General features: G+C 26.7%; 62 protein-coding genes (1 of these 62 only partly in view). 2 read left to right on the top strand and 60 right to left on the bottom strand.

Annotated elements, in window-relative coordinates; genetic code table 11:
* The 27 genes from HMPREF0078_RS04095 to nth all read right to left on the bottom strand — a co-directional run.
* Nucleotides 1-1,121: MurT ligase domain-containing protein (locus HMPREF0078_RS04095; RefSeq protein ID WP_004838863.1), on the bottom strand; the 1,121-nt coding region annotated here is incomplete at its 3' end.
* Between the two features lie 128 nt (nucleotides 1,122-1,249).
* Complete coding sequence (locus HMPREF0078_RS04100; RefSeq protein WP_004838866.1) at nucleotides 1,250-1,951, bottom strand: glucosaminidase domain-containing protein; 702 nt, start codon at nucleotides 1,949-1,951, stop codon at nucleotides 1,250-1,252.
* Nucleotides 1,952-2,033: 82 nt separating this feature from the next.
* On the bottom strand, nucleotides 2,034-2,603 hold the full coding sequence (gene pyrE / locus HMPREF0078_RS04105) for an orotate phosphoribosyltransferase (protein ID WP_004838867.1): 570 nt from the start codon (nucleotides 2,601-2,603) through the stop codon (nucleotides 2,034-2,036).
* A gap of 8 nt (nucleotides 2,604-2,611) precedes the next feature.
* Nucleotides 2,612-3,511 carry a dihydroorotate dehydrogenase gene (locus HMPREF0078_RS04110; protein ID WP_004838868.1) on the bottom strand — a complete coding sequence of 300 codons (900 nt, stop codon included), beginning with the start codon at nucleotides 3,509-3,511 and terminating at the stop codon, nucleotides 2,612-2,614.
* Nucleotides 3,511-4,227 carry a dihydroorotate dehydrogenase electron transfer subunit gene (locus HMPREF0078_RS04115; protein WP_004838869.1) on the bottom strand — a complete coding sequence of 239 codons (717 nt, stop codon included), beginning with the start codon at nucleotides 4,225-4,227 and terminating at the stop codon, nucleotides 3,511-3,513. Before HMPREF0078_RS04115 ends, HMPREF0078_RS04110 begins: the two co-directional genes overlap by 1 nt.
* On the bottom strand, nucleotides 4,214-5,080 hold the full coding sequence (gene pyrF, locus HMPREF0078_RS04120) for an orotidine-5'-phosphate decarboxylase (protein ID WP_039920509.1): 867 nt from the start codon (nucleotides 5,078-5,080) through the stop codon (nucleotides 4,214-4,216). The genes HMPREF0078_RS04115 and pyrF overlap by 14 nt, the downstream gene beginning before the upstream one ends.
* Nucleotides 5,055-6,251 (bottom strand): dihydroorotase, encoded by a 1,197-nt coding sequence (locus tag HMPREF0078_RS04125; RefSeq protein WP_004838871.1) that lies wholly within the window; start codon nucleotides 6,249-6,251, stop codon nucleotides 5,055-5,057. The genes pyrF and HMPREF0078_RS04125 overlap by 26 nt, the downstream gene beginning before the upstream one ends.
* Nucleotides 6,251-6,679, bottom strand: a complete 429-nt coding sequence (locus tag HMPREF0078_RS04130; RefSeq protein ID WP_004838872.1) for an aspartate carbamoyltransferase regulatory subunit — start codon at nucleotides 6,677-6,679, stop codon at nucleotides 6,251-6,253. Before HMPREF0078_RS04130 ends, HMPREF0078_RS04125 begins: the two co-directional genes overlap by 1 nt.
* Nucleotides 6,672-7,601: an aspartate carbamoyltransferase gene (gene pyrB, locus HMPREF0078_RS04135; protein ID WP_004838873.1), complete on the bottom strand. Its 930-nt coding sequence runs from the start codon at nucleotides 7,599-7,601 to the stop codon at nucleotides 6,672-6,674. The genes HMPREF0078_RS04130 and pyrB overlap by 8 nt, the downstream gene beginning before the upstream one ends.
* 58 nt (nucleotides 7,602-7,659) lie before the next feature.
* Nucleotides 7,660-8,193, bottom strand: a complete 534-nt coding sequence (locus HMPREF0078_RS04140; protein WP_004838874.1) for a class IV adenylate cyclase — start codon at nucleotides 8,191-8,193, stop codon at nucleotides 7,660-7,662.
* Nucleotides 8,193-8,873, bottom strand: coding sequence for a metallophosphoesterase (locus HMPREF0078_RS04145; RefSeq protein ID WP_004838875.1), 681 nt, complete (start codon nucleotides 8,871-8,873; stop codon nucleotides 8,193-8,195). Before HMPREF0078_RS04145 ends, HMPREF0078_RS04140 begins: the two co-directional genes overlap by 1 nt.
* Nucleotides 8,870-10,780 (bottom strand): ATP-binding protein, encoded by a 1,911-nt coding sequence (locus HMPREF0078_RS04150; protein ID WP_004838876.1) that lies wholly within the window; start codon nucleotides 10,778-10,780, stop codon nucleotides 8,870-8,872. Before HMPREF0078_RS04150 ends, HMPREF0078_RS04145 begins: the two co-directional genes overlap by 4 nt.
* Nucleotides 10,773-11,804 carry a metallophosphoesterase family protein gene (locus HMPREF0078_RS04155; protein ID WP_004838877.1) on the bottom strand — a complete coding sequence of 344 codons (1,032 nt, stop codon included), beginning with the start codon at nucleotides 11,802-11,804 and terminating at the stop codon, nucleotides 10,773-10,775. Before HMPREF0078_RS04155 ends, HMPREF0078_RS04150 begins: the two co-directional genes overlap by 8 nt.
* On the bottom strand, nucleotides 11,801-12,370 hold the full coding sequence (locus HMPREF0078_RS04160) for a histidine phosphatase family protein (protein WP_004838878.1): 570 nt from the start codon (nucleotides 12,368-12,370) through the stop codon (nucleotides 11,801-11,803). The genes HMPREF0078_RS04155 and HMPREF0078_RS04160 overlap by 4 nt, the downstream gene beginning before the upstream one ends.
* 51 nt (nucleotides 12,371-12,421) lie before the next feature.
* Nucleotides 12,422-15,922 carry an FtsX-like permease family protein gene (locus tag HMPREF0078_RS04165; protein WP_004838879.1) on the bottom strand — a complete coding sequence of 1,167 codons (3,501 nt, stop codon included), beginning with the start codon at nucleotides 15,920-15,922 and terminating at the stop codon, nucleotides 12,422-12,424.
* A 1-nt stretch (nucleotide 15,923) separates the two neighbouring features.
* On the bottom strand, nucleotides 15,924-16,625 hold the full coding sequence (locus HMPREF0078_RS04170) for an ABC transporter ATP-binding protein (protein ID WP_004838880.1): 702 nt from the start codon (nucleotides 16,623-16,625) through the stop codon (nucleotides 15,924-15,926).
* 4 nt (nucleotides 16,626-16,629) lie between these two features.
* A complete protein-coding gene (gene smpB, locus HMPREF0078_RS04175) occupies nucleotides 16,630-17,073 on the bottom strand; it encodes an SsrA-binding protein SmpB (protein ID WP_004838881.1) in 444 nt (147 codons plus the stop codon).
* Nucleotides 17,057-19,177, bottom strand: coding sequence for a ribonuclease R (rnr, locus tag HMPREF0078_RS04180; RefSeq protein WP_004838882.1), 2,121 nt, complete (start codon nucleotides 19,175-19,177; stop codon nucleotides 17,057-17,059). Before rnr ends, smpB begins: the two co-directional genes overlap by 17 nt.
* A 77-nt stretch (nucleotides 19,178-19,254) precedes the next feature.
* A complete protein-coding gene (gene secG / locus HMPREF0078_RS04185) occupies nucleotides 19,255-19,482 on the bottom strand; it encodes a preprotein translocase subunit SecG (RefSeq protein ID WP_004838883.1) in 228 nt (75 codons plus the stop codon).
* Nucleotides 19,483-19,590: 108 nt separating this feature from the next.
* A complete protein-coding gene (gene eno, locus HMPREF0078_RS09110; protein ID WP_004838884.1) occupies nucleotides 19,591-20,886 on the bottom strand; it encodes a phosphopyruvate hydratase in 1,296 nt (431 codons plus the stop codon).
* A gap of 18 nt (nucleotides 20,887-20,904) precedes the next feature.
* Nucleotides 20,905-21,657 carry a triose-phosphate isomerase gene (gene tpiA, locus HMPREF0078_RS09115; RefSeq protein ID WP_004838885.1) on the bottom strand — a complete coding sequence of 251 codons (753 nt, stop codon included), beginning with the start codon at nucleotides 21,655-21,657 and terminating at the stop codon, nucleotides 20,905-20,907.
* A gap of 9 nt (nucleotides 21,658-21,666) precedes the next feature.
* Entirely contained in the window at nucleotides 21,667-22,863 is a 1,197-nt protein-coding gene (locus HMPREF0078_RS04200; protein ID WP_004838886.1) for a phosphoglycerate kinase, read from the bottom strand.
* Nucleotides 22,864-22,911: 48 nt separating this feature from the next.
* Nucleotides 22,912-23,919 carry a type I glyceraldehyde-3-phosphate dehydrogenase gene (gene gap, locus HMPREF0078_RS04205; RefSeq protein WP_004838887.1) on the bottom strand — a complete coding sequence of 336 codons (1,008 nt, stop codon included), beginning with the start codon at nucleotides 23,917-23,919 and terminating at the stop codon, nucleotides 22,912-22,914.
* Between the two features lie 77 nt (nucleotides 23,920-23,996).
* The gene (gene trxB / locus HMPREF0078_RS04210; RefSeq protein WP_004838888.1) at nucleotides 23,997-24,923 is read right to left on the bottom strand and encodes a thioredoxin-disulfide reductase; all 927 of its coding nucleotides are present in this window, start codon (nucleotides 24,921-24,923) and stop codon (nucleotides 23,997-23,999) included.
* The gene (locus HMPREF0078_RS04215; RefSeq protein WP_004838889.1) at nucleotides 24,924-25,394 is read right to left on the bottom strand and encodes a tRNA (cytidine(34)-2'-O)-methyltransferase; all 471 of its coding nucleotides are present in this window, start codon (nucleotides 25,392-25,394) and stop codon (nucleotides 24,924-24,926) included. It lies immediately after the preceding gene.
* Entirely contained in the window at nucleotides 25,387-26,220 is an 834-nt protein-coding gene (locus tag HMPREF0078_RS04220) for a Cof-type HAD-IIB family hydrolase (RefSeq protein WP_004838890.1), read from the bottom strand. The genes HMPREF0078_RS04215 and HMPREF0078_RS04220 overlap by 8 nt, the downstream gene beginning before the upstream one ends.
* Nucleotides 26,217-26,864, bottom strand: coding sequence for an endonuclease III (gene nth / locus HMPREF0078_RS04225; protein WP_004838891.1), 648 nt, complete (start codon nucleotides 26,862-26,864; stop codon nucleotides 26,217-26,219). The genes HMPREF0078_RS04220 and nth overlap by 4 nt, the downstream gene beginning before the upstream one ends.
* Nucleotides 26,865-26,961: 97 nt before the next feature.
* Here nth and rodA point away from each other — a divergent pair, with 97 nt between their 5' ends.
* Nucleotides 26,962-28,137, top strand: coding sequence for a rod shape-determining protein RodA (gene rodA, locus HMPREF0078_RS04230; RefSeq protein WP_004838892.1), 1,176 nt, complete (start codon nucleotides 26,962-26,964; stop codon nucleotides 28,135-28,137).
* A gap of 46 nt (nucleotides 28,138-28,183) precedes the next feature.
* Here rodA and HMPREF0078_RS04235 read toward each other — a convergent pair whose 3' ends face one another.
* The 27 genes from HMPREF0078_RS04235 to efp all read right to left on the bottom strand — a co-directional run bounded on the left by HMPREF0078_RS04235 (nucleotide 28,184) and on the right by efp (nucleotide 51,138).
* Nucleotides 28,184-28,720: a TIGR01440 family protein gene (locus HMPREF0078_RS04235; protein ID WP_004838893.1), complete on the bottom strand. Its 537-nt coding sequence runs from the start codon at nucleotides 28,718-28,720 to the stop codon at nucleotides 28,184-28,186.
* 69 nt (nucleotides 28,721-28,789) lie between these two features.
* Entirely contained in the window at nucleotides 28,790-29,413 is a 624-nt protein-coding gene (locus tag HMPREF0078_RS04240; protein WP_004838894.1) for a V-type ATP synthase subunit D, read from the bottom strand.
* The gene (locus HMPREF0078_RS04245; RefSeq protein WP_004838895.1) at nucleotides 29,406-30,779 is read right to left on the bottom strand and encodes a V-type ATP synthase subunit B; all 1,374 of its coding nucleotides are present in this window, start codon (nucleotides 30,777-30,779) and stop codon (nucleotides 29,406-29,408) included. The genes HMPREF0078_RS04240 and HMPREF0078_RS04245 overlap by 8 nt, the downstream gene beginning before the upstream one ends.
* Complete coding sequence (locus HMPREF0078_RS04250; protein WP_039920510.1) at nucleotides 30,776-32,521, bottom strand: V-type ATP synthase subunit A; 1,746 nt, start codon at nucleotides 32,519-32,521, stop codon at nucleotides 30,776-30,778. Before HMPREF0078_RS04250 ends, HMPREF0078_RS04245 begins: the two co-directional genes overlap by 4 nt.
* Nucleotides 32,505-33,125: a hypothetical protein gene (locus HMPREF0078_RS04255; protein ID WP_004838897.1), complete on the bottom strand. Its 621-nt coding sequence runs from the start codon at nucleotides 33,123-33,125 to the stop codon at nucleotides 32,505-32,507. The genes HMPREF0078_RS04250 and HMPREF0078_RS04255 overlap by 17 nt, the downstream gene beginning before the upstream one ends.
* A 14-nt stretch (nucleotides 33,126-33,139) precedes the next feature.
* Entirely contained in the window at nucleotides 33,140-33,376 is a 237-nt protein-coding gene (locus HMPREF0078_RS04260) for a V-type ATP synthase subunit F (protein ID WP_004838898.1), read from the bottom strand.
* 1 nt (nucleotide 33,377) lies between these two features.
* Nucleotides 33,378-33,803, bottom strand: coding sequence for an ATP synthase subunit C (locus HMPREF0078_RS04265; protein WP_004838899.1), 426 nt, complete (start codon nucleotides 33,801-33,803; stop codon nucleotides 33,378-33,380).
* Nucleotides 33,804-33,813: 10 nt separating this feature from the next.
* Complete coding sequence (locus HMPREF0078_RS04270; RefSeq protein ID WP_004838900.1) at nucleotides 33,814-35,229, bottom strand: V-type ATP synthase subunit I; 1,416 nt, start codon at nucleotides 35,227-35,229, stop codon at nucleotides 33,814-33,816.
* 12 nt (nucleotides 35,230-35,241) lie between these two features.
* Nucleotides 35,242-36,114 carry a V-type ATP synthase subunit I domain-containing protein gene (locus tag HMPREF0078_RS04275; RefSeq protein WP_004838901.1) on the bottom strand — a complete coding sequence of 291 codons (873 nt, stop codon included), beginning with the start codon at nucleotides 36,112-36,114 and terminating at the stop codon, nucleotides 35,242-35,244.
* A gap of 4 nt (nucleotides 36,115-36,118) precedes the next feature.
* The gene (locus tag HMPREF0078_RS04280; protein ID WP_004838902.1) at nucleotides 36,119-37,096 is read right to left on the bottom strand and encodes a V0D/AC39 family V-type ATPase subunit; all 978 of its coding nucleotides are present in this window, start codon (nucleotides 37,094-37,096) and stop codon (nucleotides 36,119-36,121) included.
* 20 nt (nucleotides 37,097-37,116) lie between these two features.
* A complete protein-coding gene (gene miaB / locus HMPREF0078_RS04285; RefSeq protein ID WP_004838903.1) occupies nucleotides 37,117-38,475 on the bottom strand; it encodes a tRNA (N6-isopentenyl adenosine(37)-C2)-methylthiotransferase MiaB in 1,359 nt (452 codons plus the stop codon).
* A 71-nt stretch (nucleotides 38,476-38,546) separates the two neighbouring features.
* On the bottom strand, nucleotides 38,547-40,622 hold the full coding sequence (locus tag HMPREF0078_RS04290) for a bifunctional 4-hydroxy-3-methylbut-2-enyl diphosphate reductase/30S ribosomal protein S1 (RefSeq protein WP_004838904.1): 2,076 nt from the start codon (nucleotides 40,620-40,622) through the stop codon (nucleotides 38,547-38,549).
* A 1-nt stretch (nucleotide 40,623) separates the two neighbouring features.
* Entirely contained in the window at nucleotides 40,624-41,214 is a 591-nt protein-coding gene (locus HMPREF0078_RS04295) for a lysophospholipid acyltransferase family protein (RefSeq protein ID WP_004838905.1), read from the bottom strand.
* Nucleotides 41,204-41,854, bottom strand: a complete 651-nt coding sequence (gene cmk, locus HMPREF0078_RS04300) for a (d)CMP kinase (protein ID WP_004838906.1) — start codon at nucleotides 41,852-41,854, stop codon at nucleotides 41,204-41,206. The genes HMPREF0078_RS04295 and cmk overlap by 11 nt, the downstream gene beginning before the upstream one ends.
* On the bottom strand, nucleotides 41,847-43,073 hold the full coding sequence (locus HMPREF0078_RS04305; RefSeq protein WP_004838907.1) for a BaiN/RdsA family NAD(P)/FAD-dependent oxidoreductase: 1,227 nt from the start codon (nucleotides 43,071-43,073) through the stop codon (nucleotides 41,847-41,849). The genes cmk and HMPREF0078_RS04305 overlap by 8 nt, the downstream gene beginning before the upstream one ends.
* A gap of 2 nt (nucleotides 43,074-43,075) precedes the next feature.
* Nucleotides 43,076-43,771 carry a pseudouridine synthase gene (locus HMPREF0078_RS04310; RefSeq protein WP_004838908.1) on the bottom strand — a complete coding sequence of 232 codons (696 nt, stop codon included), beginning with the start codon at nucleotides 43,769-43,771 and terminating at the stop codon, nucleotides 43,076-43,078.
* Nucleotides 43,761-44,297: an SMC-Scp complex subunit ScpB gene (gene scpB / locus HMPREF0078_RS04315; protein ID WP_004838909.1), complete on the bottom strand. Its 537-nt coding sequence runs from the start codon at nucleotides 44,295-44,297 to the stop codon at nucleotides 43,761-43,763. Before scpB ends, HMPREF0078_RS04310 begins: the two co-directional genes overlap by 11 nt.
* A complete protein-coding gene (locus HMPREF0078_RS04320) occupies nucleotides 44,290-45,003 on the bottom strand; it encodes a segregation and condensation protein A (protein ID WP_004838910.1) in 714 nt (237 codons plus the stop codon). Before HMPREF0078_RS04320 ends, scpB begins: the two co-directional genes overlap by 8 nt.
* Nucleotides 44,993-45,532 carry an NUDIX hydrolase gene (locus tag HMPREF0078_RS04325; protein WP_004838911.1) on the bottom strand — a complete coding sequence of 180 codons (540 nt, stop codon included), beginning with the start codon at nucleotides 45,530-45,532 and terminating at the stop codon, nucleotides 44,993-44,995. The genes HMPREF0078_RS04320 and HMPREF0078_RS04325 overlap by 11 nt, the downstream gene beginning before the upstream one ends.
* 1 nt (nucleotide 45,533) lies before the next feature.
* Nucleotides 45,534-47,225, bottom strand: a complete 1,692-nt coding sequence (recN, locus tag HMPREF0078_RS04330) for a DNA repair protein RecN (RefSeq protein ID WP_004838912.1) — start codon at nucleotides 47,223-47,225, stop codon at nucleotides 45,534-45,536.
* Complete coding sequence (locus HMPREF0078_RS04335; RefSeq protein WP_004838913.1) at nucleotides 47,226-47,678, bottom strand: arginine repressor; 453 nt, start codon at nucleotides 47,676-47,678, stop codon at nucleotides 47,226-47,228.
* Entirely contained in the window at nucleotides 47,675-48,508 is an 834-nt protein-coding gene (locus HMPREF0078_RS04340; RefSeq protein ID WP_004838914.1) for a polyprenyl synthetase family protein, read from the bottom strand. The genes HMPREF0078_RS04335 and HMPREF0078_RS04340 overlap by 4 nt, the downstream gene beginning before the upstream one ends.
* Entirely contained in the window at nucleotides 48,501-48,695 is a 195-nt protein-coding gene (xseB, locus tag HMPREF0078_RS04345) for an exodeoxyribonuclease VII small subunit (RefSeq protein WP_039920514.1), read from the bottom strand. The genes HMPREF0078_RS04340 and xseB overlap by 8 nt, the downstream gene beginning before the upstream one ends.
* Nucleotides 48,685-49,866 (bottom strand): exodeoxyribonuclease VII large subunit, encoded by a 1,182-nt coding sequence (gene xseA, locus HMPREF0078_RS04350; protein ID WP_004838916.1) that lies wholly within the window; start codon nucleotides 49,864-49,866, stop codon nucleotides 48,685-48,687. The genes xseB and xseA overlap by 11 nt, the downstream gene beginning before the upstream one ends.
* Entirely contained in the window at nucleotides 49,867-50,256 is a 390-nt protein-coding gene (gene nusB / locus HMPREF0078_RS04355) for a transcription antitermination factor NusB (protein ID WP_019117594.1), read from the bottom strand.
* On the bottom strand, nucleotides 50,256-50,570 hold the full coding sequence (locus tag HMPREF0078_RS04360; protein ID WP_004838918.1) for an Asp23/Gls24 family envelope stress response protein: 315 nt from the start codon (nucleotides 50,568-50,570) through the stop codon (nucleotides 50,256-50,258). Before HMPREF0078_RS04360 ends, nusB begins: the two co-directional genes overlap by 1 nt.
* A 10-nt stretch (nucleotides 50,571-50,580) precedes the next feature.
* A complete protein-coding gene (efp, locus tag HMPREF0078_RS04365) occupies nucleotides 50,581-51,138 on the bottom strand; it encodes an elongation factor P (RefSeq protein ID WP_004838919.1) in 558 nt (185 codons plus the stop codon).
* A gap of 140 nt (nucleotides 51,139-51,278) precedes the next feature.
* Here efp and HMPREF0078_RS04370 point away from each other — a divergent pair, with 140 nt between their 5' ends.
* Nucleotides 51,279-52,454 (top strand): nucleotidyltransferase family protein, encoded by a 1,176-nt coding sequence (locus HMPREF0078_RS04370; protein ID WP_004838920.1) that lies wholly within the window; start codon nucleotides 51,279-51,281, stop codon nucleotides 52,452-52,454.
* Between the two features lie 21 nt (nucleotides 52,455-52,475).
* Here HMPREF0078_RS04370 and HMPREF0078_RS04375 read toward each other — a convergent pair whose 3' ends face one another.
* The 6 genes in view from HMPREF0078_RS04375 to HMPREF0078_RS04400 are tightly spaced (at most 7 nt apart) and all read right to left on the bottom strand, a layout consistent with a single transcriptional unit that may run on beyond the window.
* Nucleotides 52,476-52,958: a hypothetical protein gene (locus HMPREF0078_RS04375; protein WP_004838921.1), complete on the bottom strand. Its 483-nt coding sequence runs from the start codon at nucleotides 52,956-52,958 to the stop codon at nucleotides 52,476-52,478.
* Entirely contained in the window at nucleotides 52,958-53,452 is a 495-nt protein-coding gene (gene coaD, locus HMPREF0078_RS04380) for a pantetheine-phosphate adenylyltransferase (protein ID WP_004838922.1), read from the bottom strand. The genes HMPREF0078_RS04375 and coaD overlap by 1 nt, the downstream gene beginning before the upstream one ends.
* Complete coding sequence (rsmD, locus tag HMPREF0078_RS04385) at nucleotides 53,430-53,990, bottom strand: 16S rRNA (guanine(966)-N(2))-methyltransferase RsmD (protein ID WP_004838923.1); 561 nt, start codon at nucleotides 53,988-53,990, stop codon at nucleotides 53,430-53,432. Before rsmD ends, coaD begins: the two co-directional genes overlap by 23 nt.
* Nucleotides 53,990-55,969, bottom strand: coding sequence for an ATP-dependent DNA helicase RecG (locus HMPREF0078_RS04390; protein WP_004838924.1), 1,980 nt, complete (start codon nucleotides 55,967-55,969; stop codon nucleotides 53,990-53,992). The genes rsmD and HMPREF0078_RS04390 overlap by 1 nt, the downstream gene beginning before the upstream one ends.
* Before the next feature lie 5 nt (nucleotides 55,970-55,974).
* Entirely contained in the window at nucleotides 55,975-57,546 is a 1,572-nt protein-coding gene (locus tag HMPREF0078_RS04395) for a DAK2 domain-containing protein (RefSeq protein ID WP_004838925.1), read from the bottom strand.
* 7 nt (nucleotides 57,547-57,553) lie between these two features.
* A protein-coding gene (locus HMPREF0078_RS04400; protein WP_019117587.1) for an Asp23/Gls24 family envelope stress response protein crosses the window boundary here: on the bottom strand, nucleotides 57,554-57,671 show its final stretch. Its footprint extends 236 nt past the window's final position; only the last 118 of its 354 coding nucleotides appear in the window; its start codon lies beyond the right edge, outside the window; the stop codon is at nucleotides 57,554-57,556.

Raw genomic sequence — 57,671 nt, forward strand, 5'->3', positions numbered from 1 at the left:
AATTTTTTAAGTTTTTCATAATAAGAATCATATATCCAAGAAACATCAGTCCCATCAGCGTAGTTATCATTTAACAAACAATATAAGCTAATTGGCTCTTTTTCTAATAACATTAAATTAATAATTTGATTTAAGCCTGTAGGATTTTTGACAAGATTTATTATCACTTCTTTATTTTCAATTTTAATTATTTCTTGTCTACCAAATACATGTTTTTGAAATTTTAAGCCTTCATAGATTTTTTCATAAGGGATTTCCAATTCTTTAGCAAGAGCTATTGCGCTTAAAGCATTATAAATATTATAAAATCCTCCAATTTGAGTTTCATAAATTTCTCCATTTACTTTAAATTTTGAAAAATTTGCATCCATAGAAATAATCTCTCCAATATTATAAGATAATTTAGGAGAATGAAAATCACATTCTGGGCAAGAAAAATCTCCCAAAGAAGAATAATTAACTAATTTATATTTTAAAATTGAATTACATTTTGGACATAAAATTCCATCACTATTAAATTCTGCCTCAAGATTATAAGAATTAAATTCTTTATCATCTTCTCTTATTCCATAATAAATAGGATTATATTTTTTTAGCTCATCGTATGAAAAAATAGGCAAATCTCCATTGGCAATTATTTTTACATCACTACATTCGCTAAGTCCATCCATAATTTTTTTATAAACATTATAAATTTCTCCAAATCTATCCATTTGGTCTCTAAAAATATTGGTTAAAATAACATAATCTGGTTTTAAAAATTTACTTATCCTAACAAGATTAGCTTCATCTACCTCCAAGATCGCAAGTGCATTTTCATTTTTAGGAATATCCAACAAAACTGTTATTATACCTTGAATCATATTTGAACCAGAATCATTTGTAAAAACATTTTTATAGTGCTTTCTCAAAATATTTGTAACAAAATGAGTTGTCATAGTCTTCCCATTAGTACCAGTTACAAAAATAAATTTTGTATTTTCGCTTAAAGCATCCAAAATATCATTATCTAAATTATAAGCGATTTTCCCTGGCAAACTTGTTGCTTTATGATTTGTAAGTTTTAGTAAAAATTTACTAAATTTTGCAATTTTAATAATTAATTTATCTTTTATATTCATAAAATAAATTATATCAGATTAAAGGCTAATAAGTCTATAAAATTTTTATTCAAATTATTTTAAATAATAAAAGAGTTAAATTTATTTTAAAATTAAACAAAAAAATAGACTAAAACTTTTAGTTTAGTCTATTTTTCCTGAAGAATATTTCTACAAACTTCTCTCATCATATAATCTACCTTATTTGACCATTCTGGATCGCTAGCATATAACTTTCCTATAGATTTTGTAGAAATTCCATTATAATATTTTCCATCTTCACTTAAATAATTTTCTTTTAGAAATTTAGCAACGTGATCTATTGATTCGCCCTTATCTTTAAAAGTATTTGCACTGTTAATAGGATCTTGGTCGATAGCATTAAAGCCAAATAAATTATTTTTTGTTTTAGCAAGGTATGAATGACCATTTCCAGTTTCGTGTTTTGCCATTCCCATCAATAAAATCGCATTTACCTCATACTTTTCTTCTGCTTTTTTGAAATCTTTTCCAAGACCTTGTAAATTTGTATTTTTAAGACCATATTCAAGTTCCTCAGCAGTTAAATTAGTTTTGTTTGTTAAATACAAAATTGATGTTTTGCTTAATTCATCAGATCCTTTATCGTTCAATTCTTTATAATCTTTTTCTAATTTTTCAAATCTTTCAATTCTAGATTGTCTTAAAGTTAAGGTTTCATTGCTAATTTCATTTACTCCATTAATCAAGCTATCTCTTTTACCTTTGTTTTTTGCAGCTAGAGATGATTTTTCCAATCCTGTAGAAATAACTAGCACAAGAACAATAGCTAAAAAAGATAAAAATGAAATTTTAAATCTCTTTTTATTCATCCTTTATCTTCCTTCTTTCATAAATAAATAGTAACAAAACAATTACAACTACTATATCATTTCTTATGCTAGATTGCAAATTTTATTTTCTAGAACCTGGTTTTACAGCTGGTGTATCTTTTAAATCTTCTGGTAAATTATCAGGATCATAAGTTTCAAAATTAAGCTCAGTTGCAGATAATAATTTTAAACCATTAATTTCTTTTTTTCCAGATCTATTTACAATTGATGTTAAAGCATTTACTTTTGCTCCATAGCTTTCAATTACATCAACAGTTTCAAAAGAAGATTTGCCTGTTGTAACTACATCTTCAACTATAATTACATTCATACCTTCTTTTATTTCAAATCCCCTTCTTAAAGTCATAATATTATCTACTCTTTCTGTAAAAATTGCATTAACTCCCAAAGCTCTTGCAACTTCATAAGCTATAATTATTCCGCCCATTGCAGGGCCAACACACAAATCTACTTTTATGCCTGATTCTTTTATTTTTTCAGCAATTATTTTTGAAACTTCTTCGCAATAAACAGGATTTTCTATTAATTTTGCACATTGAATATATTTTTTTGAATGTTTTCCACTTGATAATAAAAAATGTCCTTCTAGTAGTGCATCAGATTTTTTTAATAATTCAATTGTTCTATCCATAATCTCTCCTATATAATTTTTCTTATTTCTTCTAGCGAATTTAAATTTTCTTTTTGCATATATTTTTCTAAATCATCAACTATATTTATCATTGTGTTAAAATCTACAAAATTGCTTGTTCCAACTTGCACTGCACTTGCTCCTGCCATAATAAATTCCAAACAGTCCCTGTAATTTGAAATTCCACCCATACCAATTATTGGTAAATTTGTAGCATTACTTGCTTCATACACCATTCTTAAAGCAATTGGTTTTATACAAGGTCCAGAAAGACCTGCAGTTTTATTTTCAAAAACTGCTTTTTTATTATCAACATCAATTGCAAGGGCATTAAAAGTATTTACTAGAGAAATACAATCAGCTCCTGAATTTTCTGCAATTTTTACAAATTCTTTTATATCTCCAACATTTGGAGAAAGTTTTACCATCAAAACTTTTTTTGTAGCTTTTCTTACTTTTTCTATAACTTCGCAAGCTTTTTTAGGATTTGTTCCAAAAGCCATTCCACCTTCTTTTACATTTGGGCAAGAAATATTTAATTCAATTATTGGGACACTTGTTTTATCAAGCATTTGGGCTCCCTTAACATAATCTTCGACACTATGACCGCCTAGATTTGCAATGGTTACAGCATCTTTTGTTTCTAAAAACGGTAATTCTTCTTTTATGAAATATTCTATTCCAGGATTTTGAAGTCCAATTGAATTCATAATTCCAGCAGCAGTTTCATAAATTCTTATTCCCTTGTTTCCCAAATTTTTATGTAGGGTTAGTCCTTTTGAAGAAATTCCTCCAAGTTTATTTATATCAATATATTCTGCAAATTCTTTACCAAAACCAAAAGTTCCACTTGCAGCTATGACTGGATTATTAAATTCAATTCCACAAATATTAACTTTTAAACTCATTAGAAAATCTCCTTTGAATCAAAAACTGGACCATCTTTGCAAACTCTTATAAAATCGCCTTTTACATTTTCTACTGTGCAACCAAGACATGCACCAATTCCACAAGCCATGTGGGCTTCCATTGAAATTTGAATTTCAGCATTTTTATTTTTATTTGCCAAAGTTTTTAGCATTTGATTTGGGCCGCAAGCATAAATTACATCATATTTTTCTGTATCTATTTTTTCAGTTATAAAAATTTTATCTTTTTTATCAATAGTTACAGTTGTAGAATTTACAAAATTTTTAAAATAATCTGTAAAGTATTCTTCATCACTAAATCCCGCGTAAAAATCTGCTTTTAAATCTAATGATTTTGCCAAATATAAAAGTGGAGCTATTCCAATTCCACCAGCAACTATTGCAGCTTTCTTGCCTTTTTTTATTTCAAATCCATTTCCCAAAGGTCCTAATATTTTTACTTTTGAACCCTCTTTTAAATCACTTAAAATTTTTGTTCCAACACCTTTAACTTGGTATAAAAAAGACATAGACTCATCATCTTGGTCACATACTCCAAATGGTCTTGAAAGAAGTGGCGAATTTCTAAAACTATCACATCTTAACATGAAAAATTGACCAGGTCTTGCATTTAATTTGGTTTTTATTTTACAAAAATAAATATCATCCTTTATTTTTTTATTAAAAATTACAGAAGCTTCTCTATAAGATTCCATTAGATTGGATTTCCTTTCTAGTTTCTATACATTTTTCTCTTGCATAATCTCCTATTTTATCTTCCCCATCATCATAGTTTAAATAATTTTTAAGTATTGCTCTTGAAGAATTTACAACTCCTCCATTTAATGAATTTAACAATTTATAAACATTTAATGAATCGGCTTTTTGTGCTCCAAAACCTGGAATCAAGAAAAACATATTCTTATATCTTTGTCTGATTTTTTCAACTTCTTCTTTGTGAGTTGCACCAACTACAAGTCCAATAGGTCCGTATCCTGAATTATCAATCAATTTATCATTTAATTCTTTTAATTTATCTCCAATTGTATAAAATAATTCGCTGTCATCTTTTAATCTTAGGCATTCAAAATCATTTGCTCCTGGATTTGAAGTCCTTAAAAGAACAAACACTCCTTTATCTTTGTTTTTTATAAATTCAAGATATGGAGAAATTGAATCCATTCCCATATAAGGATTTAAAGTCATAAAATCAGCCTCAAAATCACCAGAAAAATGTGCTTTTGCGTATTGACTTGCACTTTGAGCAATATCTGATCTTTTTACATCAGCAATTGATAACAAATCATTATCTCTTAAATATTTTAAAGTGTTTTTGTAAGCAAGCATTCCTTCAATACCATAAGATTCGTAGTAGGCAATTTGAACTTTATAAATAGCACAAACATCTTTTGTATTGTCAATAATTTCTTTATTGAAATCAAATAATTGTTCGCTTACACTTTTATTTTTCTTCATTTTTTCTGGAATATAATCTAGTGATGTATCAAGACCAACGCAAACAAATCCATTTTCTTCGATTTTTTTATAAAGTCTTTCCATTAAGGTCATATTTCAAAATTCCTTTCTTGTAAACTCTTACTATTTGTCCTTGGAGTTTTTGATTTATAAATAATGAATTTTTTGATTTTGATAAAATATCTTCTTCTTTATATTCATATACTTTATCAAAATCTATAAGAGTAAAATCAGCCATGTATCCTTCTTTGATTTTTCCTTTTTTTATTTCAAGAAGTTTTGAAGGATTTGTTGACATTAACCTGATCAAATCATTTAATGAAATGATTCCAGCTTTTACTAAAGTCATATAAGAAGTTGAAAAAGCTGTTTCAAGTCCAATAAAGCCTGGCTTACCGTTTTCTTTTTCCTCCTTGGAATGAGGAGCATGATCTGTAGCTATACAATCAACATATCCTTTTTTTATCATATCTAATAAGGCCAATCTATCTTTTTCTTTTCTAATTGGTGGATTTACTTTTAACTCTTTTCTATCAGAAAAATATATGTGATGAGGTGTTACTTCGCATGTAATTTTCGCTCCCAAATCTTTAAAATATCTTATTGCCTCAATTGCTCCTTTTGTAGAAACGTGAGAAAAATGAATTGGCATATCCATCTTATAAGATAAATAACAATCTCTCAAAGTCATCACATCTTCTGCTATTTCATAGTCATATTTTGAAATTTCTTTACATTCTTCATGCAAGGTAAATTTTAAATTATTTTTCTTTGCGATTTTTATAGCTTGATACATAGAAAAATCATCATCAACGCCCTTACCATCATTTGACAAGAACAATAATCCTTCTGGTAAATCTTTTAAATGAGATAGGTCATCACTTTTGAAATCTTTTGTTATTGAATAAACTTGTTTAATATCTATTAAATCTAAATCTTTTGCTCTTTTAACAATATCCTCATATATTTTTTTGCTTGATACAATTGGATTTGTATTTGGCATTAAATTTACAGTTGTATATCCACCTTTTAGAGCTGACATTGATCCTGTTTTTAAATCTTCTTTGTAGGTAAATCCAGGATCTCTAAAATGAGTATGCATGTCCACAAAAGAAGGAACCAAGACAAGACCATTACAGTCTATAATCTTAGTTTCCTCATCAGATTTAAATTCAGTTGTTATAAATCCATCTTCTACAAAGATGTCCCTTTTTGATATATTTATATCATCAATGGCAACAAGATTTGTAAAAATTTGTTTCATTATTCCTCCACATCATATATGTGATCGCAATAAGCACATTTGTACATTTTTTCTTTTTTATCTATCAATATAAATTTGCTTTCAATATTTCTTTCTGTGGTTGATACGCAAGTTGGATTTTGACATTTTAAAATTCCCTTGCTAACTTCTGGTAATTCTAATTGTTTCTTTTCTACAACTTTTTCTTCTTCAATGAAGTTTACTGTTGCACTTGGGTCTATTATTGATACAGCATCTAAATTAATATCTAAGTTATTTGCAATTTTTACTATATCTTTTTTTCCTTGAGAGGAAGAGTTTGCGTTTAATATTAGGGCAACTTCATCATCAAGTTGGTCTAGATTTAAAAGATTAAAAATTTTTATTCCTAATCCTGGTTTAATATGGTCTATTACAATTCCATTTTTTAATGAAGTAATCTCAATCATTATTAGCCTCCAATAATTTTATAATTAGTGCCATTCTAGCATACATTCCGCATTTAACTTGTTGGAAATATAAAGCTCTGGGATCATCATCCACATCTTTGTCAATTTCATTTACTCTTGGAAGTGGATGTAGGATTGCAAGATCTTTTTTTGCATTAGCTAACTTTTCTCTATTCAATACGTATGAATCTTTTAATCTTGTATATTGGTTGTCAGAGAAAAATCTTTCTTTTTGAATTCTTGTCATATATAAAATATCTAGATCATCTATAGAATTATCCAAAGATCTTTTTTCAACATATTCTATATTATTTTTTTCAAAAACACTTTTTTTAATGTAGTTAGGAAGTTTTAATTCTTCTGGAGAAATTAGTACATATTCATTATTATCAAATAAGGTCATAACTTTAAGTAAAGAGTGAACAGTTCTTCCATATTTTAAATCTCCACAAATTCCTATCTTTAATCCTTCAAGTCTTTTTTTATAAGTTGAAATTGTCAAAATATCCGTTAGAGTTTGAGTTGGATGTTGATGTCCACCATCTCCTGCATTTATTATTGGACAATCTGATGTTTCTGATGATAATTTTGCAGCTCCTTCTTGTGGATGGCGCATAGCAATTACATCAACGTATTGGCTTACAGTTCTAATTGTATCTTGTAAGCTTTCTCCCTTAGCTTGGCTTGATGCTTTTGGATTTGAAAATCCTTCAACGCTTCCTCCAAGTCTTAACATTGCTGATTCAAAAGAAAGTCTTGTTCTAGTAGAAGGCTCAAAAAAAAGAGTCCCTAATAACTTTCCATTACAATAATTGGAAAATTTTTCAGGACTCTTCATTATGTCTTCTGCTAAATCAATTATTTCAAGTAAATCATCTTTAAACAAATCTTCTGCACTTAACAAATTTTTAATCTTTAGCATTTGACACTCCTTTTTTTGTTTTTACTATTATACCAAAAGCATATAGACTCGTCAATAATTATTTACGTTTTTCGATTAACTCGTTAATTGATTCATTTGTCACATTTTTTCTATCAATTTCAAATTCATCTAGAATTTCTTCCATTAAATTTACATTTGTAAATTCAATTTCCATATAAGGATCAGGATAAACATCTTTGGACCAAATATCTATATCAAATCTTTGTCCCCTATAATTATAAGAAATTCTTTTTTTATCGCCAACATATCTTTCAACTAAGCCAATTTCTTCTAAAATTTTTATCATATTTGAAGTTGAATTTATTGTAGTAGTGTATTCATTATTTACTCTTATATTATCTTTGTTATCAACAACTTCTTTGAAAGTTAGCTCTGTTGCTTCTCTTTTATCATCTACAGTTTTTTCTCTAATTCTCAAATAACCATTAGAAAATTCTTTTGCGTTTTTTGGAGCAAAGGTATGATTTTTTTGAATTTCTACTCCCAAAAATTCTGCACCTTTCGCTTTTAATTTTTCTTCAATTTCTTCGATATTAATATTTAATACCTTGATTTCTAATTCTCTATCCATTAACTTATCCTTTCTGGCAAAAAATTTATATAATCTCCTGCCACACATTTTATTTCTATACCATCTACTATACCTTCAAAAATTTGTTTATGCCCTGGTCCATGTAGATGTCCATACAATACACATTCTACTTGATACTCTTTACAAATTCCAAAAAATTCATTCAAAGATTTATCGCTATTAAGAGGTGGATAATGTAATATTACAATTTTTTTATTATTTGTCTTACTAGAGTCCAATGAATTTTTAAGTCTTTGTAGCTCTCTTTTAAAAATTTTCTCATCGTGTTCTGTAAATTCACTATTATCTCTGCTAATCCATCCTCTTGTTCCACAAATTTCATAGCCTTGTTCAAAAAAAGAATTATTTTGCAAAAATTTAATAGATTTTAAATCTAATTCATTGAGTTTTTTTAAGGATGACCACCAATAATCATGATTGCCTTTTAGCATTATTTTATTTCCGTTAAGATCATCGATTTTTTTAAGATCAATGTAGGCATCTTCTATATTCATAGCCCAAGAAATATCGCCTACAATCAATACTGTATCATCGGAATTTACAATTTTATTCCAATTATTAAATATTTTTTCTTGATAATTAAGCCATGATTTGCCAAATACTTCCATGGATTTTTCTTCTGTATAATCAAGATGTAAATCTCCTATTGCATATATCATACTTGCTCCATATTTTTTATATCTATATTAATAGCCTCTGCATCAAAAATATCTTTTTCTCTTTTATGACATGTAAAATAAATAATTTGAAATTTTTTTGATAAATCCAACAAATTTAACAAAGCCATCCTCAATCTATCATTGTCATAATTTATAAAAGCATCATCAAAAATCAAAAATAAATTATCTAATAATTTTTCGCAAAGAGCAAATCTTAGTGAAAAATTAACTTGGTCAAAAAATCCTATTGAAACTTTATCAATATCAATTATTTCATTATCAGAACTTATTATGATAGGCTCTAGGTTTTTATTAAAATCAATTTTTTTATATTTCCCCTTTGAAATTTCTCTAATTATTTGACTAATAGTTTGAGATAGAATTTTTTTATTATAAATAAATTTATCCTTGTTTGAACTTATAATATCTATAGCTTTATTGCACGCAGAAATTTCTATTTCTAAATAATTTAATTTTTCCTTTAATTGATTAATTTCATCAATCAAATCAACTTCTTTTGATATTTTTTCCTCAACACTTACAAGCTTTTTTTCAAGTTTTAAATTATCGTCTAAAAGTTTATGATATGAATTTTCGTAAAATTTAATTTTATTTTCTAATTTCAAAATATCAATTTCATCACAAGAAAAATCAATAGGCACATCATATTTTTCCTGTTTTTGAAGAATTTTTAAAATTTCTAAAGTCTTATCTCTTTCTATAATTAATTTTTCATAGTTTTTGTATTTGTTTTTTGCATTTTTATAAGAAGATTTAGAATTTACAGAAATTTTGGAAAATTCATTTTTTATTTTTATATTTAAATTGCTAATCTCTTCTCTGCTATTTATATTTAAAATTTTACCTTTAAAAAAATAAAATAAAAAAAGTGGAAGTAAGAGTAATAAGATAAAATATTTTTTTGTGAAAATTGATACAAATAAAATCATAAATCCTATTAAAAAATAAAATAAATTTATCTTATTATCTTTTTTATTTTTATAAAAATCATCCTGCTTTTCCAAAAGCCTATCAAGATTATCAAAAAATACTTTGTCAATTCCTGAAAATTCCTTATAATCTTCTAATTTTTTATCAATTATTTTAAGCTGGTCTTGCCTAGATTTTTCTTCAATATAATTAGAATTTGCTTTAAATTTTCTGTAATTATCCCTATCAATTTTTAATTTTTTGAGTTTTTCTTCTAAGAGTTTTATTTCTTCTCTTTGTCTTTTCAAATTTAATATGTCATTATTATAGGATTTTCTAAGATTTCTAATATTATCCAATTTTTCATTTTTATTTTCCAATTCTTTTAAAGTTTTTGCGTAAGGCTTTGTATACGCCCTTGAACTTCCAATTTTATTTAGCCAATCTTTTATATTATCAACAGCGTTTAATTGAGAAAAAATCATATCATTTGATGGATTTTTTAAAAAATCTATTACAACTTTTTTAGAATCCTTATCAAAACTTTGAAGTTGGTAATTGTTTGCTATACTCTTATACAAAGAATAATTTAATTTTAAAAAATATTCTCCAGGGAAATTCAAATTTGATTTTTTGCCCAAAATTTCTTTTTTCAAAGACAAGTTATATATTTTATATGAACCATCATCAAAATTTCTTTCTATCCTAAAATCCTCATTATTAGATGATAAGATCAAATTTCCAAAATATTTATAAGAGCCTAAAGGTTTGTATTTTTCTTTTTTATAGGAGAAATGCCTTTTATTATTTCCATCATCAAAGCCATAAAATACACCTTCAATAAAATCAGAAATTGTAGATTTACCACTTTCATTATCCCCATAAATCAAATTAAAATTTGGATTTAATTTTATAGATTTATTTTGAAATTTACCAAAAGAAATTAAATTCAACTCTTTAATAAAAACCTTACTCATCCTTGCTCCTCAATATGGCATCAAAGCCAATTTCCAAACATCTTTTATTAATGGGATTTTTCATATCCAAATCTTTAACATTTTTATAAAAATCTCCAAGCAAAGAAGATTCGTAAATTTTTCCTAAATTTTCATAATAATCTATGCTTTTTTCCCTATTAATTTTAAGATAAGTAATATCTAGATTATCCTTTAAACTTTTCTCATCAAAAGCAAACTTATCATAATTTGATAAATTTATAGTTAAAAAATTATATTTTTTATCCAAAAGATTTGCCAAATATTTTTCTAATCCATAAATATTTTCAAAATTGTTTAAGTCAATTTTTAAACTTTTAAAACTCATTTGGGAAGAATCTATAAAATTTATGCCATAATCATCTACTAAATTATAGCCGAAATTTCCCTTATCTTTAAAACTAAAAGGCTCAATACTTCCTACATAAAAAATATTTTTAAAAAACTCTTCTCTTTTGTGAATATGACCTAAACCAACATAATCAAATTTAAGATTTTTTATTTTTTCCAAATCTAAATTCATATAAGTTGAATTATTTTGATTAAATTCCCCATGGCATAAAAAGATATTATAAAAATTGTAATCAAGCCTTATATTATAGTTAAAATTTTTATCAAATATCCTATCATTATAAGAAATTCCATAAATTCTCACATTTTCATACTCAAAAAAATCAAATTTTTCACTAGAAAATATGTGAAGATTTTTAGGTTTATCTGAGAAAAATATTTCATTTTTTGAATCTATATAATCGTGGTTTCCGCAAAGATAATATATATTTTTGGAAAATTCTTCAAATATTTGAAATAATTTTTGATAATCTTTTAGACTAAAATAATCTCTTTCAAAAAGGTCTCCCGAAATCAATAAGAAATCTACATCTTTATTTTCTTTCAAAATTTTTTCAAAACTATCCCATTTTATTTTTCTTATTAGCTTGCTATATGAACTATCAAAATCCAATTTATCAGCCAAATGTATATCAGAAATATGGATAAATTTCATATCAAATTCACACACTCAATCATTGTTTTATTTTCATTTATGTCAAAAACTGTAATAGAACCATTATCAATCCAAAAATTTTTGAAATTATTTAAATCTTTTAAGACCGTAAACAAACTTGCTCTAATTGCAATTCCATGACTTACACACAAAATATTTCCATCATAAGTAGATTTTTCTTTTATAAAATCATTAACTCTTTTTATTAAATCTTCAACGCTTTCTCCATTAGGATATTTAGTTGAGTAAGGATTATTTTTTAAATTTTCATAGAAATCTTTGTATTTTTCTTTTGTTTCTAAAACTTTTTGCCCCTTAAAATCCCCAAAATCTAATTCATTTAATCTTTCGTCTTCAATAAATTCATCAAAGCCCAAATATTTTGCTGTTTCTTGACTTCTTATTAACTTTGATGTGAAGACCTTATCTATTTTGTAATTTTTTAAATTTTTTTTGCTTTTATCCAAATCAATATAAGCTTTTTTTGAAAGTTTTGTTTTAGGAGTTGAAAATTTTAATTCTTTATTTGATTCTGTTAATCCATGTCTTAAAAATATTATTTTCATATTATCACCTTTATTATTATAACATATAAAAAAAGCAGGCTCGAATGCTTTTTATTCGCCTGCTTTCATTGCTTCTGCCATATTTATTTTTTTTAATTTAAAATGAACAATCAACATTATCAAAAATGATGTAAATAATGTTATAAAGGCAGAAAATATATATGATGATAAATGAGTTTTGTAAGAAATAAAAATTCCATCTGGTGCTGCTACAATTAAAACATATCTTAGCATAATATATCCCAAAATATATCCAAGAATAATGCCAAAAAATGTCAAAATATATGTTTCTCTATAAATATAGGAAGTTGTTTCTCTAGGATAAAATCCCAAAACTTTTGTAGTAGCAAGTTCTTTTTTTCTCTCGCTCACATTAATATTAGTCAAATTATACAAAACTACAACGGCAAGTAGCATAGAAACCACAGTAATAATTCCAATTACTAGATTTAAATTTGCCATTAAAGTGTCCATCGTTTCGTAAAATTTACTTGGCTCTATAATAGTTTGACTTATTTTATTTTCCAATATTTTATTTTTGATTTGACCGCCTGCTTTAATAAGATCAGCATTTGCAATAAAATCTTTGCCAAATTTATTTTTATATGCATCTTTTGTCATATAAATATAATCATCAATATAATTTTCGGCAATATCTTTAATGTCCATTTCTACTATTTTATCATCTAATTCAAATTTTAATTTTTTGTTTGATTTTAAATTATTTGATAAATTTTTACTAATTACAACTTTATTATTATCAAGTGAAATTTTTTTCTTATTTTTATCCCTAATTTTTATAAAATCATCTATTTTTTCTTTATCATCAAAAACGATTAAATTAACTTTTTTATTTTTATCTTTCAAACTTACATCTACATTCTCATAGAGAATTTTCATAGATTCTGTATTTTTTAAAATACTTTCGTAAGATTTTTTATCTTCTTCTTTGGAATTTTTATCAAAAATTGAAATAAAATCATATTTTGTAATTTCTTGTTTTTGCAATTTAGATGTATCTTTAACAGAATCAATCATAGCAAAACCAAAAAATAAAAGTGCAGTACAACCACCCACTCCAAAAATTGTCATAAACATTCTAGATTTATACCTAAATAAATTCCTAAATGTAATTTTTGTCATAAAAGATAGGCTATTCCAAATAAATTTAATTTTTTCAAGAAATATCCTAGATCCATTTTTTGGTGCTTTAGCTCTTAATAAATCTGCTGTTTGCTCTTTTACTTCACTTATGCTTGTAAAATAAACAGTTAGTGAAATTAAAAAAGTAGATAAAAATATAGTAAATAAAATTATCCAAAACGAATTTATAAATTCCAAATCTAAAACTCTAAATCCAGTTGAATATGCCTTAAAAATAACTTTACAAACTATATATTTTCCAATTAATGAACCGATTAAAGAACCAAAAATCGTAGGAATTAATCCGTAAATAAAAAATTTTCGACCAATATCAAAATTAGAATAACCCAAAGCTTTCAAAGTTCCATTTTGTATTCTTTGCTCTTCAATATATCTTTTTATTGTTGTAAGAGAAACAAGTAGGGCAATGAAATAAAAAAATGTTGGAAAAACTTTTGATAATTCGTCCATATTTAAACTATTTTTGTAATAGCTATCAATAGATTTATTTAAAAATATGCTTTCAAATTCATAAGTAGGATCAATTAAATTTACCAAATTTTCTCGAGCCTCATCAATTTTTTCATATCCCTTTTTGATTTTATTTTTAGCCTTTTTTTCTTCATCATCAAATTTTTTATTTGCCTTATCAAGCTCACTTTCTTTTTCTAAAAGTTCATTAAAAGCAAACTTTAACTTTTCTTCTCCATTTTTTTTCTCATCATCTAATTTTCTTTTTCCATTCTTATAAGAAATCAAAGCAGACTTTAATTTTTTTTCATTATTATCAAGTTCTATCTTGCCTTGTTTTAATTTATTTGATGCATTGATTTTTTCATTTTCAAATTTCTCTTTTGACAGCTTATATAAATAGTTTTTTTCATCCAAATCCCTTTTTGCTTTATCTAATTTTTTCAAATTTTCATTTATTGGATCCATAGCCTTTTGGTAAGCTTCATCAAATTTATTTTTATTTGATAAATATTCTTTATTTAACTTATCTAATATAATTTCACTTTGAGAAATTTTAATAATTAAATCTTCTTTTTTTCCATTTAAAGAAAGCAATTCTTTTTTTATATTTTCAATTTCTTTTTTATTTTCTTCATTATCACTCAAGTTTGATAATACTTCTAATTTTTTCTTTAAATTTTCTATTTTTGAATTTATTTCATTTAATTCAGATTTATATTTTGTTAGATTTGTATTTTCCTCATTTTTTTTATCTTCCAAATTTTTAAGCATAGCCCTTTTTTCTAAAAAAGAATTTTCGATTAAAGACTTACTTGAATTTATCTTTTTATAATTTTTATCAATTTCTTCATAAGCCTTATCTATTTTCTCTTTTGAATCGTTTAATTTTTCTTCATTTTTTTTCATTTGTTCATTAAAAGAAAGAAAATTTTTATTGTAGCTTTTTTTACCACTATTTAATTTAGAAAATCCTTGGTCAATTTGTTTTTTTGATGCACCTAACTTTTCATAGGCATAGTTAATTTTAAGCTTAAATTCATCTTCTGCCTTGTTATATGAATTTATACCATCTAACAACTTTTCGTTTGCATCTATAAGTTTATCTTTTTGTTCTTGTAATTTTTTCTCACTAGAAGATAGCTCATTTTCTTTTTCATTAAGTTTTTTATTAGCATAAGCTTTTACTCTTTTTAAAACTTGACTAGGTCTGTTTTTAAAATCCTTTTTTAGACTTTCTCTTTTTTCTTTTACGAAAGATTTATATTCATCAGAAAATCTATCCATATTTTTTGTTTTTTTATAGCTAATATCAACTTCACTAATCTCATCTGTTTTAAAATTATCTTTGTTTATATAGGAAAAAGCAAAAACCATTTCTTTTCCCTTATAAGAAACATCCCTTACTTCATCCATCAAATATTCAGAAGAATTTGCAAAACCTACAACCTTATACTTTTTATATTTTAGTAAATCATCTAATTTTTCATCATCTATTGACTTAAAATATATGTAATCGCCTAGTTTATAATTTTTTTTCAATAATTCATCTAAAATTATTTCTTCATCATTTTTGATTTTTCTTCCCTTTATTATATTTAATTTTTCAATATCTTTATCATAAGATTTTACAGAAATAAGCTTATCTTTAGCATATAAATCCAAATTTTTTTTATAAGCAAGCTTATCAATATCCTCATCCTTTTCGATAATTAACTTATCTTCGTTTTTAATTCCATAAGTTGCTTTAATAATTATATCTGGATGTTTATTTTTATTTAAAGTCTTATTTAGAGTTTTTCGCATTGAAGGTCCTGTCATAAAAAGGGCAACAACAACCATAGAAGCAAGCATTATCATAACAAAAATCGAAAAAATCTTGCCTTTGGTTTGTTTTATATCCCTAAAAATTGACCTATAATAATTATTTTTTTTCATTTTACCACTCTATATTTTCAACATTTTCTGGATTTTCATTGACATAAGAATTTACAATTGTACCATCTTTTAGCTCAAAAACCTTATCTGCTATATCTTTTATTGCACCATTGTGAGTAATAATAATTACAGTAGTATTTAAATTTTTTGCAGTATCTTGCAATAATTTCAAAATAGATTTTCCAGTTTTATAATCCAAAGCTCCTGTTGGCTCATCGCACAATAAAAGTTTTGGGTTTTTGGCAATTGCTCTTGCAATTGCAACTCTTTGTTGTTCTCCACCTGAAAGTTGTGATGGAAAAGAATTCTTTCTGTGAGAAAGTCCTACCTCATCTAAGGCTTTTTCAGCATCCATATTATCTTTTGCAATTTCACTAGCAAGCTCAACATTTTCAATACTTGTAAGATTTGGTATTAAATTATAAAATTGAAAAACAAAACCTACGTCATCTCTCCTATATTTAGTTAGTTCTTTTTCATCCATTTGTGATAAATTTTTATTATCAACAATTATTTCTCCATCACTTAAAGTATCCATTCCACCAATTAAATTTAAAAGTGTAGTCTTTCCTGCTCCACTTGCTCCAACAATAATTACAAGCTCGCCTTCATCTATACTTAAATTAATATTGTCATTTGCAACAATCTTATTTCTGCCGACTTCAAAATATTTATATACATTTTTTAATTCTATATATGCCATATCATTAATAATTTTTGAGTGCTCTTTCTATTTTTCTTTTAGCATCATTTTTCTTTATAGTTTCTCTTTTATCATAGATTTTTTTACCCTTTGCAAGAGCAATTTCCGCTTTTATTAATCCCTCTTTTAGGTAAATTTTATTTACAATCATAGTATAACCTGCTTGAGAAACTTTTCCAATTAATTTATCAATTTCTTTTTTATGAAGCAAAAGCTTTCTAGTCCTAATTGGGTCAATATTTTTTTCGTAGGATTGTTCATAAGGAGTAACATTCATATTATAAATAAATAATTCCCCCTTATAATCCCCAACGTGAGATTCCTTTATCGAAACTTTTCCTTCTCTTATACTTTTTACTTCATTTCCCTTTAATTCAATTCCAGCCTCATATTTTTCTTCCAAAAAATAATCATGTTTTGCTTTTTTATTATTAGCTAAAATTTTCAAATTCTTCCTCCAACAAATCGAAATCTATATTTCTTTTTTCAAGATCTACATTTTTAACTTCAATCAAAACTTTTTGTCCAATTTTATATCTTTTATTATTATCTCTATTTACACAAGATAGCTTTTGTTCAATATATTCAAAATGATCGTCAGAAAATTTATACATAAAACATCCTTCAACCGTATTTTCAAGTTCAATAAAAATCCCAAAATCTGTAATTGTTGAAATAATTCCTTGAAATTTCTCTCCAATATATTTTTTCATATATTTACACTTATATAAATCTTCTACATCTCTTTCACATTCTTCACTATTTCTTTCTGTAATTGATAAGTGTTCTGAATTTTTTGCTAATTGTTTTTCTAATGATGATTGGCTTATATTTTCAAATTTATTATCAACAAAATCTTTTACAAGCCTATGAACTATTAAATCAGGATACCTTCTTATAGGAGCTGTAAAATGTGTATAATATTTTGTTGCTAAACCAAAATGAATATCCCTATAATTTGCATATTTTGCTTTTCTCATTGTCCTAAGCATTAACATATTTACAAGACTTTCATCATCTTTTCCTGAAACTTCTTTTAAAATTTCTTGGAAATCTTTTGGATGAAGTTCTTTTCCCTTAATATTATAGCCTAGGGTGTTTAAAATATTTTTGAAAGATTCTACCTTTTCATCTTTTGGCTTTTCATGAATTCTATATAATGATGGAAAATCCATGTAAGCAAATAAACTAGCTATAGTTTCATTTGAAACTAACATAAATTCCTCTATCATTTTATTTGCAGAACCTCTTTCAAAAATAGAAATATTTAAAACATCTCCTTTTTCATTTACATCAATTTGGCTTTCCGTAAAATTAAAATCTATAGCTCCTCTTTTTTCTCTTTTATTTTTTAAAATTTTGTATAAGTTGTCAAATAATTCTAATTTTTCTATCAAAATTTCATCATCATAAACTTTTTCTTTATTATCCAAATAATCATTTACATCATCGTAGACTAACCTATAGTTAGATTTGATTATAGACTTATATATTTTATAATCAACAACTTTACCTAATTTATTAATTCTCATTTTTAAACTTAAAGCAAGTCTATTTTCATTTGGATTTAAAGAACATATTCCATTAGATAATTCCTCTGGTAGCATAGGCAAAACTATATTGTATAAATAAGTTGAATTTCCTCTTTGATAAGCTTCTTTATCAATTTCACTATTTTCTTTTACATAATGGCTTACATCTGCAATATGAACATATAAAATAAAATCTTCTTCATCTTTTTCTATAGATATTGCATCATCAAAATCTTTAGAATCCCTACCATCAATTGTAACTGTAAATAAATCTCTCAAATCTTTTCTATCATTTTGTTTTGAAATATCTACTTCTTTTTCAATAAAAATAGCTTCTTTTTTTGTTTTTTTAGAAAAATTATCTTTTAGTCCATAGGATCTTATTATTGATAAAACATCAACATTAAAATCATTTTTATTGCCTAAAACTTCTACAATTCTTCCTTCTGGAGAGCCATTTTTTGGATATTTTATAATTTCACAGACAACTTTATCGTTATTTTTTGCTTTTTTTGAAAATTTTTCATCAATATAAATATCAGAAGATAGGTTATCCTTATCGCTTATTACGAATCCAAAGCCCTTATTTTTTTTATAAAGTCCAACAATTTGACTTGTATTTCTTTGAAGGATTTCTACTACTTTTCCTTCAGCATTTTTCCCATATTCTTTTTCTTTTATAATTTCAATTTTAACCCTATCTTTGTCATTTGCTGAATTTAAATTATTTTGAGAAATAAAAACATCCATATATTCATTATTATCAGAAATAAAAAATCCATATCCACCTTGAGCTAGTGAAATTTCTCCCATAAGTGATTTATCATCATTACTTAATGGATGAATTTTATTTTTTGAGCTTATTTTGATTTCATTTTCTTTAGCAAGTTTTTTAATAATTTTTTTTACATCTTTTTTTATATACTTATCACAATCCAAATATCTTAACATCTCATCAATAGTCATTGGCTTGTAATTTTTATCGTTTACTATATTTATAATTAAATCTTTAAAATTCATATTTTCTCCTATTAAAAAAGAGGCTAGTGAAAGCCTTCTTAACTTGCCTTACAAATTAAAAATCTTTACTAAACCCCTTAGTTTATTGCAAGAAGTATTGTACTTAATAAAAATAAGACAACACCTGCAAAAATTACAACCTTATCTAACATTTCGTTTTTTGATTTATGAGCGCTTCTACCAAATACGTTTGTTTCTTGACCAGCTAAGGTTCCAAGCCCATCAGTTTTTGGTTCTTGTAAGGTTACTGCTATAACCAAAATTACAGAAGCTATCATCAATAATACTGATAATACTGTTGTCATCTGACACCTCCGTTTTCATACTATTTTATAATATCACAATTATATAAATTTTACAATAAAAAGAGGGGCTTTCTATTATTTTACCCCTCTATTTATTAAATAATAATATTATTTATTAATATTATAGAATGCTTTAAGTCCTTTAAATTGTGCTGTATCAAATAATTCATCTTCAATTCTTAAAAGTTGATTATATTTTGCAACTCTATCAGTTCTTGATGGAGCTCCAGTTTTAATTTGTCCAGCATTAACAGCTACAACTAAGTCAGAAATTGTTGTATCTTCAGTTTCTCCTGATCTGTGAGAAACAACTGCAGTATATCCTGCTTCTTTTGCCATTTCAATAGCATTTAATGTTTCAGTTAAAGAACCTATTTGGTTTACTTTGATAAGGATAGAGTTAGCAACGCCTTCTTTAATTCCTTTTTCAAGTTTTTTAGTATTTGTTACGAATAGGTCATCTCCTACTAATTGAACTTTATTTCCAAGTCTTTTTGTAAGTTTTGCCCATCCTTCCCAGTCATTTTCATCAAGTCCATCTTCGATTGAAATAATTGGATATTTTCCTACTAATTCTTCTAACCAATCAATCATTTCATCTTCTGTTTTAACTGTGCCTTCTCCATCTAAATGATATTTACCATCTTCTTTGTTGTAAAACTCACTTGATGCACAGTCCATAGCTATATAAACATCTTTTCCTGGTTCATAGCCTGCTTCTTTTATAGCTTCACATATAATTTCTAGAGCTTCTTCATTTGATTTTAAGTTTGGAGCAAATCCACCTTCATCACCTACTGCTGTATTGTAGCCTTTGTTTGAAAGAACTTTTTTAAGGCTGTGGAATACTTCTGCGCCCATTTGTAAAGCATGTGAAAAGCTTTCAGCTCCTAGTGGGAAAATCATAAATTCTTGAATATCTACAGAGTTATCAGCGTGTTCTCCACCATTTAAAATATTCATCATTGGTGTAGGAAGAAGTTTTGCATTAGCTCCTCCAATATAATTATATAGAGAAACACCTTGTTCATCTGCTGCAGCTTTTGCTACTGCAAGAGAAACTCCAAGAATAGCATTAGCTCCTAATTTTCCTTTATTTTCTGTTCCATCAAGTTCAATCATTGCTTTATCTATTCCAATTTGATCAGAAACATCATAAGTAAATTCTAATTCTTCAGCTATGATTTCATTTACGTTATTAACAGCTTTAAGAACAGATTTTCCTAAATAATAATCTTTGTCGCCATCTCTAAGTTCAACTGCTTCCCATTCACCTGTTGATGCGCCTGATGGTACACTTGCTCTACCGAAGCCACCTTCTTCTGTTACTACTTCAACTTCTACTGTTGGATTTCCTCTTGAATCTAAAATTTGTCTAGCATATACGCTTGAAATTAAGCTCATCTTATTCTCCTTATATTTTTATTTTTTGTGATTTATTAATTGTTCAAAGTCATTTGCTTTAAGGCTTGCTCCACCTATTAGTCCACCATCAATATTTTCTTTTGCTAATAATTCTTTAACATTATCAGGTTTCATTGAGCCACCATATTGAATTCTAATTTTTCCAGCACAATCTTCACAGAATGCTTCTTTTATATAATTTCTAATAAAAGCACACATGTCATCAGCATCTTCTGCAGATGCAGTCTTGCCAGTTCCTATAGCCCAGATTGGTTCGTAAGCAATAATAACTTTTGTTATATCTTTACCTTCAATTCCCTTAAGATCTTTTTCAAGTTGTTCTTTAACTTTTTCTTCTTGTTTGTTAGCTTCTCTTTCTTCTAAAGTTTCGCCAACACAAAGAATTGGAACTATATCATGATCAAGTGCTGAAAGGACTTTTTTGTTGATTAGTTCATCATCTTCATTAAAATATTCACGTCTTTCAGAGTGTCCCAAAATTACGTAGTCAGCTTTTATGTCATTTAACATTTTTGGAGAAATTTCTCCAGTATAAGCTCCACTTTCTTCAAAGTACATATTTTGAGCGCCAAATTTAATATCTGAATCTTTTAAAATCTCACTTGCAAGCAAAAGGTCTATTGCTGGTACACAAATACCTTTTTCTACGCTTTCATCAAGGTCAAGTTCTACTAATTCTTCTAGCAAAGATTTAGCTTCGCTAGGAGTCATATTCATTTTCCAATTTCCTACTATTACAGGTGTACGCATATCTACTCCTTATTTTTCATCTATACAATCAATTCCTGGTAGAGTTTTTCCTTCTAAAAATTCAAGACTTGCTCCACCACCTGTTGATACGTGAGTAATTTTATCTTTATATCCTGCTTCTTCTATAGCAAGGGCACTATCTCCACCACCAACTATAGTTGTTGCAGAAGAATCTGCCAAGGCTTTTGCAACTTCATTAGTTCCATTAGCAAATACTTTTACTTCAAATACTCCCATAGGTCCATTCCATACAACTGTTTTTGCTTTCTTTATAATATCAGCATATTCTTTTGCAGTTTTTGGTCCAATATCTAAAGCTTCTTTATCTGTTGGAATATTATCAATATCAACTATTTCAGTTTCAGCATCTTCTTTTATTTCATCAGCAATAACTACATCTTTTGGTAAAAGTATTTTTACATTATTAGCTTCAGCTTTTTTAATTAATTCTAAAGACAAATCCATCTTGTCTTCTTCAAGAAGTGATTTTCCTATTTCTTTTCCTTGCGCTTTTAAGAAAGTATAAGCCATTCCTCCGCCGATTAAAATATAATCAACTTTTGAAATTAAATTTTCAATTACGCCAATCTTATCTGAAACTTTTGCTCCACCTAGGATTGAAACAAATGGTCTTTCTGGATTTTCCAAAGCCTTGCCCATTATTTCTATTTCTTTTTGAATTAAAAATCCTACAGCACTTTCAAGATTATTTGCAACTCCAACGTTAGAAGCGTGAGCTCTATGGCTTGTTCCAAAAGCATCATTTACAAACAAATCAGCAAGTGATGATAATTCTTTTGCAAATTCTGGGTCATTTTTTGTTTCGCCTTTTACATATCTTGTATTTTCAAGTAAAGCAAGATTTCCATTTTCAAGCTTTTCTACTTCTTCTTTTACTTTTTCATCAACTACTACATCTGATGGTAAAAAGTGGAATTTTTCTCCATAGTGATTTTCTAACCAACTTGCTACTGGTTTTAATGAAAATTCTGGATTTGCTTCTCCTTTTGGCCTTCCCAAATGGCTCATCAAAATAACTTTTGCATTATTTTCTAATAGGTAGTCAATTGTTGGAAGGGCAGCTTTTATTCTTGTATCATCAGAAATTGTATGATTTCCGTCTTTTGATAAAGGAACGTTAAAGTCTACTCTTACTAAAACTTTTTTGCCTTCAACATTTAAGTCTTTTACAGTTTTTTTATTCATAATTCTCCTCTAAAAAAAGGCGAGAATAATATCTCGCCTGTCTAACTCTTAAAGATTTGCTAAGTAATCAAGTGTTCTAACTAGGTTAGATACGTATCCCATTTCATTGTCATACCATGCAACAGTTTTAACAACTTGAGTTCCATCTGTTCCTTCAACTATTTTTGTAAGTTGAGAATCAAATATTGAACCTGCTGGATAACCTATTATATCGCTTGATACAATATCATCTTCTGTATAAGCAAATGCATCTGATGAGTATTTTTTCATTGCTGCATTAACTTCTTCTACAGTAACTTTCTTTTCTAATACTGAGTATAGTTCTGTAATAGATCCTGTAATTGTTGGAACTCTCAATGCAGAACCGTCAATTTTTCCTTCTACTTCTGGAAGTACTTTTCCTACAGCTTTTGCAGCTCCTGTTGATGCAGGAATTGTATTTTGTGCTGCAGCTCTACCACCTCTTAAATCTTTTTTAGAAGCTGGTGTATCTTGAATAGCTTGTGTAGCTGTATAAGCATGGATTGTTGACATTTGTCCTGAAACAAATCCAAATTCATTTTTTAGAACGTTAACCATTGGTGCTAAGCAGTTTGTTGTACAACTTGCTCCAGAAACTACAGTTTCAGATCCATCAAGTATTTCATGATTTACTCCAAATACTATTGTTTTTAAATCTCCTTTTCCTGGTGCAGAAATAAGAACTTTTTTAGCTCCAGCTTTGATGTGTGCTTCTGCTTTTTCTTTTTCTGTAAAGAATCCTGTACATTCAAGCACTATATCTACACCTAATTCTTTCCAAGGTAAATCTTCTGGATTTCTTTCAGCAAAAACTTTGATGTCTTTGCCATTAATTTTAAATCCATCATCTGTTAGTTCAGCATCTCCGTTAAATCTTCCTTGAGCAGTATCATATTTAAATGCATATAATAAACCTTTTTTATCAATAAGGTCATTGATTGCTACTACTTCAATATTTTCTTCTACTTCAGAAATTCTTCTTAGTGTAAGACGTCCTATTCTTCCAAATCCATTAATAGCTACTTTTGTTGTCATTATTTCCTCCTAAGTGCTTTTTCAATGTGTTTTACAATAATTATTTTACTAATTGACGTTTTTTTGTCAAGTTAGTTCTACCAATTACCATTTTCAATATACTTGTTTGCCATTTCGCTAGCAATACATCCATCACTTGCAGCTGTTACCATTTGCCTAATTTTTTTGACTCTAGTATCTCCAACTGCAAATACTCCTTTAACATTTGTTTTCATATCCTCATCTGTTGGGATGTATCCATTTTCTAATTCAACTTGGTCTTTAAACAAATCTGTTTGTGGAACATTTCCTATATATACAAAAACTCCAATTGGACTATCGTCGTCATTTTTTATTGTTTTTAATTCATTAGTTTGTGTATTTTTCAAAACTAATTCTTTTACTTCGCTATCTCCTTTTATTTCTTCAACTGTGTAATTTAATAAGAAAGAAATTTTTTCATTATCTTTGCATCTATCAATAACAGTTTGACTCGCTCTAAGTCCTTCTCTTCTGTGAATTATTGTTACACTTTTTCCAAATTTTGTAAGATATAAGGCTTCTTCAAGGGCTGCTTCTCCACCGCCTACTACATAAATATCAAGCCCTTGATAAAATGGACCATCACAAGTTGAACAATATGAAACTCCAAGATTTGCGAATTCTTTTTCGCCTTTTACATTTAATTTTCTATGACTTGCTCCTGTTGAAAGGATTACAACTTTTGTTTCATAAAATTCATCTTTTGTATAAACTTTTTTAACATCGCCCAAAAGTTCAACTTTTGTTACTTCTTGATATTTTATATCGCAAAATTGTTTTGCTTGTTCTTCCATTCTATCAGATAAGGCAAGTCCACCAGCATCTTTCATTGATCCTGGATAATTTTCTACATGTTCTGTTGTAGCAATTTGTCCACCTGCAATATCTTTTTCTAAAATTAATGTTTTTAATTTTGCTCTACCTGCATAAAGACCTGCTGTAAGTCCCGCAGGGCCTGCTCCTATAATAATTACATCAAACATTTAATCACCTCTATTAATTAAAAAATTATTTTGCCTAAGACCTTCATATAAAACTATTGCAACTGAATTGGCTAAATTAAGTGACCTATCCATATTTTTTGTCATTGGAATTGTATAAACCCTATCTTTAAATTTTTCTATTATTTTTTTATCAATTCCTTCTTTTTCCCTGCCAAAAATCAAATAATCTCCATCTTTGTAAGAAATATCTGCATAATTTTTATCACTACCAGTTTCAATAAGATAAATATTTTTTCCATTTATATATTCCAAAAATTCTTCCATTGAGTCGTGAACTACTAAATCAAGTTTATCCCAATAATCAATTCCTGCTTTTTTTAAACTTTTATCTGAAAAATCAAATTTAAATGGTCTTATTAAATGGAGTCTTGATTCGGTTAATACACAAGTTCTTGAAATATTTCCTACATTTCCAGGATGTTCTGGTGAAATTAAAACTATATTAAACATGGGAATTTTTCTCCAATACTATATTTATTGCTTCAACTAAACCAAAATTTTCATTTGTTGAAACAGTATAGTCGCAAACTTCCTTTACCTTATCAATAGAATTTCCCATAGCAAATGATAGGATTGAATTTTCTAACATGGGAATGTCATTATCTTGATCGCCAATTGCTGCAATCTCATTTTTATTTATACCCAGAAAACTTCCTATCTCACTTATTCCATTAAACTTGTTTACATCTTTTTCCATAATCTCAATTACTTTATCATTTGAGCTTGTAGCATAAAGGTCTAACTCTTTAACTTTTTCTAAGACAATAATCTTTTCTTCTTTTTTTTCTACATCTGGAAAAATTTGAAATTTTAAGGCGGTATTTTTTCTATTATTTAATTCTTTTAATGGATTTGTTGAAAATGAAAAATTCACTTGATAATTCATTCCGTACTGACTATCTTTTTTCAAATGATTAAATCTTTCTGGTCTAATTCTATTTGAATAGTATGTATCTACGTCATAAAATTGATAGGAAAGCTCATTGTTTTCGCTAAAATTTATAAGCTCTTTGATTTTTTTATCATCAATTCCTTTTGTGTATATTGGTTTTTCTTTATTTATCATAGCAAGTGCTCCATTGTTTGTAACAAATGGATTGTCAATACCTGTCAAAGACATTAAATATCTAACTGAAGGCATAGCTCTGCCTGATGTAAATACAAATTTAATTCCATTTTCATCTAATTTTTTTAGGGCATCTATTGTTTCTTTTCTTAAAATCGAATTATTGTCAAGACTTGTTCCATCCAAGTCCATTGCAAATAATTTTATCATCTTCTCTCCTTATAATCTTCGCATAAATCTTTTAAATCACATTCTTCACATAAGGGATTTCTTGCCTTACAAATTTTTCTTCCATGAGCAATTATTTGATGATGAAGTTTTGACCATTTTTCTTTTGGCAAATTTTTTCTTAAATCTTTTTCTGTATTCAAAACATCTTTGCTAGCTGCAAGTCCAATTCTATTTGAAACTCTTTGAACATGAGTATCTACTGCTATTGCATCAATGCCAAAAGCATTGCTCATTACAACATTGGCAGTTTTTCTTCCGACACCTGGAAGTTTTGTTAAATCTTTCATATTATCTGGAACTATTCCATCAAATTCTCTAATAAGCATTATTGAGGCATTTTTTATATTTTTTGCCTTATTTTTATATAAACCACAAGTTTTTATATAAGATTCAATTTCTTTTATATCCATATTAGAAAAATCTTCTGGAGTATTTGCGAATTTAAACATATTGCTTGTAACTTTGTTTACCCTAACATCTGTGCATTGGGCAGATAAAATTGTTGCAATTAAAAGCTCAAATGGCGTTGTAAAATCTAAAAAACTTTTATCTAAATTTGGATACATTTGATCTAATCTATCAACAACTTCATTAATTTCACTTTTGTTTAAAATAATTATCACCTCTTTATCGTTTTATCATTATACCCTTAAATATAAAAATATTAATTGAAGAAATTTTCTGTCTATTATATAATTATTTTTGAATTGGAGTGATTAAATGTTTAATATAAAGAAAAAAGAATTCAAAAAATTTGATTGGCTTTTGTTTTTGAGCACAACTTTTTTGAGTATATATGGACTATTTGTCCTTTATTCTGCTTTTTCTGGAAATTTTTCAGAAATTAAAAGCCAAATTATTGCAAGTATTTTAGGATTTTCTTTTATAATACTTATTTGCACAATGGATCTAGATGTTTTAAAAAAAGCAGCTTACCCAGTTTATGGAGTTTCTCTATTGCTTTTGATTTTAACTATTTTTTTAGGACAAGGTGCTGAAAGATGGGGTTCAAATTCTTGGCTAATTATTGGACCTGTTCAAATCCAACCGTCAGAAATTACAAAAATAGGAATTATTTTTGCCTTAGCAGCATATTTAGAAAAATATAAGGACGAAATTAACAATCCATCAAGACTTATAAAAACTTTAATTTTTGCATTTTTGCCAATACTTTTTATTTTGTTACAACCAGATTTTGGTACAGCTATGGTTTATATTTTCTTTATAGCTGTAATGCTTTTTTTGGCTGGACTTTCTTGGAAATGGATTGTTGGACTTTTAGCTGTCGCAGTTTTGGGAGCTTTGTTTTTATTATTAAATCTAGAAGGCTACAAGGCTGATAGAATTCACGATTTTTTAGACCCATCAAGAGATACATCAGGAAGTGGATGGCAACAACAACAAGGTTTAATAGCTATTGCTTCAGGAATGTTATCTGGTAGAGGATTTATGCAAGGAACTCAAGCACAATATGGTTATATCCCAGAAAAAGAAAGTGATTTTATATTCTCAGTTCTTGCAGAAGAATTAGGATTTATTGGAGCTATACTAATGTTAATTGCCTTTGTAATAATGATTTATAGACTTTTAACAATAAGCAAAAATTCAAAAAACTCCTTTATTTCTTTAATGGTTTCTGGTATCTGTGCAATGTTTTTTGTCCATATTTTTGAAAATGTGGCAATGACTATAGGACTTATGCCTGTAACAGGAATTCCACTTCCATTTTTTTCATCAGGAGGAACATTCTTACTAATATGTTTTATAAATATAGGACTTGCCCTATCAGCATCAATGCAAAAATCATCTTATGATATTGAAGACACAAGTTATTACGAAACTATAAAATTTAAAAATACACCTAATAAAAATATAAATTTATCTGAGAATAAATAAAAAAAATCCTTGCAAAAATTAATTTGCAAGGATTTTTTCTTGTAATTTATTCATATCTTGCCCTAATTCCTCCAATTAATTTAGGTCTAGATTTTAAAGCAGTCAAATGAGCGTTTCCAATATTTTTAATTTCTAACCTAAGTGGAACTTGAACAAATTTTATATGCATTCCAATATTTGCATCTCCAATATCCATACCAAAATCTCCACTTATATGTTCTATTACAACAGGATCTTTAAAATATTTATAAGCAGCAGTTGCAAAAGAACCTCCCGCGTGAATTTGAGGAACAACAGATACAATTTCATATCTATCCCTAAAAGCAAGCTCTCTTTCAACAACAATCGCCCTATTTATATGTTCACATCCACCAACACCAAGATAAATATTTTTATCATTTAGAATTTCAAGTAAAGTTTTAATAACTTCCTCTCCAACTTCTCCGCTCGAATGCGAACCTATTTTATATCCTAAAATTTCAGAAGATGATCCACCAAGAATAAAAACATCTCCTGCTTTTGCCTTAGATTTTTCAAGAATTTCCAAACAAGCTTTTTTAACTTCATTTTTTATATCTTCCATAACCCCTCCTAATCACTCTATTAGAAATATACCCAATAAAAAAAGATAGATGACATAAGCACCTATCTTTTACTTATTAATTTTTTTATCTTTAATCATTTTTGTTTTAGAAAATTCTTCTCGTTCTCTTTCTTCAATTTGGCTAGAAATTGATTTAATTATAGCCTCATAATTTGGAATTTGAACTTTTTCTAATGAATTTACTTTTTTCGATGTCTTTTTTATTTCTGTATCCAAATTTTTAATAGTTGTATCAAGCTCTGCAAGTTTATATACTTTCTCTTTTAAATCATTCAATGACAAAAGAGCCTCATCAAATAAAGAATTTGTCAAATTTAATGAATACGATAAGTCCAATTTTTTTGAATCAAAATCAATTTCAAAAATTTTTGTTTGCATAAACTTTTTTTCTTTCAAAGTAATGGATTCATCTAGGGGAACTGATAAGGCTATCGATTTTAACCTATCTTCCCCAGTTGTCACAATTGCTTTTTTTATATTTTTTTTAACATCTTTAATGCAAGAATTAACAATTTTATTTAATTCATTTCTTTGATTTATTTTTGCATTATATTGACCTATCAAAGCTTTTCTTTTTTTATCAAGAATATCATAACCTTCATTTATTAGGCTTAATTGATTTTTTGCCTTCATCAAATTTGCTTTAGTTGGGGCAAATTTTGTTTCAGTCATATTTAGCTCCCAAATATTTTTCCTTATTTTCCTTGCTTACCCTGTGAATTTCTTCAATTGGTAAAATTTTTAAAATATTCCATCCCAAATCCAAAGAATCTTCCAAGCTCCTATTTTCATAGGAATCTTGACTTAAAAATCTATTTTCAAAATTTTTACCAAAATCCAAATATTTTTTATCCAATTCTGATAAGTCATCTTCTCCAACTATTTGAGAAATATTTCTAATTTCTTGAACTTTTGAATAAGATTCGTAAAGCTGATTCATCAAATCATCATGATCACTTCGTGTAAAGCCTTCTCCAATTCCATCTTTCATAAGTCTTGATAGAGAAGGAAGAATATTTATTGGAGGATAAATTCCCTTTTGATCTAAGCTTCTATCAATTACAATTTGTCCTTCTGTAATATATCCAGTTAAATCTGGGATTGGATGAGTAATATCATCGTTTGGCATTGTCAAAATTGGAATTAAAGTTACAGAACCGTTAACTCCATCAATCATTCCCGCTCTTTCATATAAGCTTGCAAGATCTGAATATAAATATCCAGGATAGCCTTTACGAGAAGGCACTTCTTGTCTAATTGAAGAAACTTCACGAAGAGCTTCTGCATAAGATGTAATGTCTGTAATTATTACCAAAACGTGTTTATTTTTTTCAAAAGCCAAATATTCAGCAGCTGTAAGGGCACATTTTGGTGTAATTAATCTTTCCATAATTGGATCATCTGCCAAATTTTCATACATTACTACCTTATCTTTAACTCCTGCTTTGGTAAAAGCATCTTCAAAAAACATAGCTTCATCTTTTTTAATTCCCATTGCAGCAAAAACAAAACAAAAATCCTCTTCTGTTTTTAATTTTGCTTGCCTTACGATTTGGGCTGCAATTTCGTTGTGTGGCATTCCTGATCCAGAAAAAATTGGAAGTTTTTGTCCACGAATTAAAGTTGTCAATATATCAATTGATGAAATTCCTGTTTGGATAAAGTTTCTTGGATATTCTCTTGCAACAGGATTTAGTGGATTTCCTTCAACAGAATAAAATTTATCAGAATAAATTTCTCCACCATCATCAATAGGTCTTGCAATCCCATTAAAAGTTCTTCCTAAAATAGATTCGTTTAAGGGAATTTCTAAAGGCTTTTCTTCAAATTCTACAACAATATCATTTAAAGAAAAATCTTGTGTATTTCCAAAAACTTCTACTGTAACTGTATCATCATCAATTTTTACAACTTGACCAATAAAATTTTCTCCCAAAGTGTTTACTTTTACCACAGCATTGTAAGCAATATCTTCTACCTTATCAAGTTCAATAATTGATGCCTCAATTTTTTTGATTTTTGTATATTGCTTTTTCATTTATTACCTTCTTTCACACTTTGAAAATATGATTGAATATTGTTATTTAGTGTTGCAAATTTTTCAATTTCATCATTTTTAATATCATATTTCATTGAATTAATTTTGGCTATTAATGTTTTATCGTAAATATTTTTATAAGATATTCCCTCTTCGATTAAATTTTTTGAAATATTAAAATAATTTTCTATAACTTTTAGCATTTGAATTTGCTTATTTAATGGAACATATTTATCGGTATCATTAAAGGCATTTTGTTGAAGAAAAGCAATTTTAATCATACTTGCTACATCCAAAAGATTTTTTTGTTTATCTGATAGGGAATCTTTTCCTACTAGCATTACTATTGATTGTAACTTGTCTTCTTCAGTTAAAATTTCCATCATTTTATTTCTTAGCGAAACTATATCTTCCCCACTAATATTTTCATAATAATTTGCCATTTGATTTAGGTAATTTGAATATGAATTTAACCAATTTATAGCAGGATAATGTCTTGAATAAGCAAGATTTTTATCAAGCCCCAAAAATACATTTACACTTCTTCTAGTGTTTTCTGTTACAGGCTCAGAAAAATCTCCGCCTGTTGGAGAAACTGCTCCAATAAGAGTAACAGAACCATGACTTCCATTTAAATTTATAAAATCGCCTGCTCTTTCATAAAATTGCGAAAGTCGTGAGCCAAGATAAGCTGGGTATCCTTCTTCAGCTGGAATTTCTTCAAGTCTTGCAGAAATTTCTCTTAAAGCCTCTGCCCATCTTGATGTAGAATCTGCCATCAAAGCAACATCATAACCCATATCTCTAAAATATTCAGCCATAGTTATTCCTGTGTAAATACTTGCCTCTCTTGCAGCTACTGGCATATTTGAAGTATTTGCAATAAGAATTGTTCGCTCCATTAATCCTCTGCCTGTATTAGGATCAATAAGATTAGGAAAATCTTCGAGAACTTGAGTCATTTCGTTACCACGTTCTCCACAACCAATATAAATAATTATATCTGCATTAGAATATTGAGCCAATTGGTGTTGAAGCATAGTCTTTCCTGTTCCAAAACCCCCAGGAATTGCAACTGTTCCTCCCTTTGCAACAGGAAAAAATATATCCAAAACTCTTTGACCAGTAAGTAAAAGTTCACTTAAAGGTTTATTTCTTTTAATCGGTCTTTGAACTCTTACAGGCCAATATTGATACAATTTTAAATCTTCAATTTTTTCTTTAGTTTTAACTTTTACAATTGTATCTTCAATACAATATTTTCCATCATCTAAAACTTCTAGGACTTCTCCATCAAAATTTGACATTAGCCTATGTTCAATTATTGGACTTTCATCAATAGTTGCATATATTTGACCTTTTTTTATTTTATCGCCAACTTTTACTTTGATTTTTACATCCCATTTTTTCTTTTCATCAAGATTTGAAAGGCCAAGTCCTGATGGAATAAAAGAGCCATGCTTTAAAGCAATTTTATCTAGCGGTCTTTGAATTCCATCAAACATATTTCCAATCATTCCAGGTCCAAGTCTTACTGATAAGGGTCTGTTTGTTTTTATTATTTCATCATTTATTTTCAAACCTGATGTATCTTCGTAAACTTGAATTATAGCATAATCCCCATCTATTGAAACAACTTCTCCAATAAGTTTACCTACAGTTACCATCTCTCTTATTTTTAAATCTGACGCATTTCTAGCCTTTATTACAGGACCATTTATAGATTTAATTGTTGGAGTCATTCTTATCCTCCATTTCTTTTTCAAATTCATCAGAAATTATTTTATAAAATTTGCTTCCTATTTCATATTTATAATTATCTAATTTTTTTTCTAAAGAATAATCATATTGATAAGTAAAATCTTTATTTTTTATAATAAAGCCTCCTATTTTTGAATCATCCATTTCTTCTGTTTTAAAATCAAATAATTCTTGGTCAGATTTTTTTACACACAATATCAATTCTTTATCATTTTCAGATAAATTCTTATATATTTCATTTGCCTTTATTGCAAGTTTTTTCTTATATTCATTAGTATTTGAATAATTTTTTAACTCATCTTTAATTTCTTCAATTAATTCATCAAGCAAAGATTCTTTGAATTTGTTATATGAAGTTTTTTTATTTTGAGAAATATTTGCAATTTTTTCATTTTTTCTTGCATTGGCAAATTCTTTTCTTTTTTCTATATAAAGTTTATAATTTTTATCTAAGTCATCCTTAATTTCATTTAAAGTTTTTGAAGAAAAGTCTGTTGAATCATATAATTCTTTTTCGCTTTTTCTTTTTTCATTTGACCAAACCATCTTCCTAAAGCTTGAAATTTTTGCACTTAAATCTAGCATTTAAGTCTCCTTTACTAATCTAAAACTACTACTAAAGGAGTAGCATTTTCTACCCTATAATTTTCTACCTCATCTTTTATTTTCTCATAGCAATATTTTGAAAATATAATTAAAGCTAAGTCTTTTTCTTTTGTAAAATCTTTAAAATTATAAGATATTTCTTCTTCATTTTCTAAAATCAAACCATCAATTCCTCCAAGCCTAAAGCCAAGAAGAAAAGATAAGTCATTTGTAATTACTTTTGCTTTCATTTTAAGCAAATAAAATCATTATAGAAATAATTACACCAAAGATTGCAATACCTTCAGCAAGTCCTACGAAAATTATTGTTCTTCCAAGAATTGATGCATCTTCTGAAATTGCTCCAAGAGCTGCTGAGCCTACTTGACCTACTGCATATCCTGTTCCTATTGTTGCAAGACCTGTTGATAAGGCTGCCCCAATATATTTCAAGCCACTTGCTGTTTCACTAGCACTTCCAGCTGTAGCTGCTTTAACACCATTTGGTAAAACTAAAACCAAAATCATAACCATTATTGGTATAAATGTAGATAAATTTATTTTTAAAGCTTTTCTTATTTTTTCTTTTGAGCTATCTTCATTATTTTTTAATAGATATAAACCTGAATAAATTGTTATAACAACGCACGCTAATGCTAATATTGAAATTAAAATCATTATTTTCTCCTTATAATTTACTTATTGGACTAAATTTTTGTCCATCTCCCTTGTAATATTTACTAAACATTTCATAAAATTCTAATCTTAAACCTTGAATAAATACAATCATTCCTTCAAGTCCTATTATTAAAATATTTCCAAATATTAAAATAATAATTCCTATAATTCCTCCGCCAACAAGCTTACTCATAACTTCAAATGCCATATATAAACCGACGTGGTTTATAGCAAACGCACCTACTCTTGTAAAAGAAACAAGATTTGAAAATACAGAAAGCAAGGCTTCAATTATAGAAAATGAACTTTCTATATAATAATCAGCAGAAGATTGATCATATATTGGATTAATACCTAACATTTTTCTAGAAATTGGTTGTTTAAATATCATCAATATAATTGATAATACAAGTAAAATTATTGAAAATTTCATTGGCAATGGATTAATTTTTACAATATTTAAAATGATTAAAATAAATGAAATCATCATAATTAATCCTGCTATACCTTCTTTTCCAAAAACTCCTTCTTCTAAATCTTTTTGCTTGTGAAGTTTATTATAAATTCCTAAGATATAGGATATAAGAATTAGAATAACTCCAAAGGCGACTGAAGCAACTAATACTTTTAAAATATTATCAAATGGTTTAATTAATAATGTTGGTATTAAATCTTCAATTCCAAAAAATGATCCATACATTATGCCAAAAAAGCAAGCAGAAAATCCTATTCTTCTTACTAATTGACCAAATATTTTATTTTTCTTTTCTACTAGAAAGCTAGCCAATATAAAAATTAATCCCTGTCCTAGATCACCAAACATCATTCCATACAAAAGCATATAAGTTATTGCGAAAAATCCTGTCGGATCTATTTCATTGTAGTTTGGTGCTCCATACATATTAACCAAAAACTCAAAGGGCCTAGTTAGTTTATTATTTTTTAATTTAGTTGGTGGGTTTGCTATTGTCTGGCTATTTTTTTTTTGATCTACCAAACTGTCTTCATATTTTTCTACAGAATCTTTTACAACTTGTAATTTTGATTCTGGTACCCAACCTGAAAGATAAAAATACTTTCTACCTTTTAACATTTTATCTTTTATTTTAGAAGACTTCTTATAAAAATCTATAGTTTTTGGAAGGTTTTTTAATTCATCTATATTATCATTTTTTATTTTTTCAAGATTTTCATTTATCTTTTTAAGCTTAATTTTATTTTCTTGGTATTCTTTTTTTATCTCTTCTAAACTTTTATTTTCTGGAATATCCTTATCAATAAAACCCAAAGATGAAATTGTTCTATTTACTTCATCTTCAACACTTTTTGGATAAACTAAAAGATAATCTTCATTCCCACTTTCAATAGATTGGTTTATATTATTTTCATTCTTATCTTTAAATCCTAATTTTTCCAATAATTTCATAAAACCTGCCTTCTAGTCAATAATCTTTTCAAAGAATTCTTTTACTAACTTATCTTTCTTTTCATTAAAAACTTTTTTACTTTCTAATTTTTGCTCTTCGTAAAATTCTTCTATTTCTTTTTTCTTATAATCCGCTTCTTTTAAAATATCATCATAAATTTTATTGGAATCATCCTTAGTTTTTGAATCATAATTTTTGTTTAGTTCAAGACTAACTTTATTAACATTCTCTTTTTCATTTTTTAGTATTACATCAGTATCATTTCTTAATTTTGTCGTTTCATCATCTATACTATAAATACTTTTCAAAGCTTCCTTATTAGTTTTTATATTTGGATCATTTTTTTGTAAATGAATAATTAATGACGGTATAGATTCGTAATTATTTTTTAATATAAACCTACCGTCTTTACTAACTTCTCCCAATCTATAATTAAAATAATTTAAATTTGTTATTTTATTTATATTTATTTCTTCATTTTCAAGTGCTTGTAAGTTATTTATATATTCTTCAAGCTTTTTGTTTTTTTCTTCTAAATCTTTTTTCTTTTCTATATTATCTTCAAGCATTTTTAGTAAATTTTTAAGTTTTTCATCATTAATTCTTTTTCCATTATCGGAATCTTCTAAATTCAAAAATTCTTTAATATCTTCAAGATTTTTTATAAAAGTAGAATCTATTTTTTCAAAGCTATCTAGCTCATTAAAGTCCTCTGTTTTATCGATATTTTCTTCGCTAGCTTTTATAGAAAACTCTCTGTTTTGTACTTGCCTAAAGGCATCAACTTGATCAAATTCATCAATGTTAATTAAATCTTCAAGAAAATCATCTAAATTTTCAAGTTTAGCCATTATATTAACTAAGTGCATTTTTTCGACAGCCATTTTATCACCTCTTTATTATATAATGTTTCTTTTCATCCTTATCAAAAGTTTCATCAAATTCAAGCATACTTATGATATTTTTATTAGAAATTTCCATCATATCAACTATATAAATTAATTTGAGCAAATCATATTTTGAATTATTTAATCTTTTTGAATTATCACTCAATAAATCTTGCTTTGCTTTATAGAAATTAGAAGAATTATTAAATAATGAATTATAAGGACTTCCTAATATTTTTTCCTTAACTTTATCTAGACTTAATTTTGATAATTTTTTTAAATCTTCTGTTTTTAGATATTTGCCTCCTTCAATTAAATAATTAAATATTTCATAATCATTTAAAATAAAGTAGTTTTTTAATCTAAATAACATTTCAATATTAAAAATATCAATTTCTTTACCTATAAATTCTCTAAGCTCCTTGCCAAGATTTTTTGGAAGTTTTTTAGTTTCTTCTAAAAGGTCTCTATAATAAAATTTATTTAATGAATTAGATATTAGAAAAATTATAGAATCTTTTTGCATATTTTCATTTAAAAATGGATAAAGAGTTCTATAATACCTAGTTGACTTAGATTTTTCCACAAAAGTTTGAAAATCATCGTCTTTTGATACATTTATATTTTGAGAAAATTTTTCTCTTTTTATAATATCTAAACTATCTTTCAAATGCTCATTTAAAATCGCCTGAACAATTAATTGAATTAATTGTAGTTCAAATTTTGAAATATATTTTATAAAGAAATTTTTCTCTTCTCCTTTAAGAAATTTCAAAAATGAATTTAAATCGTCATATAAGCTATTGGAAAGAAAAATTTCCATATCTTTTTTAGAGTAAATATTAGGTATTTCACTTTTATTTGCTCTAATAATATCTAATTTTCTTTCCAAACTGTCTTCGTACAATAAATCTCTACAAATTTCTTTACTAGGCAATTTCCCAAGTTTAGCTTTTGCTTTTACTACATAAGCTCTCATAGTGCCTTCTTTCTTAATATTTAATCTTGGACTAGTTCTCCTGATATTGTAAATGAAGTGTTATCTGTGATTTTTACTTTTACGATTTGCCCTATTAAATTTTTATCCGCTTTAACATGAACTAATTTAAAAGTATCTGTCCTGCCTGTTAGAACATTTTTATTATTTTTACTTTCAGATTCTAACAAGACTTCAACAACTTTACCTACATATTCTTTATTTTTTTCATTAAATATTGGATAAAGAGTATCCAGTAATCTATCAAACCTATCTTGAACAATTTTATCGTCAATTGGATCCAATTTAGCAGCTTTTGTTTTTGGTCTTGGAGAATATTTAAAAGTAAAAGCAGTATCAAATCCTACTTTTCTACAAACATCTAAAGTTTCTTGGAAATCTTCTTCTGTTTCAGTAGGATAACCTACAATAATATCCGTAGAAATTGCAATACCAGGAATCTCTTCTTTTAATTTTCTAGCTTTTTCTAAATATTGCTCTTTATTATATTTTCTATTCATATCTTTAAGAACTTTGTCAGAACCTGATTGCATAGGAAGGTGAAAATAATTACATATATTATCATTTTCTTTAATAACTCTAATTAAATCATCAGATAAGTCTTTTGGATGACTTGTTGTAAATCTTAATCTTTGAAGTCCTTCAATTTTTGCACATTTTTCTAAAAGTTCTGGAAAAGTTACATTAAAGTCTGATTTGTTTCCATAAGAATTTACATTTTGTCCTAAAAGTGTGATTTCTTTATAGCCATTTTTAACTAAATTTTCAATTTCTTCAATAATGTGAGATGGTCTTCTACTTTCTTCTCTTCCTCTTGATTGAGGAACTATACAATATGAACAGAAATTATCGCAACCTCTCATTATATTTACATAAGCTTGAAAATTATTTTTGCTATTATAATTTACGTAATCATCTTTTACATTATCTTCTGAAACATCAATTACTCTTTCGCCTGTTTCTAAATATTTAAATAATAGATCTGGCAAAGAATTTATATTTTTAGTTCCAAAAATTATATCAACTTCTTTGTGTTTTTTTTCTATAACTTCTCTAGCAACGCTAGTTTGCATCATACAACCTGATACCGCTATAATTTTTTCAGGATTTTCTTCTTTTAATTTTTTTAAACTTGATACTTGACCATAAAGTTTTAATTCAGCATTCTCTCTTACAAGACAAGTGTTAAATAAAATAAAATCAGCATCATTTCTATCATCAGTTTTTGTATAACCTAAATCTTCTAATATATACGAAATTCTTTCAGAGTCATGTTCATTCATCTGACAACCAAACGTTGTTATATTATATTTTTTATTTACAAAATAATTCTTATATTTTTCATTATTTTTTAATTGCATATATCTCCTTACAGCTAAAAAAGAGATGATCTAGACCATCTCTTTTTTGTATAATTGTAAATTATCAGATATTATTCTTCAGTAGAATCTTCGTCTTCTATTTCTATACCTGATAGTACTTCTTCTATAGCAAATCCAATGTTATTATTTAAATCATTATCGCCAAATTCGTTGTTTGCTTCTTTCTTTTCAGCTTTTCTTTTAGCTTTAGCATTAGATCTGTTTTTGTTTTCTTCGTTATTTCTTCTTGGTTTTCTTTCAGTTCTTTCTGGAGCTTCTTTTAAAGCTTTAATTGAAAGACCAATTTTTTCTTCTTCTGGATCGATGCTTAAAATTTTAACTTCTACTTCATCGCCAACATTTAATTCATCTGATGGTTTTTCAACATGATCCCATGAAATTTCAGAAACGTGAATTAATCCTTCAACTCCTTCGCTAACTTCAACGAAAGCACCAAAGTCTAAAAGATTTACAACTTTTCCTGTTATAACATCTCCAACTTCATGTTCATTTGTAAATTCTGCAAATGGTTTTTCAAGAAGTTGTTTTCTTCCAAGTGAAATTCTATTTTTTTCTTTGTTTAATTTTAAAATTTTAACTTCAATATCATCGCCGATATTTAAAACATCCTTTGGATGTTCTACTCTTGTCCAAGCTATATCAGATACGTGAAGTAATCCATCAAGACTTCCTATTTCAATGAAAGCACCAAAATCTGTAAGTCTTGCAACTTTTCCTGTTATAACTTGTCCTTCTTCTAATTCATCCCATTGTTCATCAAGTTTTTCTTCAACAATGTCTTTTCTTGATAAAACTAGACGATTTTTTCTCTCATCTATTGAAATGATTTTAAGATCCCAATGTTCTCCAACAAATTTTTTGAAGTTTTTAACAAAATATGGAGCTATTTGGCTTGCAGGAACAAATCCATTGATTCCCATAACTCTAGCTGTAAGACCACCTTTGTTTGCTCCTGTTACATCACCTTCAACAGTTTGGTCATTTTCGTAAGCTTCTCTAAGGTTTTTCCAATTTTTCATTCCTTCTACTCTTCTAGTAGATAATGAAACATTGCCTTCTCCATCATCAAGTTTTATAACATAAACTTCTACTTCTTGACCGATTTCAAAATTATCTTTTGGATTTTCTCTTTGTTCTTCAGTCATTTCATCTAATTTTACAATACCATCTGCACGATATTGAATGTCTACGAAAACTTCATCATCTTTCACATCAATAATTGTTCCGTTTACAACATCTCTAGGATATATTTTTTTCATACTATCTTCAATGCTGTTCATTAATTCTTCATTTGTTAAATCATCCATCCTATTAACTACCTCCTCGATAACCTGATCTGGTGTGGATGCACCAGCGATTACCCCTATTATATTAAAATTTGAGAGCTTTTGCAAAGGTAGATCTTTAACAGTTTCTATTCTTTGAACATTTTCACAATACTTTTGTGCTATTTGATAAAGCTTGTTTGTATTCGAACTATTAAAACCACCAACAACAATCATACAATCAACTTCTTTTGATAGGCTCTTACATGCTTCTTGCCTTAATCTTGTAGCATTGCAGATTGTATTTTCTATTACTACATCATCATTCGTCTTCTCTAACTCATGAGCAATATTCTCAAAAAAATCAATTCTGTTTGTTGTTTGACTAACAACATAAAGTTTTGACATATTTGTAATATTTTTTGCTTCAGTCTCATCTTTTATTATTATACCATTATTTACGTAAGATGCCATAGCTTTTATTTCGGGATGTTCTTTATCTCCAATAATTACTATGGTGTATCCTTCATGTTCTTTTTTGATTATTTTTTTGTAAATATTTAAAAGAACTGGACAAGTTGCATCAACAACTTCATTAGAATTTTTTTTAAGATTTTCTTTTAGATTTTCACTTACTCCATGGCTTCTTATTACAATTTGTGAATTTTTTATTTTTAAAATTTCATTTTCATCTACAACACTTACGCCTTTTTTTTCAAGCCTTTTAACTTGAGTTGGATTGTGAACCAAAGGCCCTAGTGTATATGTTTTTATATTTTTTTCGCTTGCTTTATTTGCAAGGTCAACACTTCTTCTAACCCCGTTACAAAAGCCAGAATTTTTCGCAACTATTATTTTCATCTCAAACCTTTCTTAAAAATTTGTGATTTTCATACATTTTCTCATAAGTTTCATCCATGATTTTTTCCATTGCATCTTTTGATTTATATTTTTCAAAATCTTCAATTTGTATAAGATTTTTAATGTATAAATCCGTTTTACAAAATGGCTTATAAGAAGATATAATTTCTATTGTTAATATATCAGTTTTTGATTTAAGTGCAATATATCCTGCACCATCTTTTATATTTTCTCTTTTTATTTCCTTAACTCTTGTTCCTTCAGGAAATATTCCTAAAATTTTTCCTGTTTTTATTAATTTTATTGAATCTCTTAAAACCGATAAATCTTTTCCATCTCTTTGAGCTGGTATTGCATTTAAAGATTTTAATATATTTTTTAAAATTGGTATTTCAAATAATTCTTTTTTTGCTATAAAATGAATCTGCCTATCTAAAGCCATTGCAACAAAAACCGGATCAAGAAAAGATTTGTGATTTGCACAAACAATAAATTTTCTATCTTGTGGAATATTTTCATAACCGTGTACTTTTATCCTAAACAAAGGTGTTGCTATTAATCTTAATATTAAATATATAAATCTATAAAACATCTTCTTTGTCCATTTTATTTATAATTTCTTCAATAGTTTCATCAATTGTTAAATTTGAAGAATCTATTTCTATGGCATCTTCTGCTTTTTTTAATGGAGAAATTTCCCTGTGTGAATCTAAATAATCTCTTTTTTCTATATCTTTTTGAATTTCTTCAAGTGATTTATCAATTTCATTTTGCTCATAGCGTCTTTTTGCCCTAACTTCACTTGATGCTACTAGAAAAAATTTGTACTTTGCATTAGGAAAAACTACAGTGCCTATATCTCTTCCATCAAGAATAATTGATTTATTTTGAGAAATTTTTCTTTGCATATCTACTAAATATTTTCTAACTAAGAAAATAGATGATACCCATGATACATTTTCAGTTACTTCCTTATTTCTAATTTTTTCGCTTACATCTTTTTCATTTAAAAATACCTTGTCACCTTTTATGTCGATATTAATTTTTCTAAGCAAATCTATATCAATTTTGTCTGATTTTTTTATATTATTTTCTAAAAAAAATAAGGTTACTGCCCTATACATTGAACCTGTATTTAAATATGAAATTTTTAATTTTTTAGCCAAAATATTTGCTATTGTGCTTTTTCCTGATCCACTTGGTCCATCTAAAGCTATAATAAAATTACTCATTTTCCCTCCTTAAATCCTTAGCACAAGCATAGGCTTGTGAAAATGCAATTTGCAAATTATATCCTCCTGTAAGAGCATCAACATCTGTAACTTCCCCAACAAAATACAGACCAGAAACTATTTTTGATTGCATATTTTTAGGATCAAGTTCTTTACAATCAACTCCACCTGAGGTTATAATAGCATTTTTTATTTCACTTAATCCATTAAATTTTAAATGAAAATATTTAATTTCTTTTATTAATCTAAATCTCTCATCTTTTGTAATTTGGTTTGCTTTTGTATGAAAATCTATATTTGATCTTTTTAAAACTACATCTACAAAAGCATTTAGCAATAGTTTTTTTAAAATATTTCCTACATCTTTATTAGAATTATTTTCAAAATCTCTTAGAAGCCTATTATCTAATTTTTCAAAATCTAGACCTGCTTTAAGGTCAATATACATATTTTTGACTTTTTTTCTATTAATTAGTGATGACATAGTTAAAACAATAGGTCCTGTTATAAATTTTTTTCCTATTAGCATTTCTCCAAATTCACTAACTTTTTTATCTTCGCACTCCGCATTCAAGCTTACATTTTTTAAGGAAATCCCATTTAAGCTATCTAAATCATCATCTAAAAATTTAATGGGACAAAGACCTGGTTTTGTACTAATAATTTTATGAGAAAAATATTTTGCAAATTTATAACCATCGCCAGTTGAACCTGTCAATGGATATGAAAGACCTCCTGTTGCAATTACAACTTTATCAAATTCATAAGAATTATTTTGGGTAAGAACAATAAATTTATTTAAATTTTTGTCTTTATAAATTTTATTTACATTTTCATTTAATTTTAAATCTATATTTTTTTCTTTAATAAGCTTTTCAAAAAATTTAATTACATCATTTGATTTTTCACTTTTTGGAAAAACCCTATCTCCTCTTTGGGTTGTAAGTTTTAATCCCTTATTTTCCAAATAATCCATAAGAGCGTAATTATCAAAATTTGTAAATGACGAATACATAAACTTCTTGTTTACAAGAATATTATCCAAAAATTCATCAAAAAATTTGGCATTAGTAATATTACACCTGCCTTTTCCGGTTATAAATATTTTCTTGCCAATTTTGTCATTTTTTTCTATTAAAGTTATTTTATTTTTTTCGTTTTTAGCATTTATTGCAGTAAAAATACCGCCTGCTCCTGCTCCAATTATTCCAATATCCATTTTTATAAACTTTCCAAATATTCCACTTCTTTTTTACTTAATTTTTTATAATCTCCATCTTTTAAGTCATCAAGACAAATTTGTCCTATTTTTATTCTTTTTAAATCTATAACTTTTATTTTGAAATATTCAAACATTCTTCTAATTTGCCTATTGTAGCCTTGATGAATTGTAACTTTGTAAGTGATTTTTTCTTTATCTATTAAAGAAATTTTTGCATCTGATGTTATTTCTTTTTGCGATAATTTTAATCCATCCATAAAATTTTTTTCTTGGTAAGCTGTAAGTTTTTTATCTACCTTAACTATATAAATTTTATCAATTTTTTTACTTGGATGAATTATTTTATTTGTTATTTTACCATCATTAGTAATTATCATAAGACCATGACTATCTTTGTCAAGCCTTCCCGCACAAAAAAATCTCTCATCAATATTAAGCAACTTATTTAAATCTTTTTCGTTGTGAGGATCATAATTTGATGAGATATATCCAATTGGTTTATTTAATTTATAGTAGAAATTTTTTTGGATTTTTAAAATTTTTCCATCAATTTTAACTTCATCTTCTTCTTTTACTTGATATGATAAGTCTTCTAATTTATTTCCATTTACAAAAACTTTGCCGTTTTTTATATATTCTTCGCTTTTTCTTCTTGATGCAAATCCTGTTTTTGCTATATATTTATTAATCCTCATCAATATCTCCATCTATTTTTTCATCAATTTTTGGCAATTGGTCAAGATTTGAAATATTAAAATATTTTAAAAAAAGATCAGTTGTAACATATATAATAGGCTTTCCAATTTTATCAAGTCTGCCATTTTCTTTTATAAGTTTTTTATCTAAAAGAGAATCTATTGTTGATTGGGATTTAACTCCTCTTATTTTATCAATTTCTGCTCTTGTTATTGGTTGCTTGTAAGCGATAATTGATAGGGTTTCTAAAGATGAATTAGATAAATTTTTCTCCGATTTTTTTACTATATTTGAAATATATTTTTCGTGATCTGGTCTGGTTGCAAATTGGTATTTGTCTTCGTATTTTTTTATAATAAGTCCCGAAGATTTTAAATTCCTATCATCTACCATCTCATTAATCGCCTTTCTTATTTCAGATTTTTCGGCGTCAAATATAATTTTTCCAAGATCGTTAATGTCAATCGGTTCGCCCCAAATATATAAAATTTCTTCAATAATTCCTTTTAAGTAATCACTATTCATTCTTATCCCTTTTTACTATCAAAAATTCATTTATTTTTTCTTCTTCCAAGTATATTTCTTTTAATCTTACAAGCTCAAGAAGTGCTAAAAATGTTCCTATACAAGCATCTTTTGATTTTATTTTATCTGTAATTTTATTTAACCTTATTGATTTGGTAAATTTTAAAGTATTTCTTATTTTTTTTATATAATCATTTACATCAAGTCTTTTAATAGATTTAATAAGATCTGGTTTTTCTATTTTTTCATTCTTGTAAGCTCTTATTAATTTTGTAAATTCATTTTTCAAAATATTAACATCTTTACTGATTATTTCATATTTTGATTTATATTTTGATAAATCTTCTTGGTATTTTGTATAATAAGATTTCGCTTCATTTTCAAGAATTTTTAAATCATCTTCTACGCTTTTTATTTTTTTATATTCTATAAGATATGAAATAAAATCTTCTTCTACTGTATCATTTTTATCTTTTGGCATCAATTTACTAGATTTTATGTATAACAAAATAGAAGATATATAAATAAACTCACTTAATTGACCAAGAGGAATATCCATTTCATTGATAGCCTCCATGTAAGGGCTTGTTATATCTTCTATTTTTATGTCGTAAATATCTACTTTTTGTTTTTCTATAAGTCTTAACAAGACATCAAATGGTCCTGTGTAAACTTCTAAATCAATATTTAAACTATTACTTTTCATCAATCAATCTTTTTGCATACATTACTGCTATTATTGTTTTAGCATCAGTGATTTCGCCATTAATTACCATATTATAAACATCTTCAATTTTATATGATTTTTTTTCTAAAAATTCATCTTCATCTAATTCTAATTTTGATTCTTCCAAATTTTTAGCCAAAAAGAATGATAATTTATCATTTGTAAAACCAGGAGATGCGTGCATATCAAACAAATATTCAATATCTAATGGTTTATATCCAATTTCTTCTTGCAATTCTCTTTTTGCAGTTTCAATTGGTTTTTCATTTACTTCAACCAAACCAGCAGGAATTTCTAAAGTGAATTCATCGATTGCCTTTCTATATTGACGTACCAAATAAATAGAATCTTCCCCATCAAAAGCAATTATTCCTACGCCTTTAACGTGATCTACTATTTCTCTTTTTGAATACTTTTTATCAGGCATTTCCACAGTTTCAACTCTCAAAGAAAGAATTTTTCCTTCGTAAATGTTGTCAACTTTTATCGTTTTTTCATAATTATCCATACTAATTTCCTTTTCTTAACTCTTCTGCCATTTCTATCATTTCTTTTGCAGATTCCATTGTTTTATCAGTAATATCAACGCCAGCCAAAAGCCTAGCTATTTCTTTTACCCTATCATTTTCTTTAATATTTGTAGATTTTGATATAGTTAAATCTTTTTGGTCAAATTTTTCTATAAGAATATGATTAGTTGATAAAGATGCTATTTGTGGAAGATGGCTTATAGCTAAAATTTGTCTTTCTTTTGATAAGTCTAAAATTTTTTCTCCAACAATTTGAGCTGTTCTACCGCTAATTCCTTGATCAATTTCATCAAATATCATGGTATCAATTTTATCATAATCTGCAAAAATTTTTTTAAATGACAATACAATCCTTGAAACTTCTCCGCCAGATGCGGTTTTTGATAAGGATTTTAAATCTTCTCCCTTGTTAGTTTTAATGAGAAAATCTATATCATCAATTCCATTAGAATCAATTTTGTTTTTATTTTTAAATAAAACCTTAAAATCCCCATTAATAATATTTAAAGATTGTATTTCACTTTTTATTTCCTTTTCCAAATTTTTAGATTTTTCTTTTCTAATTTTTGAAAGTTCTAGGGACTTTTCTTCTAAATTTTTATTTATATTTTTTATATCTTTGTCAATATTTTTCTTTAAATCACTTATTTTTTCTAATTCTTTTAATCTCAAAGAAATTTTATCATAGTATTCTATAATATCTTCAATTTCATTTCCATATTTTCTTTTCAAATCGAAAAGTTTTTGATTAATCATTTCAAGCTCGTATAATCTTTCAGGATTTTGATCAAGCTTATCCTTATAATTATCAAGCTCAGAATAAATTTCATTTACTAAGTCTATAACAGTATATATTTTATCGTTAACTTCTTCAATGCTCTTGTCTATTTCTGAAAAATCTGATAAATTTGAAGATAAATTAGCTAGAAGTGAGCTAATAGATGCTTTGTCATAATCAAAGGAAGAAATCAATTCTTCACTACTTTCAATACTTTCTCTAAGCTCAGTTATAGAATTTAATTTTTTATATTCTTGGTCAATTTTTTCTTCATCAATATTTAAAAGATCAATTTGTTCAATATCATCAAGTTGATAATTAATTAATTCTTTTTCTCTTGAAACTTCTTCTTGGGATAAATTAAATTCATCAAACTTTTTAAGCAAATTATTTTTTTCATTGAATAATTTATTAATTTCATTTTTTAGTTTGATAGTTTCTTTATCTTTTTTGTAGGCATCAATAATGTCAAGATAATTTCCCTTATCCATAAAAATATTTGAATCGCCTTGTTTGTAAATATCAATTAATAATGAAGAAATTTCTTTTATTAACGAAAGATTTGCTACTCTTCCATTTATTCTAATTGATGAAGATTGTTGGCTTATGGTTCTTGTAATAATAAGTTTATTATCATCAAAAGTAATATCTTTATCTTCTAATTTTTTTATTGTATCTTCGTCCAAATTAAAAACTGCTTCTATAATTGTTTTATCATCAAATTTTCCAATTATATCTTTATTTGTTCTTTTTCCCAAGACAATATTGATAGCTTCTAAAATCAAACTTTTTCCAGAACCAGTTTCTCCAGATAAAACATTAAATCCGCTATCAAAAAATAAGTGATCTCTTTTAATAATCACTAGGTTATTAATAAATAACTCAGCTAACACTTATTTCACCATACTTCTTATTGTTTCAATCAAATCGTCAATTTCATCTATATTTTTTGGTGTTATAAATATAGTATCAAGTCCTGTTACAATTCCACCAATATTTTCAAGTTTTGCATTTGTTATATACAAACCACAAACTGTTGCAGTATAAGAAATAGTTTTTATTACAACTAATTGGTAAGATCTTTCTACAGATAATACAGATTCTTTAAATATTTTTTCCATTCTTTCATTTAATGAATCATAAACAGTATCTATTACTGTATATTTGTATTCATAATCATCAGTTTGTACTTTTGATATTCTAAGCTCTTTTATATCTCTAGAAATTGTAGCTTGAGTAGCATCTACTCCTTGATCTCTTAATAATTTAGAAAGTTGACTTTGTGTTTTTACTTCATTATTTTGAATAATATCTAATATAAGTCTTTGTCTAGTGTATTTTTTCATTTGATCCTCTCTGTTAAATAATCAATTAAATAAATGTGAAAATCATTGTTTTTAAAGTCCTTAATATTTTCTTTAGCTTTTCTATTAAAGTCTAGTAGTAATTTTTTTGCATCATCAATAGAAATACATGATAAAATATTTAATTCAAACTCATCATATTTGTCTAAAATATCGTCTTGAAGTTGGAAAGCAAGTCCTAGATAATATGCATAATTTTCTAATTTTTCTAGCTTATCTTTTTCAACATTTGCATACAAAGCTGCCATCATAATTGCAGCCATAAAAAGTCTTGCAGTTTTATTTTTATAAACATCAAGAATATATTCTATATTTTCATCCTTTTTTGACTTTATATCAAAAACTTGTCCTTTTATCATTCCATCTTTCCCACAAGCTTTAGCCAAATATTTTCCAGCTTCAAGAAAACGTTGGTCATATATACTCAAATCAAGAATAATTTCAAAAGCATAGGATAATAAACTATCTCCAACCAAAATCGCAAGATCTTCTCCATATTTTTTGTGGACTGTAAGTTTTCCTCTCCTATAATCATCATTATCCATACAAGGCATATCATCATGTACCAAAGAATAGGCATGAACCATCTCAAGTGCCAATGATAAATCAATTAATTTTTCATCAACTGACCCTTCTCCCAAAAGCATTTTTATAGTTTCCAAAAAAACTACAGGTCTTATTCTTTTTCCAGAATCACTTGCATAAATCAAGGACTCACTTAAAGGATTATCTTCATCAAATTTTTTTATCATTGCCATATCGATTATATTTTTGTCAGCAATTAAAATTTTATCAAATTTTTCCTTATTCATTTTTATCATTATTTATTATTTCAACCTTTGCCTTATAATCATTGATTTTTTTATTAAGTTTATCATAGATTTCTTTTGCCTCTTTATAAATTTCAAGGCTTTTATCTATATTATTTTTATTTTCTTCTAAATCTTTTAACAAAGATTCCATTTTTTTATAATTTGCTTCAAATGTGTTATCCATCATAAATCTCAGCTTTCACTTCTCCATCACTAAAAACTATATTTACCTTATCCTTATTTTTTAAGGAATATTTAGAATAAATAAAATTGCCATCAAAATCCTTAATAAAAATACTATTTTTCTTAATATCCAAAATTGATTTTAAAGAATTTAGCTTGTATTTTAAAATTTCTAAATCTTTTTCTTTTTTTTCAATGTTTAAATTTAAATTATTCTTGATTTTTTCAAATATTTCATTTATATTTTTAGTTTTTTCATCAAGTAATTTATCTAAACTATAAGAATCTAAGCTATATTTTAGATTATTAAGTTTTAATTCTTTTAATTCAATATTTCTATTTAAAGTTTTTTGGATGTCTACAAAAATTTTATTTATATCTTGTCGGATTTTTTTATAATTTCTTACCAAATATGAGCCTGCTTCTGTTGGCGTTTGTAAGGACAAATCACTTACTAAATCTGTTAAAGACAAATCTATTTTGTGTCCTATGGCTGAAATTATTGGACTTTTCGCCTTATATATTTCTTCTACTATATCTTTTTCATTAAAAACTTTTAAATCTTCTTTGCTACCACCTCCACGGGTAATAACAATTGTATCTAAGTTTTTTTTATCAAGAACATTTATTGCTTTAATTATTTCATCTTTTGCACTAAGTCCTTGAACCTTTACTGGATAAAGATAAATATTTATGTCTGAAATTTCTTTATTTATTACAGATAAAAAATCTACTATAGCCGCTGATTTATCTGAAGTTATAAGGCCTATTTCTTTGGGATAATCGCAAATAGTTTTCTTGGTATCTTTATCAAAATAACCTTTTTTAAAAAATTCTTCTTTTATTTTTAGAAATTTTAAATATTCTTCTGATAAGCCTTTTTTTTCTATATTATTTACAGATATAGATATTTTGGAAAAAAAGCTATTGTAAATCAAATTTCCATCTACAATAACCTCATCCCCATTATCATAGTCCCCTATATCCTTTTGTTCATAATAATAAACCACACAATCAATAATTTCATTTTCCTCCTTCAAGGAAAAATATATGTGATTGTGAGATATTTTGTAGTTGGCTATTTCACCTTTAACACTTACGTTTTGAAATAAAGGGTCGTGTTTAAAAGAGGTTTTTATATATTGGTTAAATTGTTTTACGCTTAAAGATTTCAATTATTTTCTCTTTTCTGCAATTTTACCTAACACGCTATTTATAAATTTGTATCCATCACTTGTTGAATATTCTTTTGCAATATTTACAGCCTCATTTATAGAAACACTTATAGGAATATCTAAATTTTCCATTTCATTAACGCTCAAAAATAAAATTGACCTATCAACTTTTGCCATTCTTTGTAAAGATTTTAAGCCTATTTGTTCTGCAATTATATTTTCTAGATTATCATAATTTTCTATATATGATTTTAATGACTTATATAAAAAAGAATCTTTATTTAAATCTATCTCATGATTAATAAAGGCTTGGTCTATATCGTCAATATTTTTTATTTGATTTTCAAATATCAACTTAAATACCCAGTCTCTTTGTTTTGCCCTATTCATTATATTACTAAACTATTTACTTCTACATTTACTCTCTTTACAGATAAGCCAGTCATAGTTTCAACTTGTCTTTTTACATTTTCTTGGACATTTTTAATTGTTTTTCTCACATTTACATCTGCACTAAGTACAAGATTTAAATCTATAATTACAAAGCCATCCATTACAGAAATTCTTGTATCTTTTTTTGCTTCCTTATTGGATTTTGTGTTTGATTCAATTACACCATTAACTTCAATACAAGCTTTTTTAGCTATTTCTTCAATAGTTTCATTGGCAATTTTAACACTTCCAAATTTAAATGCTCTTGTCATATTATCTCCTTTATACTCTGGATAAATATTCCCCTTTTCTAGTATCAATTTTTATAACATCTCCCTCATTTACAAAAACTGGAACATTTATAATAGCACCTGTTTCAACTTCTGCAGGTTTTGTTACATTTGTTGCTGTATCTCCCTTAACTGCAGGTTCAGTTTTTACAACTTCAAGCTCTACAAAGTTAGGTGCCTCAATAGAAAATGGGTTATTTTTATAAAATCTCATTGTAGCTGTATCATTTTCTTTTATATAAGGAATTGCTTCAGAAACTGCATCCTTATCAACAGGAATTTGTTCAAAAGTTTCTGGATCCATAAAATAATATAAATGTCCGTCGTTGTATAAGTATTGCATTTCTTTTGTAGAAATAATAGCTTGTTCAAACTTTTCATTTGGGTTAAAAGTTACATCTTTATTTCCACCTTGCATAACAGATTTTATTTTTGCTCTTACAAAAGCTGCACCTTTGCCTGGTTTTACGTGTTGGAAATCTATTACTTGATAAACATCTCCATCATATTCAAAAGTTATTCCTTTTCTTAAATCATTTGCTGATATCATATATCCTCCTAATAGGTTGTTTTCTAATATTATACCACTTATATTTTATTTTTTAAATAAAAATGTAAAATTATGTAATAATCTAAAATAAATTTTCACTTTATTTTTTACAATTTGATATAATAATAAAAGGAGTTGTCATGAAAAAATTAGCAATTATTTCAGAATATAATCCATTTCATAATGGACACAATTATATACAAAAAAAATCAAGAAAAATAACAAATGCAGATATAGTTATTGCAATAATGAGTGGAGATTTTGTTCAAAGAGGAGAAATAAGTCTTATAGACAAATATAAAAGAGCAAATTCTGCAATGCTTTCTGCAGATTTAGTTATTGAAATGCCTTCATTTATTTCTTTACAAGCAGCAAATCTTTTTGCTAGAAAAAATATAGAAATTTTAAATAAATTAGAAATTGATTATCTTGCATTTGGAATTGAAAATATTAGTGAAAAAAATTTTTTAAAGACTTGTGAGAAGATATTTGAAAATGAAAATAGAATAAATATTGATACAAAGAATTTTCTAGATGAGGGAATGTCTTTTGCAAAAGCATCATATCTTGCCTCAATCAAATATATAGAAAATAAAGAATTTTTTTCCGCAAATAATATACTTGCTTTAGAATATCTAAGAGCTATAAAAAAACTAAATGCAAATATAGAAATTGTACCTATCAAGAGAAAAAATTCTATGAATAAAGATGTTGAATTAAGAAAAGATTCATTTTCTTCTTCAAGTTCTATTAGAAATAATATTGAAAATATAAAAATTAAAGATTATCTTCCAAGTCTTTCTTATAATTATATAAAAAAATTTAAAAATGAATACAATATATTTCCACGAAATGATTTATTATATGAACTTTTTAGGTATAAGATTCTAATAGAAGAAAAAAATATGAATGATATTTTATGTTACGAAGATGGTATGGAAAATTATCTAAAAAAAATAGCAAAAGATGAAATATTTTATAAAGATTTTATTAAAAATTCTACAAGCCAAAGATTTACAAAATCTAGGATAAAAAGGCTTATGATAAATTACCTTTTAGAAAATAAAACTTTACTTAATGAAGTGGATATAAATTTTATAAAAGTTTTAGCTTTTAATGAGAACGCTACAAAATTATTTAAAGAAACAAATCTTAATATAATTATGCAAAAAAAGGATATAGATAAATTAAATAAAGAAAATAAAATAATTTTTGAGCAAATGATTAAAGCATCAAATTTATATTCAATGGTTATAGGAAGACAATTTGATATTGATTATAGAGAAAAAATCTCAATTAAAAAATCCTCATATTAGAGGATTTTTATTTTGCAAATTTTATTTTTGATTTAATATATGTTCTTTATTTTTTTCCAATGATTGTGCCAATTGAGAGAAATTTTCGCATGATTTAGTAAACAATTGGTCAATGTATTGGTATGATTGTTGTTTAATTTTATTTGCTTCTTGGTTTGCTTCTTCAAGAATTCTTTGTGCTTCTTGTCTAGCTTGTGCTGTTATTTGATGTTCTGAAATCATTCTTTGATATTGGCTTTTAGCTTGTTCTTTGAAATTTTTGATTTCATTATTTGCATTTTGTACTTTAGATCTTGCTTCGTTTTCTGCTTCTTGCAAAATTCTTTCTTTTTCATCGTTAATCCATTGAGCATTTTTGATTTCTGTTGGAAGAGAATCTCTCATATCTCTAACAATTTCAAAAATTTCATCTGGATCAACTGAAACCTTTCTTGAAAATGGAACAGAACTAGCATTATCCATTATATCTTCAATTTCATCAATTAGTTCGTTAATATTTGCCATTAGTTTTTTCCTCCTAGTTTATTTTTTTCATATATAGCTTTTTTTACATTTTTTGATACAAATTTAGATACATCTCCACCAAAACTAGCTAGCTCTCTTACTCCACTTGAGCTTATAAATGAGAATTTCGGGTCAGAAAGTAGAAATATAGTTTCAAGATCTTCATATAGGCTTGAATTAAATTGAGCAATATTCATTTCATACTCATAGTCTGTAACTGCCCTTAAACCCCTAATTATAATTTTTGAATTTTCTTTTTTTGCAAAGTCAACTAACAAACCTTCGAAAGTTTTGACTTTGACATTATCTAGCTGAAATTCTTTAATTTCATTTTCTATTAATTGTTTTCTCTCTTTAATTGAGAAAAGAGAGTGCTTGGCTTCATTTATCAATATAGCAATGACTACCTCATCAAACATCTTATTTAATCTTTTTATTATGTCTAAGTGTCCGATTGTAATAGGATCGAAGCTACCTGGATATATCACTTTCATAGCAATAAATTTTTATGATTTTCCTTCCATATTTTTTTTCTTTAATCAAATTTAAATTAGTCATATCAGAAAAATCAATATTCCTATCTGATTCGCTTATTATTATACCATTTTTATTTAATAAATGATAGGTCAATATATATTCTAGACTAATTTTCAAATAATCTTCTTTATAAGGAGGATCTAAGTATATGTAATCAAAAGTTTTATTATTTTCTTTTAAAATTTCCAAAACTTTTCTAAAATCCCCTCTTATAGTTAGAGCATTTTGACTTTGAATTTTTTCTATGTTTTCCTTTAGTATTTTATAATTTGAATTATTTAATTCTCCAAAAACAACCTCTTTTGCACCGTGTGATAAAAATTCTATTCCCATTTGCCCTGTGCATGAAAATAAATCTAAGGCTGTAAAATCTTTTTTGTAAGGATAAAGCATAGCCATAACTGCTTCTTTTACCTTATTATCTGTAGGTCTTGAATTGTTAGCTTTTGGAGATTTTATATTAAATCCTTTATACTTTCCAGCTACTACTCTCATTAATTTAACACAATCCTTTTGTCTATATTAAAATATTTTTCTAAATAAGAAAAATTAACACCTTCGAAATTTTTATCTTTAAGATATGTAAACATTTTAAAGCAAAGATTTATTTCATCTTCTTTTAAATTAAAATAATTTACATCATCAAGATTTTTTCCATGTTGAATTGTTGATAGAATCTTGCCAGCACCTCTTAGTTTCAAATCTTTTTTTGCAATTTCAAAACCGTCGTTTGAATTTTTTATTATATTTAGCTTACTTCTCTCATCAACTTTTTCGCTAATCAAATAGCAAAATGATTTATAAGAGCCCCTACCTATTCTTCCTCTAAGTTGGTGTAGTGATGATAAACCAAAATTATTGGCATTATAAATTATCATACAATTTGCATTAGATACATCAATTCCAACTTCTATAACTGTAGTAGATATTAAAATATCAATCTTACCATCAGAAAAATCTCTAAGAATTTCTTCTTTTTCACTTGCCTTTAGTTTCCCGTGAAGCTTTTCAATTCTAATATTTTTAAATCTTTTTTTATATCGTTTATATAAATTCTCTAAAGAATTTATATCATCACTCTCTATAGAATCACTTACAACATAAACTTGCCTACCACTTTTTATAAAATCATCTATTTTAGAAAACAGGCTATTTTCCATTGATAAAAGAACAAGTTCAGTTATAATTTCTCCTCTACCTTTTGGAAGTTCAGTAATTTGAGATAAATCTAATAATTTTTTCATCTTCAAAAAAAGTGTCCTTGGAATAGGTGTTGCTGTCATTGTTAGGTAATTTGCATCATTACCTTTTTCGTATAAGGCTTGTCTTTGTCTAACTCCAAACCTATGCTGTTCATCCGCAACAATTAGTTTCAAATTTTTAAATTCTACATCATCTACAATAAGAGCATGTGTCCCAATAACAATGTCTATTTCGCCATTTTTGATTTTATTCTTAAGGTCTTCCTTATTTTTTGTTGATGATGTAAGTAAAGAAATTTTTAAGCCAAAGCTTTCAACAAATTCTTTATTTTTCTCATATTGCTGAATTGCCAAGACTTCTGTTGGAACCATCATACAAGTTTGGTATGAATTTATCGAAAAAATAATCATTACAATTAGTGCAATAATGGTCTTACCACTTCCAACATCCCCACACAAAAGCCTATTCATAATAGACTTGCTTGTAGAATCTTTTAAAATTTCAATCAAAGACTTATATTGACTTGGTGTCAATTTAAAATCAAGCTTATTTAAAATATCATTTAGATTATATTTTAAATTTAAATCTTGGTAGGAATTTTCTTTTTGCATTACATAAATAAAAATCAATTCCTTCAGTAAATCTATAATTTTAATTTGACTTTTAGCGTTTTTTAAATTTTCAAGGCTAGTTGGGAAATGAATTTCCTTCAAATTTGAAAGTTTATCTGAAAAATTAAAGTCATCAAGAACTTTTTTATCTAATAAAACTTCATTTTCATCAAAAAATTCTAAGGCTTGACCTATAAAATCAGATAAATTTTTATTAGTCAAAGATTTTGTAAGCGGATATATAGGTACAATATTTCCAATTCTATCGTCATCTATATCTGTAAATTCTGGATTATGGCATTCAATTTCATAACCATTTTTTACGATTTTTGTATAAAATTTATATGTTTGTCCGATTTTTAAGGATCTTGGCGAAAATTTGTCGTTAAAAAATACTATTTTTATTCTTTTATCATTTTCACTCGCATAAAGATAAGAAATAGAAAATTTTTTACTATAATTTGTATAAAGCTTTGATTCTATTTTCCATTCAAAATAATGTTTATTCCCATCAAGACCATGGGATAAGTCGTATTTTTTTGACCTATCTTCATACTCCCTAGGATAATAATTATATAAATCTTCTAGCTTATAAATTGATAATTTTTCTAAATATTCTTTTTTCTTTTTGCCTAAACCTTTTAGGTCCAAAAGATCCATCTATCCTACTCCAAGGTAATAGTGTAATAATATAAAGGTTGTCCACCATAAATCAATTCTACATCGCAATCTTTGAATTTTTTTTGAGCAAATTTTTGAAGTTTTCTGGCTTCTTTATCTTCTATATCTTCTCCATAATATATGGTTATAAGAGATGTGTCATCATCAACAGCTTTCTCCAAAGTTTCTCTAGCAGTTTTTTCTATTGTTTTTTTGCTTGTAACAATACTATTGTCAACTATGCCAATGTATTCATCTTTTCTAATTTCTACATTATTCACATTTGTATCTCTAACTGCTATAGTAACTTCCAAAACTCTTACATCTTCAATCGCATCGTTGAAATTTTCCATATTTTCATCTAATGACTCATCTTCATCAAATGAAAGCAATGCGGAAAAAGATTCTGGAATTGACCTAGTTTCAACTACTCTACATGTTCTATCAGACAATTGACAAGCTTGTTTAGCGCTCATAATTATATTTTTATTATTAGGGAAGATAATAATATTTTCGCTATCTACTTTCTCAATTGCCTTAAAAATATCTTCAGTTGAAGGGTTCATAGTTTGCCCACCAGCAATAATCCTATCAACATTTAAACTTTCAAACACTTTATCATAGCCTTCTCCCCTTGAAACAGCTATAAATCCATATTTTTTAGATGGTTTTTTGTTTACTTTTATATTATTCAACACATCTGGATTAGTATTTTCAACACTCATTGTTAAAACTTGTCCATAATTTGAAACTACTTCTAAAAGTTCCTTAATACCATCGCAATCAAATGAAAGTCTCAAAATTCCATTATCAAAATCTTCTGTCAAAGATGTAGAAAGCTCATTTAATTTTTCAAGTAAATCATCTTTTTCATCTTCACTTATACTTACTGATAGGTCGATATTATAGTCTTTTGATGGCAAATCTTCAATTTCAATTTCTGATAAATCAGTTTCAATATCAATTTCTCCATTTAAGGCTTTTAAAGCTCCTTCAAGCAAAAACATCAACCCTTGTCCACCAGAATCTACAACCTTAGCCTCTTTTAAAACTGGCAATAAATTTGGAGTATCAAGCAAAGCCTTATGACCAGCTGCAATAATTTTATATAAATACTTATCAATATCAATGTTATTTTCAAAAGCGTTATTAGCTTCTTCTGCCATCAATCTTGATACAGTTAAAATTGTTCCCTCAGTAGGTTTCATTACAGCCTTATAAGCAGTCTTATTTGCAACTGTAAAAATATCTCTTATACTTTCTGCATCAATAATATCCTTGCCTTTGATAGCTTTAGACATTCCCCTACAAAGTTGTGATAAAATTACACCAGAATTTCCTCTTGCTCCCATCAAAGTACCTTGGCTTAAAGCCTTAGCAACATCATAACAAGACGAAGTTTCAGTATCCTTTACTCTTTCTACACCAGATTTCATTGTCATAGTCATATTTGTTCCCGTATCCCCATCTGGAACAGGAAAAACATTTAAGCTATCGACAACATCCCTTTTCTCATTAAGTAGTTCAAAAGCTTTAATAATAATGCTTTTGAACTTATTACTATCGATTTTTTTCATATTTCTCCTAACTTCTAATTCCTTGAACTAAAATATTTACACTAGATACACCAACATTAAGAGAATGTTCAACATTATATTTCACATTTTCAATTATATTTTGGCATACAACTGCAATTCTTACA

The organism is Anaerococcus vaginalis ATCC 51170 (assembly GCF_000163295.1).
Taxonomy (GTDB): Bacteria; Bacillota; Clostridia; order Tissierellales; family Peptoniphilaceae; genus Anaerococcus; species Anaerococcus vaginalis.

Bases quoted from the DNA above. Each gene is read 5' to 3' on its own strand.
- HMPREF0078_RS04100 (WP_004838866.1), bottom strand. From the start codon at position 1,951: ATGAATAAAAAGAGATTTAAAATTTCATTTTTATCTTTTTTAGCTATT.
- pyrE (WP_004838867.1), bottom strand. From the start codon at position 2,603: ATGGATAGAACAATTGAATTATTAAAAAAATCTGATGCACTACTAGAA.
- HMPREF0078_RS04110 (WP_004838868.1), bottom strand. From the start codon at position 3,511: ATGAGTTTAAAAGTTAATATTTGTGGAATTGAATTTAATAATCCAGTC.
- HMPREF0078_RS04115 (WP_004838869.1), bottom strand. From the start codon at position 4,227: ATGGAATCTTATAGAGAAGCTTCTGTAATTTTTAATAAAAAAATAAAG.
- pyrF (WP_039920509.1), bottom strand. From the start codon at position 5,080: ATGACCTTAATGGAAAGACTTTATAAAAAAATCGAAGAAAATGGATTT.
- HMPREF0078_RS04125 (WP_004838871.1), bottom strand. From the start codon at position 6,251: ATGAAACAAATTTTTACAAATCTTGTTGCCATTGATGATATAAATATA.
- HMPREF0078_RS04130 (WP_004838872.1), bottom strand. From the start codon at position 6,679: ATGATTGAGATTACTTCATTAAAAAATGGAATTGTAATAGACCATATT.
- pyrB (WP_004838873.1), bottom strand. From the start codon at position 7,601: ATGCTAAAGATTAAAAATTTGTTAAGTGCAGAAGATTTGTTTAAAGAT.
- HMPREF0078_RS04140 (WP_004838874.1), bottom strand. From the start codon at position 8,193: ATGGATAGAGAATTAGAAATCAAGGTATTAAATATTAATATCGAAGAA.
- HMPREF0078_RS04145 (WP_004838875.1), bottom strand. From the start codon at position 8,873: ATGATATATGCAATAGGAGATTTACATCTTGATTATACAGAAGAAAAA.
- HMPREF0078_RS04150 (WP_004838876.1), bottom strand. From the start codon at position 10,780: ATGAGTAAGGTTTTTATTAAAGAGTTGAATTTAATTTCTTTTGGTAAA.
- HMPREF0078_RS04155 (WP_004838877.1), bottom strand. From the start codon at position 11,804: ATGAAATTTATCCATATTTCTGATATACATTTGGCTGATAAATTGGAT.
- HMPREF0078_RS04160 (WP_004838878.1), bottom strand. From the start codon at position 12,370: ATGAAAATAATATTTTTAAGACATGGATTAACAGAATCAAATAAAGAA.
- HMPREF0078_RS04165 (WP_004838879.1), bottom strand. From the start codon at position 15,922: ATGAAAAAAAATAATTATTATAGGTCAATTTTTAGGGATATAAAACAA.
- HMPREF0078_RS04170 (WP_004838880.1), bottom strand. From the start codon at position 16,625: ATGGCATATATAGAATTAAAAAATGTATATAAATATTTTGAAGTCGGC.
- rnr (WP_004838882.1), bottom strand. From the start codon at position 19,177: ATGAATTTTAAAGATTTAATTATAAATATAGTAAACGATAAAAATTAC.
- secG (WP_004838883.1), bottom strand. From the start codon at position 19,482: ATGACAACAGTATTATCAGTATTATTGATGATAGCTTCTGTAATTTTG.
- eno (WP_004838884.1), bottom strand. From the start codon at position 20,886: ATGAGCTTAATTTCAAGCGTATATGCTAGACAAATTTTAGATTCAAGA.
- tpiA (WP_004838885.1), bottom strand. From the start codon at position 21,657: ATGCGTACACCTGTAATAGTAGGAAATTGGAAAATGAATATGACTCCT.
- HMPREF0078_RS04200 (WP_004838886.1), bottom strand. From the start codon at position 22,863: ATGAATAAAAAAACTGTAAAAGACTTAAATGTTGAAGGCAAAAAAGTT.
- gap (WP_004838887.1), bottom strand. From the start codon at position 23,919: ATGACAACAAAAGTAGCTATTAATGGATTTGGAAGAATAGGACGTCTT.
- trxB (WP_004838888.1), bottom strand. From the start codon at position 24,923: ATGTTTGATGTAATTATTATAGGAGCAGGCCCTGCGGGACTTACAGCA.
- HMPREF0078_RS04215 (WP_004838889.1), bottom strand. From the start codon at position 25,394: ATGTTTAATATAGTTTTAATTTCACCAGAACATCCTGGAAATGTAGGA.
- HMPREF0078_RS04220 (WP_004838890.1), bottom strand. From the start codon at position 26,220: ATGATAAAATTATTTGCAATGGACTTGGATGGAACAAGTCTTGACAAT.
- rodA (WP_004838892.1), top strand. From the start codon at position 26,962: ATGTTTAATATAAAGAAAAAAGAATTCAAAAAATTTGATTGGCTTTTG.
- HMPREF0078_RS04235 (WP_004838893.1), bottom strand. From the start codon at position 28,720: ATGGAAGATATAAAAAATGAAGTTAAAAAAGCTTGTTTGGAAATTCTT.
- HMPREF0078_RS04240 (WP_004838894.1), bottom strand. From the start codon at position 29,413: ATGACTGAAACAAAATTTGCCCCAACTAAAGCAAATTTGATGAAGGCA.
- HMPREF0078_RS04245 (WP_004838895.1), bottom strand. From the start codon at position 30,779: ATGAAAAAGCAATATACAAAAATCAAAAAAATTGAGGCATCAATTATT.
- HMPREF0078_RS04250 (WP_039920510.1), bottom strand. From the start codon at position 32,521: ATGACTCCAACAATTAAATCTATAAATGGTCCTGTAATAAAGGCTAGA.
- HMPREF0078_RS04255 (WP_004838897.1), bottom strand. From the start codon at position 33,125: ATGCTAGATTTAAGTGCAAAAATTTCAAGCTTTAGGAAGATGGTTTGG.
- HMPREF0078_RS04260 (WP_004838898.1), bottom strand. From the start codon at position 33,376: ATGAAAGCAAAAGTAATTACAAATGACTTATCTTTTCTTCTTGGCTTT.
- HMPREF0078_RS04265 (WP_004838899.1), bottom strand. From the start codon at position 33,803: ATGATTTTAATTTCAATATTAGCATTAGCGTGCGTTGTTATAACAATT.
- HMPREF0078_RS04270 (WP_004838900.1), bottom strand. From the start codon at position 35,229: ATGAAATTATTGGAAAAATTAGGATTTAAAGATAAGAATGAAAATAAT.
- HMPREF0078_RS04275 (WP_004838901.1), bottom strand. From the start codon at position 36,114: ATGGCTGTCGAAAAAATGCACTTAGTTAATATAATGGCTAAACTTGAA.
- HMPREF0078_RS04280 (WP_004838902.1), bottom strand. From the start codon at position 37,096: ATGAGAGCTTATGTAGTAAAAGCAAAAGCTAAACTTGGGAAATTGCCT.
- miaB (WP_004838903.1), bottom strand. From the start codon at position 38,475: ATGCAATTAAAAAATAATGAAAAATATAAGAATTATTTTGTAAATAAA.
- HMPREF0078_RS04290 (WP_004838904.1), bottom strand. From the start codon at position 40,622: ATGAAAATAATAGTTGCGAAAAATTCTGGCTTTTGTAACGGGGTTAGA.
- HMPREF0078_RS04295 (WP_004838905.1), bottom strand. From the start codon at position 41,214: ATGTTTTATAGATTTATATATTTAATATTAAGATTAATAGCAACACCT.
- cmk (WP_004838906.1), bottom strand. From the start codon at position 41,854: ATGAGTAATTTTATTATAGCTTTAGATGGACCAAGTGGATCAGGAAAA.
- HMPREF0078_RS04305 (WP_004838907.1), bottom strand. From the start codon at position 43,073: ATGGATATTGGAATAATTGGAGCAGGAGCAGGCGGTATTTTTACTGCA.
- HMPREF0078_RS04310 (WP_004838908.1), bottom strand. From the start codon at position 43,771: ATGAGGATTAATAAATATATAGCAAAAACAGGATTTGCATCAAGAAGA.
- scpB (WP_004838909.1), bottom strand. From the start codon at position 44,297: ATGAATAGTGATTACTTAAAAGGAATTATTGAAGAAATTTTATATATT.
- HMPREF0078_RS04320 (WP_004838910.1), bottom strand. From the start codon at position 45,003: ATGAAAAGTAATAGTTTAAATATTGATTTAGAAGTTTACACAGGACCA.
- HMPREF0078_RS04325 (WP_004838911.1), bottom strand. From the start codon at position 45,532: ATGGATAATTATGAAAAAACGATAAAAGTTGACAACATTTACGAAGGA.
- HMPREF0078_RS04335 (WP_004838913.1), bottom strand. From the start codon at position 47,678: ATGAAAAAATACACTAGACAAAGACTTATATTAGATATTATTCAAAAT.
- HMPREF0078_RS04340 (WP_004838914.1), bottom strand. From the start codon at position 48,508: ATGAATAAGGAAAAATTTGATAAAATTTTAATTGCTGACAAAAATATA.
- xseB (WP_039920514.1), bottom strand. From the start codon at position 48,695: ATGATGGATAACACATTTGAAGCAAATTATAAAAAAATGGAATCTTTG.
- nusB (WP_019117594.1), bottom strand. From the start codon at position 50,256: ATGAATAGGGCAAAACAAAGAGACTGGGTATTTAAGTTGATATTTGAA.
- HMPREF0078_RS04360 (WP_004838918.1), bottom strand. From the start codon at position 50,570: ATGACAAGAGCATTTAAATTTGGAAGTGTTAAAATTGCCAATGAAACT.
- efp (WP_004838919.1), bottom strand. From the start codon at position 51,138: ATGATATCAGCAAATGATTTAAGAAAAGGAATAACTTTTGAATATGAT.
- HMPREF0078_RS04370 (WP_004838920.1), top strand. From the start codon at position 51,279: ATGAAAAAATTAGCAATTATTTCAGAATATAATCCATTTCATAATGGA.
- HMPREF0078_RS04375 (WP_004838921.1), bottom strand. From the start codon at position 52,958: ATGGCAAATATTAACGAACTAATTGATGAAATTGAAGATATAATGGAT.
- coaD (WP_004838922.1), bottom strand. From the start codon at position 53,452: ATGAAAGTGATATATCCAGGTAGCTTCGATCCTATTACAATCGGACAC.
- rsmD (WP_004838923.1), bottom strand. From the start codon at position 53,990: ATGAGAGTAGTAGCTGGAAAGTATAAAGGATTTAATATAAAATCTCCA.
- HMPREF0078_RS04390 (WP_004838924.1), bottom strand. From the start codon at position 55,969: ATGGATCTTTTGGACCTAAAAGGTTTAGGCAAAAAGAAAAAAGAATAT.
- HMPREF0078_RS04395 (WP_004838925.1), bottom strand. From the start codon at position 57,546: ATGAAAAAAATCGATAGTAATAAGTTCAAAAGCATTATTATTAAAGCT.